The organism is Cellulomonas wangsupingiae (assembly GCF_024508275.1).
Classification (GTDB): domain Bacteria; phylum Actinomycetota; class Actinomycetes; order Actinomycetales; family Cellulomonadaceae; genus Cellulomonas; species Cellulomonas wangsupingiae.
Genome location: NZ_CP101989.1, coordinates 623,851 through 681,521, shown reverse-complemented (window position 1 = coordinate 681,521; position 57,671 = coordinate 623,851). Strand labels below are relative to the sequence as shown.

Below are 57,671 nucleotides of genomic sequence, written 5' to 3'. Positions count from 1 at the left end.
AGCGGTGCCGGCCGGCCCGACCGGCACCGGGCGCGGGCATGACGGAGCCCCGTCGGCTGTCGGGGGGGATCAGCCGACGGGGCCCGTCGTGCGCCGGGATGAGGTGACGTGTCACCCCGGCCCGCTGCTGCGGGTCAGCGCCGCAGCAGCGTCTGGCGCACCCCCTCGAGCGTCATCCCGCGGTGCCGGGCCACGACCAGCGCGACACCGGCGAGGATGACGAGGAGCGCCAGGCCTGCGAGGCCGAGGCCGGCACCGGTGACGGCCAGGCCGCCCCCGGCTCCGACACCCGTGCCAGTCCCAGTTCCGGCTGCGGCTCCGGCTCCCGTGCCGGACCCGGCGCCGGGCGCCGCCGCGAGGACGGTGAGCACGGCGTCGGCCAGGACCGCGCCGTCGACCGAGCCGCTCACGAGGTACGTGCCCGCTGCCGTCGCCGCCGGCACGGTGACGGTGGTGACGGCCGTGCCGCCCGCACCGACCGTGACGGTCCCGAGGAGCGTCGTGCCCTCCGGGGCCACCGCCGCGCCGGGACCGCCGACCGCACCGGTGGCGGTGACGCCGGCACCGAGCGCGATCGCCACCTGCGCGCCCGGCTCGAAGCCCGCGAGGGTCACCTGCAGGTCCTCGCCGGCGCGCACCTGCCCGTCGCCGAGCGTGATGCTCGGCTGGGCCGGCTCGACCGGGCCGTCGACGAGCTTGGCGACACCCCACCGCGCGGTGGACTGGTACCCCTGGCTCGTCGGGTCGGCCCAGTTGGTGGTGCCGATCCGCCCGCCACCGGTCGCGTCGTTGACCTGGAAGTCCGCGCCGTGCACGGTGCCGTCGCCGCCGAGGCCGAGCATGTCGATGGCGACCTCCACGACGTACCCGGTGCCGGTCGTGCTCGTGGCCGTCCGGACGCGGTCGGCCTGCTCGGCCGGCCCCGTGCCGAAGGACACGGCGTTGTCGGCGCCGACGCGCAGCTGCATGTCGGTCGGCAGGTAGGTGCCGTTCTTGGCGTTGCCCAGGTCGAGGTAGATCTCGACCGAGTCCTGCTCCCACGGGTCGGTCGCCGTGCTGTCGACGTCGGCGTCGGTCACGTCCGCGAGCACGTAGAGGGTGTCCGTGTCCCACATGGTGCGGACCTCGGCGGTCGCCGTGCCCGTACCGGAGACCTGCTTGCCGGTGACGATCGACGGCACGCCGGTCCACACCTCGTCCACCGCACCGTCGACGTCGGGGAGGTCCGCGCCGGCGTAGGTGACCTCGACGTACGAGAGCGGCTCGATGAGCGAGAGCGAGCCCGCGCTCCCCGACCAGGACGTGACGTCCTCACCCTGGACGACACCCAGGTTGAACGCGAGCACGTCGCCGACCTCGGCGCCGTCGAGCGGTGCCCGCAGCACGACCCGCAGGCCGTCGCCGTGCTCCGCCCAGACGCTCGGCAGGTCGCCCTCGCCCTCGCGCGGCACGTCGTACGTCGTCCCGCCGACCGTGACGCGCAGCGCGTCGGTGGCCGCCGGGACCTCGGCCAGGACGGTCAGGGCGTCCGGCGTCCAGCGGGTCTGCAGACCGCCCGCCACGCCGTCCTCGCCGATCGGCTCGAGCGGCAGCTGCGCCCACTCGGGGGCGTCCGCCGCCGCGTCGTCGACGGCGACCTCGCCGCCGAAGGACTCGGCCGACGCGATCCGTCCGGGCAGGTCGAGACCCGCCGCGCCGTAGTAGGCCGCCTTGGCCTGCAGGCGGTCGTCGAAGAGCAGCGGCGCGCCGTTGTCCACGACCCAGCTGCGGAAGTCGTACAGACCCCACACCGTGACCGAGAACAGCGAGTCCGCCTTGGCGCGGAACAGGTCGAACGCGTCGCGGTAGTAGTAACCCTGGTCGATGAGCCTCGCCTCCGTCACGGGCGTGCCCGTGGCGACGTCGAGCTCGGTGACGGCCTGCAGGAGGTCCGGGGCGCCGTCGCCGTCGCGGTCGATCGCCTCGAACCGCTCGAGCGCGGTCTGCAGCGCGGCGACCGGCGTGGTCAGGCTGACGTGGAACTGGTGGCCGACCCCGTCGACCGGCACGCCGCGCGACAGCAGCCGCTCGACGAGCGCGACGTACCGGTCCTGCTTGGCCGGGGACTCGGTGCCGTAGTCGTTGATGAACAGCGTCACAGGCCGGGAGTCGCCGGGCACGGCGAACTCGTCGTTGAAGGCCTCGTCCGCGTAGCGGAACGCCAGGTCGACGAACTCCTCGCCCAGCACGTTGAACCACTGCGAGCGCCGCATGCCGTCGGGGTTCTCGCCGCCGTCGGCGATGACCTCGTTGACGACGTCCCACGCGACGAGCGGGTTGGTGTCCGAGCCGAAGAGCCCGTACTCGTCGGACAGCGCCTCGGCGACCGAGAAGATGTGCTCACGCATGCGTGCGCTGAGGGTCGCCCGGTCCTCGGTGCTCGACGTGAGCAGCTCGCCGTCGTCCCCGTAGAACATCCAGCCCGGGGTGGTCGGGATGCCGTCGTCGTTCGCGTCGACCTGACCCGGGTTCTGGCCGTGCCAGACGAGCACGTGCCCGTAGACCCGCAGGTCCTCGGCCACGGCGGTGTCCATGAGCGTGCGGGCGACCGGGTTCATGCGGAACGACCGGTCGTCGGCGTACCAGGCGTACGGCTTCATGTGGTTCTCGGCCGTGATCTGGTCGAAGTGCAGCGTCGTGAGCTCCCCCGGTGAGCCGGCGGTCTCGCGGTCGTCGATCGCGACGCCCACGGGGAACGGCACGGTGTCCTTCAGCGGCGTGAGGTCCTGGACGTCGAGCTCGGGGCTCGCCAGCCGGATGTCGTCGAGCAGGAACGTCGACGTGTCCCCCGCGGCGCCGCTGGCGTACGGCGTCTCGAAGTACACCTCGGCCGACGTGCCGAAGGTCGGCATCGTGAAGGTGCCCTCGACCCGCGTCCAGTCGGTCGTCACGGCGGACGTCGCGATGTTGCCGTAGGTGCTGACGCCGTCGGTCACCGTGTGCACGCTGAGCACGATGTCGCCCGGCTCGTCGTCGAACCGGACCCACGCCTCGTACTCGTACTGCTGACCGGCCGTCAGGACGTCGGTGACGTCGTACAGCAGGCCCTGGCCCTGGCTCACGCGGTCGCTCACGCGCACCGCGTGGTCGCCGCCGTGGGCACCGGTGTCGACGACCTCGACGGTCGCGGGGCCCTCGGCCGTCGCGCGCGGGGCCCAGCCCTGCAGCGTGCCGTCCTCGAAGTCGAACGTCGCGTCGACGTCGGCAGCCGGCGGCGGGGGCGCGTCGGGTGCGACCACGGTCACGAGGAGGTCGTCGACGAGGTACGTGTACGGCTCGCTCGGCTCCCCCTCGGCCGGCGCGGGAGTCGAGGACAGGTGCGACGTCCCGAGGTACACGCTGCGCGGCGCGGCGTCCGCGGCCGTCCAGGTGCCGGTGACGGTCGTCCACGTCTCGGCGTTGATCGTGGTGGGGCCGATCCACGTGTACTCGGGCTTCACGACGAAGCGGATGTCGGCCGTGCCCGCGGTGCCGGCGGGCAGCTTCGCCCGCATCGAGAACGTGTAGGTGGCCCCCGCGACCGTCGTGAGCGAGGGCGACTCGATGCCGCCGAAGTCCTGGGTCCGGTTCGCGATCTCCAGGGCGGTGCTGCCGTCGACGTCGACGTAGCGGGGGGTGACGTCGCCGCTGGTGGTCCAGGCGCCCATCGACTCGTCGTCGAAGTCGATGTCGTAGACCACCTCCGGCGCGGCGGCCGCCGCGGCGGAACCGGCGGCCACGAGGGGTGCCGCGAGGAGGGCGAAGGCCGCCATCCCGACACCGATAGTTTCGAGCACCTTGCGGTGCCGGTTCTGACTCATGGACGCTCCCTTGCGCGCAGAAAGTCTCATTCGCTCGCCCACCGTATGCGGCGAACTGCGCAAAGGCCAGGGGGCCGCGGAGTGCTCGCCCGGATGGTTGCAGAATCGAGATCGAGAAGTTTCGAGATCCACCTCTTCAGGCGAGAACGTCCGGTTCCTCCGGAAAGGGCGCGACCCCGCCGGCTGTCGGGGGGGAACAGCCGGCGGGGCCCGGGGAGGGTCGGGGTGAGGTCGTGCCCTCACCCCGACCGGGGCAGGGAGGTCATCGCCAGACGACCACCGGGAGCGCCAGGCGGCTCGTGGTGGTGCCCGCCGCGTTGGACAGCTCCACGGTGTACCTGTAGATCCCCTTGGCGCGGCCGGTGATCCGCGTCCCCGCGTGCTGCGGGTGGCGACCGTTCGGCGTCAGCGTCTGGGTGTCGACCAGGACACCGTTCTCGTAGAGCCTGTACGTGTCGGCGTTGGTGCCCCACCACATGTGCATCGAGACGGTGTAGGTCCCGTTGCCGTCCCAGTTGTCGTGCACGACCACGGGCATCCCCGGGTTCGCGGCGACGACCCGCACCACCAGGGGCCGGCTCGTCGTCTCGCCGTGCTGGTTGGTCGCGACGACCTCGTAGGAGTAGGAGCCGTTGGCCCGGCCCGTGACCTCGAAGGTCGCGGTCTGGGCGCCCGGGGTCGCGTCGACGACGCGCTGCGTGGCGATCGGCGTGCCGTTCTCGAGGAGGGTCAGGGTGTGGGCGTTCTGCCCCCACCACACCGACGACCTCACCGTGAACGAGCCGTCGCCGTCCCAGTTGTCGTGCGAGAGCAGCGGCCTGGCCGGCACCCCCGTGGCCGGGCCGGACGGCGGCTCGGCGGCCACGAGCTGCCCGACGCCCCACCGGGCGTTCGACTGGTAGCCGAGGCCCGTGGGGTCCGCCCAGTTGGTGATGCCCAGGCGGGCACCGGCCGACGCGTCGTTGACCTGGAAGTCCAGGCCGTGGAAGGTGCCGAGCCCACCCTCGTCGAGCAGGTCGACCGAGAGCTCGACGAGGTAGCCCTCGTCGGTGCGCGTGGTCGCCGACTCGACGCGTGCGCGCTGCGCCGCCTCGTCCCCGGTACCGAACGAGACCACGTTCTCCGCCGAGATGCGGATCTGCGTGTCCTCGGCCCGGTACGCGCCGTTCTTGTAGTTGCCCGCGTCGACGTAGATCTCCACGGAGTCCTGGATCCACGGGTCGGATCCCGTGACGTCGATGTCCGGGTCGGCGATCTCGGCGAGCACGTACAGCGTGTCGTCCGACCACAGGGTCCGGAACTCGCCGACGGCCGTGCCCGTGCCGGACACCTGCTTGGCCGACGTCACCGCCTCCGCGTCGGCCCACACGTCGTCGACGTCACCGTCGACCGTGGGTGCCGCCGTCGCCTGCCCGACCTCGAGGTAGGACAGCTCCTCGACGAGGGTCAGCGTGCCGGTCGCGCCGGCGTTCGCCCACCCCGTGACGTCGTCACCGTCGACGATCCGCAGGTCGAACGGCAGCGTGCCGCCGACCGCCGCCCCGTCCAGCGGCACGTGCACGACGGCACGCCAGCCGCCCGTCCGGTCGGCGTCGACGCCGTCGACGTCGCCCGACCCGTCACGGGCGTAGGTGAACGTGGTGTCGCCCACCTGCACCTCGACGGCATCGGCGTCGCCCTCGACGTCCACGAGCACCGTGAGCGTGTCCGCGGTCCAGCGCAGCTGGAAGGCACCGGCCTCGCCGACGTCGTGCAGGCGGAGCTGCTGCCACTCGACGGCGGACGTGGCGTCCTCGTCGAGCGCGACCTGGCCGCCGAACACGGTGGCGGTGCGGACGCGGTCCGGCAGGTCCTGGTCGGCCGCGCCGTAGTACGCGGGCTTGGCCTGCAGGTCGTCGTTGAACAGCAGCGGTGCGCCGTTGTCGTTGACCCAGCTGCGGCCGTCGTTGAGGCCCCACACGGTCACCGAGAACAGCGAGTCGGCGTGCGACCGGAAGATGTCGAACGCGTCGCGGTAGAAGTAGCCCTGGTCGATGAGCTTGGCGTCGGTCACCGGGGTGCCGGTGGCGACGTCGAGCTCGGTGACGGCCTGGACCACGTCGAGCGCCTCGAACCTCGTGATGGCGGCCTCCAGCGCGGAGACCGGGAGCGACAGGCTGACGTGGAACTGGTGGCCCACGCCGTCGACCGGCACCCCGCGGGCGAGCAGCCGCTCGACCAGCGCGTAGTAGCGGTCCTGCTTGCCGGACTGCTCGGTGTTGTAGTCGTTGATGAACAGCGCCACCGGACGGTCGGTGCCGGGCGCGGCGTACTCCTCGTTGAACGCCTCGTCGGCGAACTGGAACGCGAGGTCGATGAAGTCCTCGCCGAGGATGCGGAACCACTCGGAGCGCCGCAGGCCGTCGGGGTTCTCGGCCCCGTCGGACACGACCTCGTTGACGACGTCCCACGCCACGAGCGGGTTCGTGTCCGACCCGAACGGGCCGTAGGTGCCCGCGAGGTTCCCGGCGATGTCGAAGATGTGCGTGCGCAGACGCTCACGCAGCACGGCCTGACCGGCGTCGTCCGCCGTCAGCGGCTGCCCGGCGTCGTCCTGGAAGAACCACTCCGGCGTCTGGCTGTGCCACACGAGCACGTGGCCGTAGACCCGCATGTCGTGGGCCGCGGCCGAGTCCATCAGGGCCGTCGCCTCGGGGTGGATCCGGAAGGCGCCCTCGGCGTCGTACCAGGCCTCGGGCTTCATGTGGTTCTCGGCCGTGATCTGGTTGAAGTGCCGCTGCGTGAGCGTGCCCGGGTCGCCCTGGGTCTCGCGGCTGTCGATCGCGACGCCCATCGGGAACGGCACGGTGTCCTTGAGCGGCGTGATGTCCTCGATCGTCGCGGGCGGCGGCGTGCGGAACACGACGTCGTCGACGAGGAAGGTCGACGTGTTGCCCGGGTTGCCGCTGTCCCACGCGGTCTCGAAGTACACCTCGGCGGCCGTCTCGTACGCCGGCAGGGAGAACCTGCCGGTGACGCGGGTCCACTCCTCGGTGACCCCGGTGATCGTGACCAGGTTGCCGTAGGTGCTCGTCCCGCCGGCCTCCGTGCGCACGCTGAGCGTCATGTCACCCGGCGTTCCCGCGAACCGGACCCACGCCTCGAACTCGTACGTCGTCCCCGCGGCCAGCAGCCCGGTGACGTCGTACTGCAGGCCCTGGCCCTGGTGCACGCGGTCGGACACCTGCGCGGCGTACGTCGAGTCGTGCCCGCCCTCGACCACGGCGACCGTGGCGGCGCCGTCCTCGGTGGCGCGCGGCTCCCAGCCCTGCAGCGTGCCGTCCTCGAAGTCGAAGGTGAGGTTGGTGCCCGCGTCGTCGGCGCCGCCCTGCGGCAGCGTGAACGTCCAGCCGTCGGCGAGGCGCTCGGTGACCACCGTGCGCGTGGCCGCCACCGAGGCGGCGCGGTCCCCGCCGCCGTCGTGCACCAGCACGATGCGGCCCGGCTGCATCGCGGCGCGCAGGTTGGCGGTCAGGACCGCCTCGTCCTGGGTCTCCCAGTCCGAGATCGTGTTGGTCACGGCGAGCGGCTGCATGCCGAGCGCGACGGCGACCGGGATGGTCTGGCCCCACGAGCCGTTGGGCGCGCGGAAGTACGGGACCTTCGCGTCCGGGTCGCCGAGCGCCTCGCGGATGATCGCGAGGTTGGCCTTGAGGTCGGTCTCGACCTGCGCCTTGGTCATGGCGCCCATGTCGGCCCAGCCGGTGCTGTGGTTGCACAGCGTGTGGCCCTCGGAGACGATCCGGCGCAGCATGTCCGCGCCACCGGGCGCGGTGACCTGCGAGCCGATGACGCAGAACGTCGCGGGCAGGTCGTTCTCCGCGAGGAAGTCCAGCAGCTCGGCCGTGTCCTCGCCGTTCGGGCCGTCGTCGAACGTCAGCGCGGCGACGTCACCGGTGCCGCGTGCGGCGACGACCGGGGTGCTGGTCGGGTTCACCGCACCACCCGGCACGAAGCCGTCGAGGTCGGGCTCCCAGTCGTCCGTCGGCGTCCGGCTGGTGATGACCACGTCGTCGACGAGGAAGCTCGTCGTCGCACCGGCGGCCTCGAGGTACAGGTCACCGCCGGTCACGGCGTCACCGCGCGTGTACGTGCCGGTGAGCTGGACCCACTCCTGGTCCGTCACCTCCACCGCGGGCGCGACCTGCGTGTACGCCTCGGGGACCTCGGCGACCGTCATCTTGATCGTGTCGGCCTCCTGGCCCGCTGCCAGCCTGACCCACGCGGAGACGGTGGACGTCGAGCCCGCCGGCAGCAGGGACGCGATGGGCGTGGCCGCACCGTGCCAGGTGTCCGTCCGGCCGCTGACGAGCATGGCGCCCTCGCCGCCGTGCGCGGCGTCCGTGGTGCGCTCGACGGTCGCCGTGCCGCGCCCGACCCACGGCGCGACGCCGGACTCGAAGTCGCTGCTCAGGACGGTGACGTCCTCGCCGCCGGCGGCCGCGCGCGTGACCTCGACGTCGTCGACGAGGTAGGTGTACGACGTGGGCTCGGGAGACGTGCCGGTCACCAGGTCCGCCGTGCCGAGGTAGACCTTGCGGGTCACGTCCTCGGTCGGGGTGTACGTCCCGGAGACGGTGCTCCAGCCGTCGGCGTCGATCGGCGTGTCGCCGATCCAGGTGTAGTCCTGGTCGACCACGAAGCGGATGGCGCTGGTGCCGGCCGCACCCTCGGGCAGGCGTGCGCGCATCGAGAACGTGTAGGTGACACCCGCCTCGTACGTGACCTCGGGCGACGTGATGCCGAAGTAGTCGGCGGACCGGTCCGCGACCTCCAGCGCCTTGCCGCCGTCGGCGTCGACGTCGACGTAGCCCAGGCTGACGCCGTCGCCGCTGGGTGTCCACGTGCCGATCGACTCGTCGTCGAAGTCCAGGCCGAGGACGGTCTCGGGCTCCACGGCGCCGGCGGCACCGCCGGCGACCACGAGGGACGTCGCGACGAGGGCGACCGCCGTCGCACCGATCCCGATAGTTTCGAGCACCCGGGGGTGCCTGGTTCGACGCATTGACGCTCCCTTGCGCACAGAAGTCCGAACTCGCCACCCCACCGTACGCCGCAAACTGGGCATCCGACCAGACACCGGACGGGTGCACCTGACACACCGCCGACACCGCCGTCGAAAAGTATCGCGCCCGTCGCGGGCGGTGCCCGCCGCGCACGAAGGAGCCCCACCGGCCGGCCGGGGAGGGCCGGCCGGTGGGGCTCGGTATCGCGGTGGCGCCGGGTCAGCGCCTCGGTGCGCGGTGGACCCCCGACCCCGGGCGGAGCCGGTGGTGCACGACGACCAGCACGCTGCCCGTCAGCAGCGCCAGCAGGCCCAGCAGGCCCGGTGCGACGCCCGTGCCCGTGGTCGCCAGCGCGCCACGACCCGCCGCCGCGTCCGGGGCGGCCGGGGCGGCCGCCAGGACGGTGAGCGCACCCTCGGCGACGACCTCGCCCTCGACCGCCGCGACCACGAGGTACGTGCCCGCCACCGTCCGGAGCGGGACGGTCACCGTCAGCGCCGCCGTGCCGTCAGCCGCGACGACCACCGAGCCGAGCGCCGTCGTCCCCGCGGGCGCCACCGCTGCGGCACCCACGCCACCGAGGCCACCCGCGGCCGTCACACCGTTGCCCAGTGCGATCGTCACCGTGTCACCCGGCATGAACCCGGTCAGGTCGACCTTCACCGCACCGCCGGGCTTGACGGACGACGACGAGAGCCACAGCTCGGGCTTCACGCCCTCGGTCGGCGGCGTCGGTGCGGCCACGAGCTGTGCCACACCCCACCGCTGCGTCGACTCGTCGCCCGTGCCGATCGGGTCGGCCCATGTGGCCGCCGCGACCTGCTCGCCGTCGACGGCGTCGGTGACCTGGAAGTCCAGGCCGTGGAAGGTGCCCAGGCCGACGTACTGGTCGAGCATGTCGAAGGAGGCCTCCACGCGGTACCCGGTCGCCGTCCTCACCACCTCCGACTCGACGCGGTTGGCGTGGAAGCCCTGGTCACCCCGGAGCACCGCCACCGTGCCCGAGCGGTCGATGCCGACATGCAGGTCGTCGTACCGGTACGTGACGTTCTTGAAGTTCCCCGCGTCGAGGAAGATCTCGAACGCGTCCTCGGCGTCCACGGTCGGGTCGACCACGTCGGCCAGGACGAACAGCCTGTTGTCCTGCCACAGGGTCCGGACCGTCGCCGCCGCACCGGCCGTGCCGACGACCTGCTTGCCCGTCGACACCGTCGCCGCCTGCTGCCAGACCGCGTCCACCTCGCCGTCGAGGGCCGGCGCGGACGCCGCCTTCGCGACCGCGACCGTCGACAGCGGCTCGACGAGCCGCAGCTCACCGAGGTGACCCGGCGTGTTCCAGCCGGCCACCGTGTCGCCCTCGACCGCCCGCAGGTCGAAGTCGACGACGTCGCCCTGCTCCACCGTCACCGGCAGGCGGACCACCGCGGCCCACCCGTCGGCGGTGTCGGTGACGACCCGGTCGGTCCCGGACGAGTCACGTGCGATCACGTACTCCTTGTCGCCCACCTGGATCTCGACCGTGTCGTACCCGTCCTGCGCGGCCACGAACACCGTGAGGTGGTCCGTGCTCCACCGTGCCTGGAACCCGGCGACCTCACCGTCCACCAACGTGAGCGGGAGCTGCTGCCACGCGACGTCCGACGTCGCGTCGGCGTCGAGGGCCACGTCACCCGCGAACGCGTGAGCGGTGCGGACCCGTGCCGGCAGCTCGGCGTCGACGATGCCGTAGTAGGCCGGCTTGGCCTGCATGCCCTCGTCGAACGGCAGCGGACCACCGTCGGCGTTGCGCCACGACCGCGCGTCGTACAGACCCCACACCGTGATCGAGAACATCTGCTCCTCGTACTTCTGGAACACCTTGAACGCGTCGCGGTAGTAGTAGCCCTGCTCGATGAACAGCGCGTGGCGCAGCTCCTCGTCCGTCGTGGCACCTGCGGTGACGTCGAACTCCGTCACGGCCTGCTGCAGACCCAGACCGGAGAACCGGGCCAGGGCGCCGTCGAGCAACGACACCGGCAGCGAGAGCGAGACGTGGAACTGGTGGCCCACGCCGTCGATCGGCACACCGCGCTCGATGAGGTCGGTCACCAGTCGGTAGTACCGGTCCTGCTTGCTCGTCAGCTCGCTGTTGTAGTCGTTGATGAACAGCGCGATCCGAGGCGCCTCGCCGCCGGCGTGGTACGCGTCGTTGACGTACTTGTCCGCGTACTCGAACGCACGGTCGACGAACTCCTCGCCGAGGTACGTGTGCCAAGGGCTCTCACGCATGCCGTCGGGGGTGCTCCCGTCGGAGATCACCTCGTTGACGACGTCCCAGCCGACGACCGGGTTGGTCGGCGAGCCGAAGGCGCCGTACTCGTCGTGGATCCACTTCGCGACGTTCTCGATGTGGGTCTCCATGCGCTGCCGGACGATCTCGGCGCTCGCGGCGTTCACCGGCAGAGGCTGGCTCGCCTCGTCCTGGAAGAACCAGGCCGGCGTCTGCGCGTGCCACACGAGCACGTGCCCGTAGACCCGCAGGTCGTTGGCGACGGCGTAGTCCATCATGGCCTCGGTCTGCGCGTTCGGCGCGAACGTGCGGCCGTTGTACCAGTTCTCCGGCTTCATCGAGTTCTCGGCGGTGACCTGCTCGAAGTGCTGGTTGAGCAGCTCCGCCGCCGACCGCTGGGTCTCCCGGGCGTCGACGGCCACGCCGAGCGGCACGTCCACCGAGTCGAACAGCGCCGGCAGGTCCTTCTGGATCACCGGGTCCGGCCGCTGGGTGAAGGTGATGTCGTCGACCAGGAAGGTCGACGTGTTGCCACCGGCGTAGTGGGTCTCGAAGTACAGCCGCGCACTGGTCGTGTACGGCGGCATCGCGAACGTCCCGGAGACCTGCACCCAGTCGTTCGCCATGCCCGTCAGCTGCACCAGGTTCGGGTACGAGCTGTCCACGTCGGCCGTCAGGGAGACGTCACCGGGGGTGCCGCCCTCCTCGAACTTGATCCACGCCGAGAAGTCGTACGTGGCGCCGCCCTCGAAGATGCCGGTGACGTCCGCGATCAGGCCCTCGCCGTGTCCGGCACGGTCCGAGATGCGCGCGGCGTACCTCGACGCGTGACCCGGCTCGACGATCTCGACCGTGGGCGGGCCGTTGCCGACGTCGCGGCCGGACCAGCCCTGCGACGTGCCGTCCTCGAAGTCCGCGTCGATGCTGCGGGACGGGACGTACGAGCCGTCCGCACCACCGGTGGGCAGCGTGAACGTCCAGCCGGCCGCGAGGCGCTCGGCGACGACCGTGCGCGTGGCCGCCACCGAGGCGGCGCGGTCACCGCCACCGTCGTGGACCAGGACGACCTGGCCGTCCTTCATGGCGGCGCGCAGGTTCGCGGTCAGGGTCGCCTCGTCCTGCGTCGACCAGTCCTCGATCGTGTTCGTGACGGCGAGGGGCTGCATGCCCAGCGCGACGGCCACGGCCGCCGTCTGGCCCCACGACCCGTTGGGGGCGCGGAAGTACGGCACCTTGGCCGTCGGGTCACCGAGCGCCGTGCGGATGGTCGCGAGGTTCTCCCGGAGGTCGGCCTCGACCTGGGCCTTGGTCCACCCGCCCATGTCGGCGTAGCCCGTGCCGTGGTTGCACACCGCGTGCCCCTCGGACACGATCCGCCGCAGGAGGGCTGCGCCGCCGGACGCCTTCACGTTCTGGCCGATGACGCAGAACGTGGCCTGGACGTCGTTGGCCGCGAGGAAGTCGAGCAGCCCGTCCGTGTGGGCGCCGTCGGGGCCGTCGTCGAACGTCAGCGCGGCGGTGCGCGTCGCGCCCTCGACCGTGCGTGCCGTGGTGACGGGCGACGCCGTCGGGCTCACCGCACCACCGGGCACGAAGCCCGTGAGGTCCGGGGCCCAGCCGTCACCGGGGCTGCTCCCGGGGCGGCTGACCACGACGTCGTCGAGGAGGAAGGCCGGCCACGGAGCCGCGCCACCGACCTCCAGGGTGACCTTCGACTTCGCCGGCACCGAGCCGGCCGGCAGCGTGTACGTCCCGGTGACCGTGGTCCAGGCGTCGGCCGTGACCGGGGTGTCGCCCACCCAGGTGTAGACACCGTCGGGGTTCGCCACTCCGTTGAACCCGGTGAAGTGCGCCGTCGTGGGCGCCGAGCCCGCGGGGAGCCGGACGCGGGCGCTGAGCGTGTACTCCGTGCCCGCCTCGAGCACCCCCTCGGCGCTGGACACCCCGTCCCAGCTGTTCACGCGGCCCGAGACGCTCAGCGCGCGCCCCGCGCCCTCCGCGACGTACTCGAACGTCGGGTTGCCGCTCTGCTGCAGCTGACCCAGCGTGCCGTCGTCGAAGTTCGCCGAGACGACCGTCGTCGTTGGTGGCGGCGTCGGTGCCGCGCGCGTCACGAGCACGTCGTCGAGGAGGAAGGCCGGCCACGGAGCCGCGCCACCGACCTCCAGGGTGACCTTCGACTTCGCCGGCACCGAGCCGGCCGGCAGCGTGTACGTCCCGGTGACCGTGGTCCAGGCGTCCGCCGTGACCGGGGTGTCGCCCACCCAGGTGTAGACACCGTCGGGGTTCGCCACTCCGTTGAACCCGGTGAAGTGCGCCGTCGTGGGCGCCGAGCCCGCGGGGAGCCGGACGCGGGCGCTGAGCGTGTACTCCGTGCCCGCCTCGAACACCCCCTCGGCGCTGGACACCCCGTCCCAGCTGTTCACGCGGCCCGAGACGCTCAGCGCGCGCCCCGCGCCCTCCGCGACGTACTCGAACGTCGGGTTGCCGCTCTGCTGCAGCTGACCCAGCGTGCCGTCGTCGAAGTTCGCCGAGACGACCACCACGGGTGGCGCGGCGGCACTCGCCGAGGACAGGGACGTGCCGATCATGGGCGCGACGACGAGAGCGGCGACAGCCGCCGTGACACCGATACTTTCGAACGCCTTTCGGCGCGGTCTGCTTCGCATGACGCTCCCTTGCGCAACCGCGGCACGCCCGGAACATGGGGCGCAGGCGCTCAGTGTGGGAGCGGGGCACGCCGGCCGACAGACCTGGTCACCCGTTCAGATGCGTGTCCACCGATGGAAAGTTTCGGCCTGGGAGCGTGGTCATCGGACTATCCGACGGGGGTACGCCCGGTCTGCACGCTTCCGTCCGGTACGGACTTCACCCAGAGCCGCTGCCGCCAGCCGTCCACCGTCGAGGGATGGTCCGCCCGCGCGTGCCCGCCCCGGGACTCCTCGCGGACCAGCGCCGCGAGCGCCAGCACGGTCGCCACCTGGTGCACGTTCGTCGTCTCCCACTCCGCGAGCTGGGGCTCGCCCAGGCGCCGGCCGTCGTGGCGACGCTCGTGCGCGTCCGCCGGGATCGCCGCCAGCGTGGCCAGCGCCCGCCGCAGCCCCTCGCCCGAGCGCAGCACGCCCGGACCGTCGGTCGCGGCACGCTGCACCCGCGCGCGCGACGCCGCCGCGACCAGCGCCTCGGCCCCCGGGCGCGGGACCGGCTCGACGCGCGGCAGGAACCCGCCGTCGATGCGCGCCGCGACGTCCCGCGCCGCGCGGTGCGCGAACACCAGGCCCTCCAGCAGCGAGTTCGACGCCAGCCGGTTGGCGCCGTGCACGCCCGTGCACGCCACCTCCCCCACCGCGTACAGGCCGGTCAGCGACGACCGCCCGTCGAGGTCCGTGACCACGCCGCCCGAGTGGTAGTGCTGCGCCGGCGCCACCGGCACCAGGTCGGTGGCCGGGTCGATGCCGTGCTCCACCAGGCGCTCGTGGATCGTCGGGAAGCGCCGACGGAAGAAGTCGGGCCCCAGGTGGCGCGCATCGAGCCACACGTGGTCCGAGCCGGTCGCGGCCGTGCGTCGCACGATCGCGTGCGCGACGACGTCCCGCGGCGCGAGCTCGGCCAGCGGGTGCACGTCCGGCATGAACCGCACGCCGTCGGTGTCGAGCAGCAGCGCACCCTCGCCCCGCACCGCCTCGCTGACCAGGGTCAGCTGGCCCTTCACGCCCGCGCCCAGCCACAGCACCGTCGGGTGGAACTGCACGAACTCGAGGTCCCCCAGCACGGCGCCGGCGCGCAGGGCCGCGGCGATGCCGTCGCCCGTCGCCTGCGCCGGGTTGGTCGACGAGCGGTACACCTGGCCGATGCCCCCGGTGGCCAGCACCACCGCCGGCGCCAGCGCCGCGCCGACGCCGTCGCGTGACCCCTCGCCGATGACGTGCAGCGTCACCCCCGCGACGGCACCGGGTGCACCGTCGGGCCCTGGCGGGCCGGTCAGCACGTCGAGCACCAGTGCGTGCTCGATGACCTCGATGCCCGGGTCGTCGCGCACGGCCTCGATCTGCGCCACCAGGGCACGGGAGATCTCGGCACCCGTCGCGTCGCCGCCCGCGTGCGCGATGCGGTCCGTCAGGTGCCCGCCCTCGCGCGTCAGGCTGATCGCACCGTCCGGCGTGGTGTCGAACACCGCACCGCGGGCCACCAGCTCGCGCACCCGGCGGGGCCCTTCGGTGACCAGCGTCTCGACCGCGCGCGGGTCGCACAGCCCGACGCCCGCGACGAGCGTGTCCTGCAGGTGCGCCGCCGGGGAGTCCTCCGGGTGGAGCGCCGCGGCGACCCCGCCCTGCGCCCACACCGTCGACCCGGACGACAGCAGCCCCTTGGTGACCAGCAGCACCCGGCCCACCCGCGAGCGCAGCTCGAGCGCCGCCGTCAGGCCCGCGATCCCGGAGCCCACCACGACCGCGTCCGCCTGGACGGTCCAGCCCGGGTCCGGCGCCGCCAGACGCGTGGCGAGGCGGACGGACGGCAGGTCGGGCGTCACGAGCACGCAGCGGACACTAGCGCGGCAGGGTCAGCCCGCAGCGCCGTCGACCGCCTCCCGGCCACGCGCCAGCGGCAGGCCCGACGCGACGAGGCCGGTCTGCGCCGTCCACTCCTCTGGCACCTGGCCCGGGTCGTCGCCCGTGTCGACGATGCGGTTGTCCGCGTCGACGAGCACGACGTGCGGGGTGTACGTGCGCGCCTCGGCGTCGGACATGGTCCCGTACGCGATGACGATGACGACGTCGCCCGGGTGCACGAGGTGCGCCGCGGCGCCGTTGACGCAGACCTGACCGCCGCCGGGCTCGCCCGCGATCGCGTAGGTGGTCAGGCGCGCGCCGTTGGTCACGTCGACGACGTCGACCTGCTGGCCGGGCAGGACGTCCGCCGCGGCGAGCAGGTCGGCGTCGATCGTGATGGAGCCGACGTAGTGCAGGTCGGCGGCGGTGACCGTCGCACGGTGCACCTTGCCGGTCATCATCGTGCGCTGCAGCGACGTCATGCGGCACCCCCGGTCGCGCGGCCCGCCGCGCCGGAGCCCCGGCCCGCGCCGGCGAGGCCGGTGCGCAGCGTCAGCGGGGCGTTGTCGATCAGCCGCGTGCTCCCCACCCGCGCGGCCAGCAGCAGCAGCGCGTCGCGGGTGCGGGCGTCGGCCGGCGCGAACGTCGCGGCGTCGACGAGCGCCACGTAGTCCACCGCGTCGTCGTCGGACAACCGCTCGTCGAGCACGGCACGGGCGGCCGCGGCGACCTCGTCGGGGCCCTGCCCCCCGTCCGCGGCGCGGCGCCCGGCGGCCAGCGCCGCCGACAGGCCCAGGGCGCGCTCGCGCTCCTCGGCCGAGAGGTACGCGTTGCGGCTCGACCGCGCGAGGCCGTCGTCCTCGCGCACGGTCGCGTGCACGGCCACGTCGACCGGCACGTCGAGGTCCTCCACCATGCGCCGGACGGCGACGACCTGCTGCGCGTCCTTCTGGCCGAAGACGGCGACGTCGGGACGCGTCAGGTGCAGCAGCTTGAGCACGACCGTCAGCACGCCGTCGAGGTGCCCCGGGCGCGACTCCCCCTCCAGCACCTCGCCGACGCGACCCGCGCTCACGCGCACCGTCGGGTCGCCGTCCGGGTAGACGACGTCGACCGACGGCGCGAACACCACGTCCTGGGGGCGCAGCAGCCCGGGGCCCGACAGCAGCGCCAGGTCGCCCTCCAGGTCCCGCGGGTAGCGCGCCAGGTCCTCGGTCGGGCCGAACTGCAGGGGGTTGACGAAGATCGTCACCACGACGACGTCGGCCAGCGACCGCGCGTGCTCCACGAGGGCCAGGTGCCCGGCGTGCAGCGCGCCCATCGTCATGACGACGGCGCGGCGGTACGGCCGACGTGCGGTGTCCGCCTCCGGGCGGGGCAGCGTCGTGGCGTCCTGCGCGGCGAGCGCCGCGGCCAGACCCTCACGGTCGCGCACCAGGGCGGGGTGGGTGGTGCTCATGCGTCCTCCTGCGGCGGGTGGCCGCTGTCGTCTGCCGGCCCTGCGGGGCCGTCGGGGCCCGGCGGTGGTCCGGGGTCGTCGTCCTGCTGCAACACGGGCGGGGCCGGGTTGATGCCCGCGAGCGCGTCGAGCACCCGCTGGGCGGCGTCCGGGCCCACGAGCCCGGCGCTCAGCGCCCGGGCCGCCGCGGCGCGGGACAGGGCACCGTACCCGGTCGGCACGTCGACCGCGCCGCTGGCCGCGCCCAGCGCCGTGAGGACCGCGACGTGGTCGCGGACCGTGCCGGCGTCGCCGCGCCGCACGGGACCGGTCAGCGCGGCGATGGCACCGGCTCCCCCGTCACCCGCGGCGTCCTCGGCGCGCAGCGCACCGTCGAGCGTCGCCTCCAGCAGCGGACGCAGCACACGCCCCGGCTCGCCGACGCCCGCCGCGCGCAGCGCCTGCGCGGCCTGCGCGACCAGCACGACCAGGTGGTTCGACCCGTGCGCGAGACCCGCGTGGTACAGCGGGCGCAGGTCCTCGTCGACGACGACCGGCTCCCCGCCGATCTCGACGACGAGCGCCTGGCCGATCGGCAGGACGGGCGCGGGCGCCGTCACGGCGAACGCGCACCCCACCACGCGGGACAGATCGAGCGACGTCCCCGTGAACGTCATCGCGGGGTGCAGCGCGAGCGGGATGACCCCGGCGGCGCGGGCGGGGGCCAGGACCGCCGTCCCGTACCGCCCCGACGTGTGCACGACGATCTGCCCGGCCTGCCACGCGCCGGTGTCCGCCAGGCCCTGCACCAGGTCGCCCAGCGCGTCGTCGGGGACGGCGAGCAGCACGAGCTCGGCGCGACGCACGACCTCCGGCACCTCGAGCACCGGGACGCCCGGCAGCAGCGTGGACGCCCGCTCGCGCGAGGCGTCGGAGACCGCGGACACGCCGACGACGGGGTGCCCGGCGCCGCGCAGCGCGCTGCCGAGGACGGCGCCGACGCGGCCGGCGCCGACCACACCGACGCCGAGACGACCGGGCCGGGAGGCGGGGTCGGCCGTCACGGTCGCGGCTCCGACGGCTGCGCAGCCGCACCCGGGGGCACGTCCGCGTCCCGCGGCGGGTGCGCGCCGGCGACGTGGCCGGCGGCACCGAGGTCCGCCTCCGCGGTCCGCATCCACAGCTCCGGCCCGGCGACGGCACGTGCCTCGCGCGCCCGGCGCGACTGCTCCTCGAGGAGCGCCGCGGCGACGTGCTGGTCGAGGTGCTCGACGGTCGGCGTCACCGGCCCGGGCGTGGAGTGCGCGACGAACGACGCGAGCGCCAGCCGCCGCTGCAGCGGCCCCTGCCGCAGCGCCAGGCTCTGGGTCCGCTCGTGCGGCACGACGACCACGGTGCGCCACCACCGCCCCGAGCGCATGAGCAGCGCCGTGCGGGTCACGAGCACGCCGTGCCGGCGCCGGCTCAGCGGGTCGACCCAGCGCGCGCGGTACGGGGCAGCGGTGAAGCCGCCGTCCTCGTCGACGCCGCCCAGCGCGGCGTCGAGCACGGCCCGCGGGTCGTCGACACCGAGGTCCGGCAGCACCAGCCACAGCGCCACCGCCGCCTCGGCGCGCGTCGCCACGGGGTGCAGCACGGACTCCGTCGCGGACTCCGCGCCGTAGCCGGCGACGTTGATCTCGACCTTCCACCAGTCCGCCCCCCGCCACAGCGGGCCCTGGCTGATCGACACGGCCTGCACGCGCCCCGGCGGGACGGTCTGCGTGCGCGTCTCGGTCAGTCCGTGGCGCAGCCGGATGCCGTCCGGGGACACCGCGGCGCGGAACGTGGCGCCGGTGTTGATGCGGCCCCACACGTACCCGCCCGCGCCGACCACGGCCGGCACGAGGACGAACATGCCGCCGACGTCGCCGGAGAGGATGCTGCCGACGACGACCCCGACCACGACGACGAGCAGGAACCACGGCGGCACCGAGCGCAGGATGGACCCGATGAGCCGCGGCATCGGCAGCTCGTACACCTGCCGCTCGGGCGCCGCCTCGTAGAGCGGCGCCGCCGGGGCGGTGACGGTGCCCGGTGCGTCGGGCGCCGTCCCGTCCGGCGGGAGGCCGGCCGTCGCGACGTCCGGGTCACCGGCCGCGGGCGCCCGCCGCGGGCCCAGCCCGGCCGCGAGCGCGAGGATCTGCGTGCGCAGCGCGGTGGCCTCGGACTCCCGCAGGAACGCCAGCTGCACGGCGGAACCCGTCCCGCCCGCGACCTCGAGGTTGAGCTGGGCCAGGCCGAGCAGCCGGGCCAGCAGCGGCTGCACGACGTCGACGGCCTGCAGCCGGTCGAGCCGCGCCTGGCGCTGCTGCCGGAACAGCAGGCCCGTGCGCAGGTGCACCGCCTCGTCCGTGACCGCGTACCGCATGACGCGCCACGCGAGCGCGGAGTACACGAAGCCCACGACACCCACGAGGACGATGACGCCGACCACGATCAGCCAGGCCCGTCCCGGGCCCAGGGCGTCGGCCACGCCGCGCAGCGAGTCGGACATCTGGTACCCGACGACCGCGACGAACGCCACCAGCGCCTTCCACCCGCGCAGCGCGGGCGTCACGGGGTGCAGGCGGCGCCAGTCGTACCCCTCCTCGCCCGCGGCGTCGGGCACGGGCCGCAGGGCGGTGCTCACAGTCCCGCCAGCCGAGCCTCACCGCGCGACGCGAGCCGGTCGCGCAGCCGCGCCGCCTCGGTCGGCGGGAGGCCCGGGATGGTGGCGTCGGTGCCGGGCGCGGCGGTGTGCAGCTGCACGGTGGCGATGCCGAACCGGCGCGCCAGGGGCCCCGAGCTCACGTCGACGTACTGCATGCGGCCGTAGGGGACGACGACGAGCTGGCGCAGCATGATGCCGCGGCGGATCAGCAGGTCGTCGGCACGCTCGGCGTACCGCAGCGCGCGGACCTGCCGCGGCACCAGCAGACCCGCCCAGGCGAGCACCACGGCGAGGACACCGGGCACCACCCAGACCCACGCGACGCCGACCAGGGCCGCGACCAGCACCGTCGGGACCAGCAGCACGACCGCCCAGATCCCGAGGACCACCAGCCGGGCCGTCGTCAGGCGCGGCGAGACCGCGGTCCAGGCGACGTCGTGCAGGTCGAACGGGTCGGCAGCCGGCGCCGCGCCGTGCCCGTCGGGGTTCGTGGTCATGACGCCCATCCTCCCGCACCTCGCGACCCCGGTGGTCCGACCGGAGGACGAGACCGGACGGGGAGCGGGTGTGCTTTCAGCCCGCCGACGGGTCCGGCTCGGAGGCGCCGGCGAGCGTCGGCTCGTCGGCGTCCGGTGGTGGGATGCGGCACCAGTGCTCGACGACGAGCCCGACGACCGCCAGGGCCACGGCCCCCAGCACCGCGATGCCGGCCGCCGTGGCCCGTGCCGGGTTGCCCGGCACGTCCGCGTCGGTCAGCAGGGACAGCGCCTGGCCGCCGTACCACCCCGTGAGCAGCGCACCGGTGTAGCACGACGCCTTGGCCAGCACCGCCGTCCGCGCGGCGCGGACCGGGTCGAGCGTGGGGTGCTTGCCCCGCTGGTACTGCCGCACCGCCCAGCCCATGGCGAGCACCACGCCGGCGATCACCAGCTCGACGGCGACGACGAGCCGCGGCACGTCGGGCGGGATCGCGGCGCCGCGGCCGACGACCATCCGCATCACCCACCAGGTGACCGCGGTCACGCCCGCCGCGAGCAGCACGAGCGTGCGCAGGCGGGTCGCGCTCACGGGTGGTGCGCCTCGCCCGCGCCGTCCGGCTCGGCGTTCGCGGCGGGCACGGGTGCGGTGAGCCAGTCCAGCGCCATCCACCGCACGCCGTCACGGTCGGGTGCCGTGGCGGCGAGCAGCGCGACGGGGCCGCCGCCGAGCCCCGGGAGGACCGCCTCGGGGTCGACCTGCGCCCACGGCTGCAGCACGAACGCGCGCTGGTGCGCGCGCGGGTGCGGCAGCTCGAGGTCGTCGGTCACCCCCAGCGTCTCCCCGTGGACCACGACGTCGATGTCGAGCGTCCGCGGGCCCCAGTGCTCGCGCCGCTCCCGCCCGTGGCGCAGCTCGACGGCCTGCACGGCCCGCAGCAGCTCGCGCGGGGCGAGGGTCGTGCGCGTCAGGACGACGGCGTTGAGGTAGTCGGGCTGCTCCGGGCCGACCGCGGCGGTGCGGGCCAGGGGCGAGACGGCCACGACCTCCAGGCCGGGCGTGGCCGCGAGGTCCGCCACGGCCTGGCGCAGCGTGTCCTGGGCGGGGCCCAGGTTGGCGCCGAGCGCGAGCACGGCACGGACCGGGTGCGCCGGCGGCTCGTCGAAGGCGTCGAGGACGAGCTCGCCCTCGACGACGTCCGTCACCGGGGCCATGAGCTCGGTCCGCGCGGCCTCCGGTGCCGGCGACGTCGGCGCGGTCCGCTCGACGTCGACCACCGGGGCCATCAGCTCGGTCGGCGGGCCGTCGTACGAGTACGAGGGCTCCTCGTGCGGCGCCGACCACGCCTCGGCGGCGGGCCCGGCAGGGACCGCGGGCATCACGCCGGTCGGGACCGCACCGGTGGGTGCGGGACCGACGAGGACGGCACCCGCCCCGTCGGGCCCGGCGTCGTGCGCGCGGCGTCCCGCGTCCGTCGTCGGCACACCACCCGAGAGGGCGTCCGCCACCGAGACGCGCGCGGGCACCGGCGGGGCGGCCTGCGCGGTCGCCACGGGCACGGGCTGCGCGGGCTCGGGCGTCGGGGCCGGCGGCTCGGCGAGCGGCGGTGCCGAGCGCGCACCGGGCTGGTCCGCCGTGACCGGGTGCCGCCCGTCGCCGCGCCGCACCTGGCCGGTCGGCGGCCGGTACGGCTCCGCCGCGGGCAGCTTGGTGCGGTCGCGCCGGATGGCGACCACGACGTCGCCGAACGGCACGGTGATGGGCGCCTGCGGCTTGTGCACCGCGACGTCGACGGCCTGCACGTGCGGGCGCGCGAGCACGGTCGCGGCGATGCGCTCGGCGACCGTCTCGACCAGGTCGACCGGCTCGCCACCGAGCACGGCGACCACCAGCTGGGCGAGCTCGCCGTAGTCGACGGTGTGCGCGAGGTCGTCCCCCGCGGCGGCGCGCCGCGTGTCCAGGTGGACGACGACGTCCGCGACGAACGTCTGGCCCTCGCGGCGCTCGTGGGCGAACACCCCGTGGTACCCGGTCGCGCTGAGCCCCGTCAGGCGGATCTGGTCCAAGCGCCGCCCACCCTCGTCGTGCACGTCGTCCTGCGCGTTCACCGTGCTCCTTCCCGTGCGGCACCCGCCGTCGCGCGCCGTCCCGTCGTGTGGTCCTGCCGGGCGTCGCGCCAGCGCGCGACCACCCGCACCGCTGCGGCCGACGCCGCCACCTCGTGCACGCGCACCGCCCACGCGCCTGCCGCCGCGGCCAGCGCCGTGACGGCGGCCGTCGCGTCGTCACGGGCCTCGGGTGCCGCGGGCGTGCCGTCGGGGCCCGCCATCAGGTGCCCGAGGAACCGCTTGCGGCTCGCGCCGACGAGCACCGGGTACCCGTCCGCGACGAGCTCGTCCAGGCGCGCCAGCAGCGGCCAGTTGCTCTCACCGGTCTTCGCGAAGCCCAGGCCCGGGTCGAGCACGATCTGCGAGTCGCGCACGCCCGCGGCGCGCAGCGCGTCGACCCGCTCGCCCAGCTCGCGCCGCACGTCGGCCACCACGTCGTCGTACGCGTCGAGGGCGTCCATCACGTCGGCGTGCCCGCGCCAGTGCATCGCGACGTACGCCGCGCCCGTGCGCGCCACGACGTGCGCCATCTCCGGGTCCGCCATGCCGCCCGACACGTCGTTGACCAGCACGGCCCCTGCGTCGACCGCGCCCGCGGCCACGACCGCACGCGTCGTGTCGACGCTCACCGCCGCCCCGTGCGCCACGAGCCGCTCGACCACGGGCAGGACGCGCGCGAGCTCCTCGTCGACCGGGACCCGCGCGGCTCCGGGGCGCGTCGACTCGCCGCCCACGTCGAGCAGGTCGGCGCCCTCCTCGAGCAGTGCGAGGCCGCGCGCGACCGCGGCGTCCGCGTCGAACCACCGCCCGCCGTCGGAGAAGGAGTCGGGCGTGACGTTGACGACGCCCATCACCAGGGTGCGCCCCGGCGCCCGCAGCACGGCGGGCAGCGCCGCGAGCCGCGGCCCGTCCGGGCCGGCCCCCTGCGCACTGCCCCGCTCACCCACGTCGGCTCCTTCAGCGCCCGGTGACCAGGCTCATCGCCTCGGCGCGGGTGGCCACGTCGCGCATCTGCCCGCGCACCGCCGACGTCACCGTGCGCGACCCGGGCTTGCGGACGCCGCGCATCGACATGCACAGGTGCTCGCACTCGACGACGACCAGCACGCCCCGGGGGTCCAGCACCTCGACGAGCGCGTCGGCGACCTGCGCCGTCAGCCGCTCCTGCACCTGCGGGCGACGCGCGTACACGTCCACGAGCCGCGCCAGCTTCGACAGGCCCGTGATGCGACCGTCCGCGCCGGGGATGTAGCCGACGTGCGCGACGCCGTGGAACGGCACCAGGTGGTGCTCGCACGTCGAGTACACCTCGATGTCGCGCACCAGGACCATCTCCTCGTGACCGAGGTCGAAGGTCGTCGTCAGCACGTCGCGGGCGTCCATCGTCAGGCCCGCGAAGATCTCCCGGTACGCGCGTGCCACGCGCGCCGGCGTCTCGCGCAGACCCTCGCGGTCCGGGTCCTCGCCGACCGCGACCAGCAGCTCACGCACGGCACGGGCCGCCCGCGCCTCGTCGTACGGGCGGACCGCCCGGCCGCCGTGGTCACGCGTCCGGGAGATCGTCGAGCGGCCCCCGTCCTGGGTCGTCGCGTCCGTCACGTCAGCGGGGTCCGTCCATGTCCGGCGTGTCCTGCGGCGGGAGCTCGACCACCGCACCGGCCGGGTGCTCCGGGTGCGCCGCGGCGGCCTCGTCCTGCGGGACGACCGGGTGACCGTTCTGCGCCGCCTTCTCGGCCGGCGTCAGGACCGGGCCGCGGTCCGAGACCGCACGCTCGTCCCCGGACAGCCACACGTCGCGCGGCGGCCGCTTGACGATCGGCGCGAAGATCTCGGCGAGCTGCTCCTGGTTCAGCGTCTCCTTCTCCAGCAGCTCGAGCACCAGCGCGTCGAGCACGTCGCGGTACTCCACGAGGACGTCACGCGCCTCGTCGTGGGCCCGCTCGATGAGCGCGCGGACCTCGAGGTCGATCGCCGCGGCCACGTCCTCCGAGTAGTCCCGCTGGTGGCCGACGTCGCGGCCGAGGAACATCTCGCTCGACTCCTGGCCGAGCTTGATCGCGCCGATCCGCGCGCTCATGCCGTACTGCGTGACCATCTTGCGGGCCGTCGACGTGGCCTTCTCGATGTCGTTGCTCGCGCCCGTGGTGGGGTCGTGGAACACGAGCTCCTCGGCGACGCGGCCGCCCATCGCGTACGCGAGCTGGTCGAGCAGCTCGTTGCGCGTCGTGGAGTACTTGTCCTCCATCGGCATGACCATCGTGTAGCCCAGCGCACGCCCGCGCGGCAGGATCGTCACCTTCGTCACCGGGTCCGTGTACCGCATGGCGGCCGCCACCAGGGCGTGACCGCCCTCGTGGTACGCGGTGATCTTGAGCTCCTTGACGTTCATGACGCGCGTGCGCTTCTGCGGGCCGGCGATGACGCGGTCGATCGCCTCGTCCAGCGCGGCGTCGTCGATGACCTGCGCGCCACGGCGGGCCGTGAGCAGCGCGGCCTCGTTGAGCACGTTGGCCAGGTCGGCTCCGCTGAAGCCGGGGGTGCGGCGCGCGACGACCGCGAGGTCGACGCCCGGCGCCATCGGCTTGCCCTGGGAGTGCACGGCGAGGATCCGCTCGCGGCCCTTGAGGTCCGGCGGCTCGACCGCGACCTGGCGGTCGAAGCGGCCCGGGCGCAGCAGGGCGGGGTCGAGGATGTCGGGGCGGTTGGTGGCCGCGATGAGGATGACGTTCGTCTTGACGTCGAAGCCGTCCATCTCGACGAGCATCTGGTTGAGCGTCTGCTCGCGCTCGTCGTGCCCGCCGCCCAGGCCGGCGCCGCGGTGGCGTCCGACCGCGTCGATCTCGTCGACGAAGATGATCGCCGGGCTGTTCTCCTTGGCCTGCTGGAACAGGTCGCGCACGCGGCTCGCGCCGACGCCGACGAACATCTCGACGAAGTCCGAGCCGGAGATCGAGTAGAACGGCACACCGGCCTCACCCGCGACGGCGCGGGCGAGCAGGGTCTTGCCGGTCCCGGGCGGGCCGTACAGCAGCACGCCCTTGGGGATCTTGGCGCCGACGGCCTGGAACTTGGCCGGCTCGGCGAGGAACTCCTTGATCTCCTGCAGCTCCTCGACCGCCTCGTCGACGCCCGCCACGTCCGCGAACGTGACCTTGGGCGACTCCTTGCTCACGAGCTTGGCCCTGGACTTGCCGAAGCTCATGACCTTCGAGCCGCCGCCCTGCATGTTCGACATGAGGAACCAGAACAGGCCGAGGATGATGATGAACGGCAGCACGAGCGTCAGCAGGCTGCCCCACCACGACGGCTGCGGGACCTTCGACGTGAAGCCCTTCTCGGGTGCCGCCGCCGTGATGGCGTCGACGACCTGCGGGCCCTGCGGCGTGACGTAGAAGAAGTAGACCTGCTTGCCGAGGTCGCCCTCCTCGTCGGGGTCCGGGTCGTAGGCCTCGGTGAGCGTGAGGTCGACGCGCTGCGTCCCCTCGGTCACCAGGGCCTGCTCGACCTTGCCCTCCTCGAGCAGCTCGAGACCGACGGACGTGTCGATCTGCTGGGCCGTCGGGACCTGCAGCATGCCGAACGCGGTCAGCAGGATGGCGACGGCCAGGGCGACCCAGATGAAGGGGCCGCGGAAGAGACGCTTGACATTCATGGGCGATCGGGGCGTGGCCCCTCATCCTCCGCTCGCAGGGACTCTGCCCTTGAAACTACACGGTGGACCTGTCCGGGCCCCGTGGTGTTCGCCCAGGGCACAGGCCGCGGGCGACCCGTGCGCCCGCCCGCCGTCAGTGCTGGTAGACGTGCGGCGCGAGCGTCCCCACGAACGGCAGGTTGCGGTAGCGCTCGGCGTAGTCCAGGCCGTAGCCGACGACGAACTCGGTCGGGATGTCGAAGCCGACGTAGCGCACCGGGACCTCGACCTTCGCCGCCTCGGGCTTGCGCAGCATCGTCGCGATCTCGACCGTCGCGGGACCGCGCGAGCGCAGGTTCGACAGCAGCCACGACAGCGTCAGGCCGGAGTCGATGATGTCCTCGACGATGAGCACGTGCCGGCCCGTCAGGTCCGTGTCGAGGTCCTTGAGGATGCGCACCACGCCCGAGGACTTGGTGCCCGACCCGTAGGACGACACCGCCATCCAGTCCATCTCGATGTTGCCGCCCAGGCGGCGCGCGAGGTCCGCCATCACCATGACGGCACCCTTCAGCACGCCGACGAGCAGCAGCGGCTCCCCCGCGTAGTCGGCGTCGATCTGCGCCGCCATCTCGTCCAGCCGTGCGTGGAGCTGCTCCTCGGTCAGCAGCACCCGCTCGAGGTCGTCACCCATGTCCGCCGCGTCCACCGCTCACTCCCGGTTGCTGGTCGTCGTGCTCGTCGGGCCCGGGCCCGTCCGTCCCGCGCGCACGCGGGCGTGCGTCGGGGCCGTCGCCCACCGCGAGAGGAAGGCCGAGGTAGAGCCTGCCACACGCGCGGGACGCCACCCGGCCGCCGGGCAGGTGCACCGGGCCCTGCCCGCGCCAGTCGGTGACGAGCGCGTCCACGGCCAGCACGTGGACCCGCGCGAGCGCCCCCGGAGGGCTCCCGGCGCGCACGGCCGCGTCGTGCAGGACGCGTCGGCGCACCGCGGCGGGGGCGGCGGCCAGCGGCACGACGTCGAGCTCCACGCCGCTCGGGCCGGCGAGCAGGCTCGCGGCGAGGAGGTCGGCCGCGTACGCGTCCAGCGCGTCGGCCGCGTCCGCCAGCGCGTCGGCGGTGCGGGCCAGGCCGCGCGCGACGCCCGGGCCGAGGACGGCCTCCAGGACCGGCAGCACCTCGGTGCGCACGCGGCTGCGCAGCGGCAGTCCGGCGCCCGCGCCGGCCACGTCCCCGCCGGCGGCCCCGACGGGGCGGCCGTTCGTCGGGTCGTGCCACGGCACCAGCCCCTGCGCCGCGCACGCGGCCTCCGTGTCCGCGCGCCGCAGGCCGAGCAGCGGACGGCGCAGCCGCCCGCGGACCGGCCGCATGCCCGCCAGCGCGCGCTCCCCCGAACCGCGCGCGAGCGCGAGCAGCACGGTCTCGGCCTGGTCGTCCAGGGTGTGGCCGAGCAGGACGGCGGCCGCCCCGAGCTCGTCCGCGACGGCGTCGAGCGCGGCGTAGCGGGCGGTGCGCGCCGCGGCCTCGGGCCCTCCGTCGGCGCCGACGTCGACGCGCACGACGCGCACGGGCTGCAGGCCCAGCCCCCGGCACGCGTCCGCGGCGGCGCGGGCCACGTCGTGGGACCCGGACTGCAGCCCGTGGTCGACGACCACCGCGCCCGCGCGCCACCCGGCGCCCGTCCGGGTACCGGCCTCCCACGCGAGTCCCGCGGCCAGCGCCAGCGAGTCGGCGCCGCCGGAGCAGGCGACCAGGACGGTCGCGCCCGGCGGGACGTCGGCCAGCGCGCGCCGCACCGCGACGCGCACCGCGGCCACGGCGGGCGACGGCCCGGTCACGGCCCCGTCATCCGTGCACGCGACGCACCCACGCGACGGGATCGGCGACCTCGGCGGCCGTGGGCAGCGCCTGCGGCCCGCTCCACACGGCGTTGAGCCCGTCGAGGCCGACCCGGCCGCGCACCGACCGCACGAACGCGGCACCCTCGCGGTACTGCGCGAGCTTGAGGTCCATGCCGAGCACACGGCGCACCATCCGGTCCACGCCGGTGGCGCGCGCGGACGCGTCACGACGGCGTTCGAACGCGCGGCGGATGGCACGCACGCTGGGCACGACGGACGGCCCGACCTCGTCCATCATCACGTCGGCGTGGCCCTCGAGCAGCGCCATGACGGCGCCGACCTCCTCGAACACCTGGCGCTGCCGCTCGGTCAGCAGCGACATGACGCCGCCCTCCCCGACGGTCAGGGCACGGACCAGCGCACCGAGCAGGTCGTCGAGGTGCGGCAGCGCCGCCCGGTCCTCGTTCTCGCCCCCGGGCGCCACGTCGGCGAGGTCGGCCAGCAGCTCCGCCGACCGCGCCCGCAGGTGGTCGGACAGCCACGGGGCGGCGGCGAACTGCAGCGCGTGGGTCTGCTCGTGCAGGGCGACCCAGAGCCTGAAGTCACGGGCGTCGACCCCGAGCTGACGCTCCGTGGCCAGGACGTTGGGCGCCACGAGGAGGAGCCGCCCGGGCTGCCCGGGGTCCGCCGTGAACGGGTCGTACTGGCCGATGACCTTGCCGGAGAGCAGGGCCAGCACCCCGCCGACCTGCGCGGCCGCGGCCAGCCGGGCGGCGTCGGGCACGTGCACCGGCGTCCCGTCGCGGCGCGTGGCCAGCGGTGCGGCCATGACGGCGAACATCTCGGCGTTCGCCGCCGCCCAGCGGGGACGGTCGACGACGAGGACGCGGGAGATCGCCGCCGGGGCGCGGCCGTCGGCGGGCGTCATGCCGGTGGCTCCGACGACGTGCGCGGCGGCCGCGGCGGCGGCGGCACGCAGGTCGGCGACCAGCTCGACGAGGGTGTCGCGGTCCGCGACGGGGCCGGGGGCGGCGACGCGTCCGGCGAGGCGCGCGGCCGCGCGCCAGTCGACGGGGCCGGGGGCGGTGGGCTGCACCGGCCCACGGTAACCCTCGACCGGCCCGCGCGGCGGGTGGGCGCCCGCGGGCGCGGGCGTCACCGGCAGCCGCAGGCCGCGAGCGCCGTGACGAACCCGTCGATGGCCTGGCGCGGCGCCCACTGGCCGCCGTCGGGCGTCTGGTCCGCCATGACCGCGAACACCAGCTGCCGGCGCTGCGCGTCCAGCACCGTGCCGGCCAGGGACGTCACGTGCGGCAGCGACCCCGTCTTGGCCCGCACGACGCCGCGCGCATCGGACCGCGTGTACCGGTCCGCCAACGTGCCCGACAGTCCCGCGACCGGCATCCCGAGGGCGACGTCACGCAGCTCGGGGTGCGCAGGGTCGGTCGTCAGGCGCACGATCTCGGCCAGCAAGGAGGGCGACAGCGACGAGCCGTCCGCGAGGCCGGACGCGTCGGCCAGGCGGGCACCCGACACGTCGACGCCCAGCTGCGCGACCTGACGGAGGACGGCCTGCGTGCCGCCGTCGAAGCTGGCCGGCAGCCCGCCGTCGAGCGCGACGAGCCGCGAGACGACCTCGGTGACGGTGTTGTCGGACGTCTCGAGGAAGTAGTGCACGACGTCGACCAGCGGTGCCGACTCCACGCGCGCCAGCTCGGGGGCGTCCCCGACGGAGGCGGTCCGGGACGGGGAGCCGTCGACGGTGACGCCCAGCTCGCCCAGGCGCTGCGCGAAGACCGCGGCGGCCTGCATCGACGGGTCGGTCGACCGCGGGGCGTACTCGCCCTCCCGCAGCCGGCCGACGTCCACCCCGAGCGACGTGACGGGCGCGACGAAGCCCTCGCCGACGTTCGCCGGGTCCCAGCCAGGGCTCGTCGTGGGGCCGGTGAACAGGGAGTCGTCGACGAGCAGGCGGACGCTGGTGGTGCCCTGCAGCGCCAGCGCGGACGCGGTGCGCGCCGCGAGGTCGGCGAGGCCCGCGCGGCCGAGGACCGCCCCTGGGTCACCGGCCCCGGCGGCGAGCATCATGTCGCCACCGCCGACGATCGCGATCGTCCCGCCGTCGATGCGCACGACGCGCGTGGCGAGCGTCGCCTCGGGGTCGAGCACCGTCAGGGCCGCGACGCCCGTGAGGATCTTGGCGGTCGACGCCGGGACGCGTCCTGCGTCGGGGGCGTTGCCGGCCAGCAGCTCGCCCGTCACCTGGTCGACCACCGCGACACCGACGCCGGGGCCGAGCCGCGGGTCCGCGGCCAGGCCGTCCACGAGCGCCTGGAGCTGTCCCGAGGCCGGCAGCGGCACCTGCGGGTCCAGGTCCCCCAGCGCGCGCGGCGCGGCACCCGGCTCGACCGCGCCCGGTGCCGTGGGGAACGGCGCCGGGTCCGGCACGGGCGGCGCGAGCGTGACGATGCCGGGCACGACGTCGTAGGCGTCGGCCGTCGCGTACCCGCCGGCGGCGAGGACGACGACGAGCGCGCCCACGCCCGCCACACGCGCTGCTGTGGCCATCGTCACCCCCTGGTCGTGTCGTCGTCCGGTACCGCCGCTCCGGTGCGTCAGACTACTGTCCGAGACAACGGCGCCCAGGGAGACGACGCGCCCCCAAGGCCGATCGAGCCCCACCGCCGACGGGCGGGGACGCGTGGAGGGAATTGCACAGTGGAGTTCGACGTCACGATCGAGATCCCCAAGGGGCAGCGCAACAAGTACGAGGTGGACCACGCGACGGGGCGCATCCGCCTCGACCGCATGCTCTTCACCTCGACGCGCTACCCCGACGACTACGGGTTCATCGAGGGGACCCTCGGCGAGGACGGCGACCCGCTGGACGCGCTCGTGCTCCTGGAGGAGCCGACGTTCCCCGGCTGCCTGATCCGCTGCCGCGCGCTCGGCATGTTCCGCATGCGCGACGAGGCCGGCGGTGACGACAAGGTGCTGTGCGTGCCGACGGGCGACCAGCGCGCCGCGTGGCGTCAGGACATCGACGACGTCTCGGACTTCCACCGCCTGGAGATCCAGCACTTCTTCGAGGTCTACAAGGACCTCGAGCCCGGCAAGTCCGTCGAGGGCGCGCACTGGACCGGCCGCGCCGAGGCGGAGGCCGAGATCGAGCGGTCGCGCCAGCGCGCGATCGACCAGGGCTACCACCACTGACCGACCGGCCCGCCCGGCGCCGCTCGGCGCCCGGGCGGGCCGTCGTGCGTCCGCACCCGGGCAGGTGACCGCCAGGGCCCGCTCGTGGGACGTCGACGACCCCGCGGACCCGTCAAGGACGCCCGGTGGGACCGGGACGCCCGGCGGACGTCAGGGGCGGCCGGCGAACGGCATGGTCTTCGACCAGCGCATGGACGTGACCCGCAGCGGCACGCCCGGCTTGGACGCCTCGACGATCTGGCCGTTCCCCACCCACATGGCCACGTGGTAGATGCTCGACGGGTCGTTCGCGCGCTCGCCCCAGAAGACGAGGTCGCCGGGCCGCAGCTGGTCGTAGCCGATCTTCAGGACCTGCTTGTACTGGTCCCTCGACGTCCGGTTGATGCTCACGCCGGCGGCGCGCCACGCGCCGGCCGTCAGACCCGAGCAGTCGTAGCCGTCGGGCCCCGTGCCGCCCCAGACGTACGGCAGCCCGACCTTCGACTGCGCCCACGCCACCGCGGCGGCACCCGCCGCGGCAGAGCCGCGCGACGTGCCGGTGCCGAGGCCGTAGGGCGCCGCGGGGGCGGGGGCCGGGGCCGGGGCGGGCGCGGGGGCAGGCGCGGGAGCCGGGGCCGGCGCGGGAGCCGGTGCAGGCGCCGGAGCCGGGGCGGGCGCCGGAGCGGGAGCGGTGCCGGGCGGCCGGGCGCGGGAGCCGGGGCCGGTGCCGGTGCCGGTGCGGCCGGTGCGCTGCCGGCGGGCGCCCCACCGGACGGTGCCGGCGCCGCGGCGTGCTGCGCCTGGGCGGCGGCCTCGGAGCGTGCTCGGCGCTCGGCGTCGAGGGCGTCCTGCCGGGCGCGCTCCACGTCGGCGCTGGTCTGCCGCGCCGCGGCGAGGGCCGAGATCAGCCCGTCGCGCTCGACCTGCCCGGCGGCGTACGACGCCTCCGCGTCGGACTGCGCGCGCTCGGCCGTGTCGAGGGCGTCCTGCGCGGCGGCGGCGGCGTCGCCGGCCTCCTGCGCGGCGGCGACCGACCGACGCTCCATGGTCTCGGCGACGAGCAGCGCGGCCTGGTACTCCTGCACGGCCTCGTCGGCCTTGCCGGTCGCCTGGTTCAGGGCCGTCGTGCGGCGGGCGACGTCCTGGAAGCCGTCGGCCGACAGCGCGGCCTGCAACACGTCGGCGGACCCGCCGCTGCGGGCGAGCTGCCGGGCGAAGGTCACGAGCTTGCGGCGAGCCTGCTCGGCCTGCCCAGCGGCCTCCTCCGAGCGTCCCGCGGCGTCCTGCGCGCGGGCCTGTGCGGCGTCGGCGTCGGCGAGGGCCTGGCTGTAGGTCTCGGCGGCGGTCTGCACCGTGACCTCGGCGACCTCGGCCGACGAGGCGAGCTCGGCGAGCCGGACCTCCATCTGCGCGACCGACTGCTGGGCCCGGCCGACGGCGGCGCGTGCGTCGCGCACGTCGTCCGACGACGGCGCCGCGGCGGCCGGCGGGACGACGAGACCGACCGCGAGCAGACCGACGGGCAGCACCGCGAGGCAGCGCGGGACGCGACGCCGGACCGCGGGCCGCGGCGCGTCGACACGCCCGGCACCGGCCGCTCGGAGTGCCGGCCGGGGATCGGGTGTCACGTCTGCGTCACGCACCCGGGGAACGCTACCTGTGGGATTCCCACAAGAGAACATCTGTCACACAGGTCCCAGAAGTCACATCGTTGTGGTTCGGGATCAACCCGGACAGACCCGCTCGACCGTTCGGGTGAGGGACCGTCCGGCCTCCCGCCGTACCGCGCCGTGGTCGACCGAGGGCCGCCGCCGACCACGCGTGCGCGGCGTCGCCGCAGGACGGCCGCGACGACGCCGATCCCGCATCCTGAGACGGGTGTGTCGAGGAGTGGGACGGTCGCCGTAGTCTCTGAGCATGTTCCGTCGAATGTGTCGCTGACCAGCGCACGTTCCCCCTGCCCGCGGCACGGACGCCCCGACGTCGGGGCCGACGGCACCGCCCCGGCCCCGCCGGCACGGCACGTGCGCATCCCCCCGACCCCCCGCGGGGTGGGCGTCGACGGCGCGCTCCTCGGGTGGCCGTCCCCCACCACCCACCGACCACCCGGCGCGACGCCGGCGAGGAGCAGACATGAGCAACGAGAGCTGGAGCTTCGAGACCCGCCAGATCCACGCGGGCCAGACCCCCGACCCCGCCACCGGGGCCCGCGCACTGCCGATCTACCAGACGACGTCCTTCGTCTTCGACTCCGCGCAGCAGGCCGCCGACCGGTTCGCGCTCAAGGAGCTCGGCCCCATCTACACGCGCATCAACAACCCGACCCAGGAGGTCGTGGAGAACCGCATCGCGAACCTCGAGGGCGGCGTCGGCGCGCTCCTGGTGGCGTCCGGCCAGGCGGCCGAGACCCTCGCGATCCTCAACATCGCCGAGGCGGGCGACCACGTCGTGGCCAGCCCGTCGCTCTACGGCGGCACCTACAACCTGCTGCGCCACACGCTGCCGCGCCTCGGCATCGAAACGACGTTCGTCACCGACCCGCACGACGCCCAGGCGTGGCGCGACGCGATCCGGCCGACCACCAAGCTCTTCTTCGCCGAGACGATCCCCAACCCCCAGGCCGACGTCCTCGACATCGAGCTCGTCGCGGGTGTCGCGCACGAGCACGGCGTGCCGCTCGTCGTCGACAACACCGTCGCGACCCCGTACCTGGTCAACCCGCTGCAGTGGGGCGCGGACGTGGTGGTGCACTCGGCCACCAAGTACCTCGGCGGGCACGGCACGGCGATCGGCGGCGTGATCGTCGACGGCGGCACGTTCGACTACGCCCAGCACCCGGACCGGTTCCCGAACTACAACACGCCCGACCCGTCGTACAACGGCCTGGTGTTCGCGCGCGACCTCGGCGTCGGCGGCGCGTTCGGCGCCAACCTGTCCTTCATCCTCAAGGCGCGCGTGCAGCTGCTGCGCGACCTGGGCGCGGCGATCAGCCCGTTCAACGCGTTCCTCATCGCCCAGGGCATCGAGACGCTGTCGCTGCGCATGGAGCGGCACGTCGCCAACGCGCAGCAGGTCGCGGCCTGGCTGGAGGCGCGCGACGACGTCCGGCGCGTGCACTACGCCGGGCTCGAGTCCAGCCCGTGGCACGCCAACCAGCTCAAGTACGCGCCGCGCGGCGCGGGCGCCGTCCTGGCGTTCGAGCTCGACGGCGGCGCCGCGGCGGGCCAGGCGTTCGTGTCCGCGCTCGAGCTGCACTCGAACGTCGCGAACATCGGCGACGTGCGCTCGCTCGTCATCCACCCGGCCTCGACGACCCACAGCCAGCTGACGCCGGAGCAGCAGCTGCAGTCCGGCGTCACGCCCGGCCTGGTGCGGCTCGCCGTGGGCATCGAGCACGTCGACGACATCCTGGCGGACCTCGACGCGGGGTTCCGCGCGGCCAAGGGCGCCTGAGACCCTGCTCCCGGCAGACCGACGGAAGGCACCAGCGCCATGACCGAGCCCGACCCCCGCACGCACGCACCGGACCCCACGCCCGCCCGGCGTGCGATGCCCGGCGCGATGCCTGCTGCGGGGGCGGGCACGGCCGTGCCCGACCCGCTGGTCGGGCGCCGTGCGCGGCGCGGCGCGGCGCTGGGCAGCCGCCGGCCGCTGCCCGAGCGGCCGGCCGTGCCCGCGAGCGCGGCGTGGCGCGAGGGCGCCGATGCGGGTCGCCGGCAGTTCGCCGACCTCGGCCCGCTGAAGCTGGAGTCCGGCGGTCGCCTGCCGGCCGTGCGCGTCGCGTACGAGACGTGGGGCGAGCTCGACGAGGACGGCAGCAACGCCGTCCTCGTCCTACACGCGCTGACGGGCGACTCCCACGTCACCGGCGACGCCGGCCCGGGGCACCCGACCCCGGGCTGGTGGCAGTCGATGGTCGGGCCGGGTGCGCCCATCGACACGGACCGCTGGTTCGTCGTCGCCCCCAACGTGCTGGGCGGCTGCCAGGGCTCCACGGGCCCGGCGACGACCGCACCGGACGGGCGCCCGTGGGGCAGCAGGTTCCCGCTGCTGACCGTCCGCGACCAGGTCGCCGCCGAGCTGCGCCTGGCCGACCTGCTGGGCATCGACTCGTGGGCGCTGGTCATCGGCGCGTCCATGGGTGGCCACCGCGTCCTGGAGTGGGCCGCCACGGCGCCCGACCGCGTCGACGCCGTCGCCGCCATCGCGACGTGCGCGCAGACGAGCGGCGACCAGATCGCCGGCTTCCACACCCAGCTCGCGGCGATCCTCGCGGACCCGCGCTACCGCGACGGCGACTACTACGACGTGCCGGACGGCGACGGCCCGCACGTGGGGCTCGGCATCGCGCGGCAGATCGCCCACCAGACGTACCGGTCCGCGCTCGAGCTCGACACGCGCTTCGGCCGCATCCCGCAGGGCGCCGAGGACCCGCTGGAGGGCGGCCGGTTCGCCGTGCAGTCGTACCTCGACCACCACGGCGACAAGCTGGCCCGCCGGTTCGACGCCAACACCTACGTCGCGCTGACCCGCACGATGCTCACGCACGACCTGGGCCGCGACCGCGGCGGCGTCGAGTCCGCGCTCGCGCAGGTCACGGCGCGCGCCCTGGTCATCGCGGTCGACAGCGACCGGCTCTTCACCCCCGCGCAGTCCGAGCGCGTCGCCGCCGCGATCCCCGGCGCCGGGCCCGTGCGGTACGTGCACTCCGACTACGGGCACGACGGGTTCCTCATCGAGGAGGACCAGGTCGGGCGGCACGTCGCGGACTTCCTGCGCGAGGGCGCGCGGCGGGCCTGACGGGTACGGGCGGCACCCGCCACCGTTGTGGGCCCCTGACGCGGCGACGCCCACGACGCGGCACCATGGACACATGTCCGTCGACGTCGCCACCGCCACCACCGCCCTGCGGGCCCAGTGGGACCGCCTGCACGACTGGGTCGAGGTGATGGCCGACCCCCGCCTGGGACGCGAGTCCTCGGTGCTGGCCGGGTGGACGATCGTCGACCTGTGGGCGCACCTCGGCCGCGCGATGGACGCGCTGGCCGTGTGCACACCGGCGCCCGCGGGCACCGTGCCGCTCACGCTCGGGGAGTACCTCGGGTCGTACGCGGGCCGCGCCGCGGACGTCGCGGAGACGACCCGCCAGCTCGCGGCGGAGCACGCGCTCGACCCGGTCGGCTACGTGACGTCGTCGGCGCGCCAGGCGTTCGCGACGCTCGAACGTCTCGGCCCGGGTGACCCGGTGGTGCAGGCGCGCCGCGGGCCCGTCCGCCTGTCGACGATGACGGTGTCGCGGCTCCTGGAGCTCGTCGTGCACGGGGACGACCTGGTCCGCTCCGTGCGGCGCGCCCGCGGCAGCGATGCCGTCCCCGACCCCGTCGACCCCGGAGCGCTCGCGCTCGTCGCGGACGAGCTGCTGGCGATCGTCCGGGCCCGCGGCGGCTGGGACCTGGAGGTCGCGGACGCCCGACGCTGGGTGCGCCTGGCCACGGGCCGTGTCCCGTACGACGTCGACGCGCTCGCGGTCGCGCTGCAGGCGCGCTACACGTCCGACGCCGTGCCCGACCTCGGACGCATGCTGCCGCTGCTCTGAGGGGCGGGAACGCCCGGTGGGGGCTACCTTGCGGCCATGAGCCTGCACGAGCTGCTGCGGCTGGAGCACCGGGGGTGGCGGTCGCTGTGCGACGGCACGGGCAGCGACGTGTACGACGAGCTGCTCACCGACGACGGCGTCATGGTGCTGGCCCACGGTGCCGTGCTGGACCGCGCGGCGGCCCTCGCGTCGCTGCGCGACGCGCCCGTGTGGGACGAGTACCTGATCGAGCACCCGCGCGTCGTGCCGGTCGGGGCGGACGCCGCCGCGCTCGTCTACCTCGGGACCGCGTCGCGCACCGGCGCACCGCCCTTCGCGGCGTGGATGACGAGCGTGTACGTGCGCCGGTGGGGCTCCTGGGGGCTGAGCCTGTACCAGCAGACACCGGTGGCCGACACGGTCTGACGCCCGGACGTCACGCGCCGTCCCGGCCGCCGCGGCGGGCTAGCGTGAGGCATGCTCTGCGCCCGCGTCGTGTCCTTCTCCCCCGACGACCCGCTCGCCGGCCTGGAGGTCGGCGACGCCCCGGAGGCGGCAGCCCCCGACGGCTGGACGAGCGTCGACGTGCGTGCAGCGTCCCTCAACCACCACGACCTGTGGTCGCTGCGCGGGGTCGGGCTGCGCGCCGAGCAGCTGCCGATGGTGCTGGGCACGGACGCGGCGGGGGTCACGGCCGACGGCCGCGAGGTCGTCGTGCACGCCGTCGTCGGAGGTCCGGACGGGCGCGGGGTGCCGGCCGACGAGCCCCGCACGCTGCTGTCGGAGCGGTACCCCGGGACCCTCGCCGAGCGCGTCGCCGTGCCCGCGTGGAACCTCGTCGACAAGCCCGCCGAGCTGTCGTTCGTCGAGGCCGCGTGCGTCCCGACCGCGTACCTCACGGCGTACCGCATGCTCTTCCGCTCCGGCGAGGCGCAGCCCGGGCAGCGCGTGCTGGTGCAGGGCGCCGGCGGCGGGGTCGCCGTCGCGGCCGTGCAGCTCGGCGCCGCGGCGGGCCTCGAGATGGTCGTCACGGGCCGCGACGCCGCCAAGCGCGAGCGGGCGCTGACGCTCGGGGCGGCGCAGGCGGTCGAGCCGGGCACCCGGGTCGGTCGTGTCGACGTCGTGCTGGAGACCGTCGGGAAGGCGACGTGGGAGCACTCGGTGCGCTCCGTGCGGCCCGGTGGGCGGATCGTCGTCGCAGGGCTGACCTCGGGCGACCCGGCGCCGGCGTCGCTCACCAAGGTGTTCTTCCAGGAGATCAGCATCGTGGGCGCGACGATGGGCACGCGCGACGAGCTGGCCCAGGTCCTCGCGTTCCTCGCACGCACCGGCGTGCGGCCCGTCGTCGACTCGACCTACCCGCTGGCGCGCGCCGCCGACGCGCTCGCCCGGCTGGCCGACGGCGCGCACGTCGGCAAGATCGTCCTCGAGGTCTGAGCGGTGCCGCCGCCGGACGCCCCGGCGTGGGACGCCACCACGCTCACGACGTCGTGGGGCCCCGACGCGCTCGGCGACGGCTTCGAGGCGCGCCGCCTCGACCTGGCCGACGACGACGAGGGCGAGGTCACCGCGACGCTCGTGCGTCACCTGCCGGACCCTGCGCTGCGGCCCGCGCGGGCCGTGCTGTACGTCCACGGCTGGTCGGACTACTTCTTCCAGGCGCCGCTCGCACGGTTCTGGCACTCCCAGGGTGCCGCGTTCTACGCGCTGGACCTGCGCAAGTCCGGCCGGTCGCTGCGCGAGCACCAGACCCCCGGCTACGTCGACGACCTGCGCACGTACGACGAGGAGATCGGCGCGGCCCTCGACGTGGTGCGCGCCGAGCTCGGACCCGTCGCGCGGGTCATGCTCATGGGCCACTCGACGGGCGGGCTCGTGCTGAGCCTGTGGGTCGCGCGGCACCCGGGCGTCGTCAGCGGGCTCGTGCTCAACTCCCCGTGGCTGGAGCTGCAGGGGTCGTCGCTCGCACGGCACCTGTCGGCGCCCGCCATCAGCCGGCTCGCGCGGTTCAGCCCCAAGGCCGCGCTGCCGAACATCGACCCGGGCTACTACGCCCGCACCATCGACGTCGCCACCGGCGGGGACTGGACGGTGGACGCGCGGTGGCGGCCCACGCCGTCGTTCCCCGTGCGCGCGGGCTGGCTGAGCGCCGTCATGGTGGGCCACGCCGCCGTCGCCCGCGGGCTGGACATCGACGTCCCCGTGCTCGCGGCCGTCTCCGGCCGGACCCTCATCAGCCCGCGGTGGAGCGAGGACATGCGCACGGCGGACGTCGTGCTCGACGTCGAGGCGATCGCGCGGCGGGCGGTGCAGCTCGGCCCCGTCGTGACGCTCGTGCGCGTGCCGGGCGCGATGCACGACCTCACGCTGTCCGCGCCGCGAGCACGCGAGCGGTTCTACGCCGAGCTCACCCGCTGGCTCGTCGCCTACGGCTGGTCCTGACGGCGCCCGCCCGCGCTCACAGCGCGCCGGTCGCCTCCGCGAGGGTCGGGCCGCCGTCGCCGAGGCGCCACGCGCGCCACCCGTCGACGCCCTCGACGCCCGAGAGGGTCGCCGCGGCCACGTCCGGGTCCGGCACGACGCTGCCGTCGGGCAGCTCGATGAGGCCGTCGGGACGCAGCAGCGCCGAGAACCGCTGACCGCGCCGCTCGCGGACCCACACCAGGGTCGTCACGGCACGACGGCTCTTCGCGAGCATCGCGAGCTCGGGGTACGGCCAGTCCGGGCGCGCCGGGCGCCGGGACCCGTCGCGCACGTCCGCCGACGCCTGCCCGCGCGGCGGGGTCGGGGAGCTCGCGCCGTCGCCCGGGGCCGCGTCGCCGGGTCGGCCGTCCGCGTCGGCCGTGCGCGCGCCCGCACCGTCGACGACGGCGGCGCGCAGCCCCGCGACGGGCGTGAGCGTCGCCGGGCCCTCCAGCATCGACGTCGACGGCGGCACCGACGCGTCGCGCGGCCACTCGGTGACGTCGGGCCGTCCGGGGCCACCGGGACGCGGGGAGTCGCTCGGCGCCTCGGGCGGCTGCGCCGTGGGGCCGGCCGTGCGGAACGGCAGCGGCGTGGGCTCGGTGACGCTCCCCCGGCGGCCGATGGGCGTCGGCGCGGGCGGCTCGGTCTGCTCGGGCGGCGTGACGGCCCGCAGCTCGCCCGTCGGCAGGGAGCGGGGCCGGCCCGACGGCAGGCCGGGTGCCCGCTCCGGCTCGTACGCCATGGCCGTCGCGAACGCCTCGCTCGAGCGCACCAGGCGCAGCGCGGTCGGCTCGACGGGGCGACGCACGCCCTCGTGGAGCGCGAGGGGCGAGACCTCGAGCAGCCGGCGCTCGTCCCCGCGGACGACACCGACCTGCAGCACGTCGACCTGGTGCTCCCCGCCGCGCAGGAACCCGAGCGTGTCGGTCGCCTCGGCGGCGACCTCGGAGCAGAGCAGGAGCAGCCGCACGCCGCTGCGCGTCCGGCCGATCGTGGTCCCGAACGGCACGTGCTCACGGAAGGCCGCGAAGTCGACCGCGAACCGGCTGGGGTCGACGTGGTAGGCGCGGGCCAGGTCGGCGGTCGTCATGCGTGCGGCCGCACCCCCGTGCCGCAGGGCGGTGACGACCGCGTCGTCGTCCAGCACCTGCGCGACGTCGACGACCACGGGACGCCCGGACGCGTCGAGGGCCAGCAGCTCGGGCAGGTCGGCGCGGTCGGACGTGCCGCGCACGCGGACGACGAACAGCGGCTCACCGGCGATCGCGGCGAGGTGGTGGGTGACCAGCGCGGTGACCTCCTGCGCGAACGAGCCGGCGAGCGGCTGCATCGGCTGGACGAGGCGCGGGCGTCCGTCGTCGAGCTCGAAGATCGGCATGTCGCGTCCGGGCCTTCCTTGCACAGCGGGGCGGTCGTGACGGGTCGCACCTGGCGGCACAGCGTGCGGTCGTCGCCTGGACACTGTCCCACAACTGGGGTGACGGAGTCAGCCCGTCGGACGGGCGACACGGGGTCCGACGAGGGTGCTGCCCGACCACCCGGGTGGTCCCCCCGCAGGTGGACGCGCACCGCCCGCCCCCGCGGGTGCGACCCCGTCCACGCACCCCCGCCGAGCGCGGTACTCGACCGCCGAGGGCGGTACTCGTTGATGCCGCGCTCGGTGGTCGAGTACCGCGCTCGGGGGGTGGGGTGGGGCCGTGGGGGTCAGGCGGGAGGCGGGGTGCGGCCCGGGAGGCGGGAGGCCAGCAGCTCGGCCAGGTGGACGCCGTGCACGTCGGCGAGCTGCTCGGCCTGCGTGCGGCACGAGTACCCGTCCGCCAGGTACACGTCCCCCGGCGCGGCGGCCCGCAGCGCCGGCAGCAGCGCGTTCTCCGCGACCGCGACCGACACGTCGTAGTGGCCCTTCTCCATACCGAAGTTGCCGGCCAGCCCGCAGCAGCCCGCGAGCGCCGAGAACGTCGCCCCCGCGTCGGTGAGGAGGCGGCGGTCGGCCGTCCACGTCATCACCGAGTAGTGGTGGCAGTGCGGCTGCACGACGGCCGTGACGTCCGACAGGTCGGGCACCTGCCAGCGGTCCCCCGGCCCGATCGGCGCGGGCGCCGTGAGCAGCTCGGCCAGCGTGCGCGTCTCGCGCGACACCGCGACGGCCCGGGGGTCGTCCGGCAGCAGCTCGACGAGGTCGCTGCGCAGCACGGCCGTGCACGACGGCTCGAGGCCGACGATCGGGATGCCGTTGACCGCGAACGGCCCGAGCACCTCCAGCAGGTGCTCGAGCTGGTGCCGCGCGCCGTCGAGCTGCCCCGTGCTGATCCACGTGAGCCCGCAGCACGCGTCGTGGTCGGGCACGAGCACCTCGTAGCCCGCGTCGCGCAGCACGGCGACGGCGGCGTGCGCGACGGACGGCGCGAGGGTGTCGGAGAACGAGTCGGTCCACAGCAGCACGGGCGGTCGGGGCGTCGCGGTGGCCCCGTCGCCGGCGGCGGCGTCCGCCTCCGCCGGCAGCGTCACCGTGGTCGCGTCGGCGCGGCCCACGACGCGCACGTCGCCCGACCGTCGTCCCGCGCGCCGCGACCAGGCGCGGAACGGCTCGGGGGCGAACTTCACCATCCGCCGCCGCGTGTCCATGCCGCCGAGCGCCAGCACGGCCTTGGCCACGGGCCGCACCCCGAGCACGGCGTTGGCCAGCGACGCGAGACCCGGCACGCCCGTGACGAGCCGCGCCCACCGAGGCAGCCAGCCCAGCGCGTAGTGGTTCACCGGCCGCAGCCGCCCCTTGTACGTGCGGTGCAGCACCTCGGCCTTGTACTGCGCCATGTCGACGCCGGCGGGGCAGTCCGACGAGCACGCCTTGCAGCTCAGGCACAGGTCGAGGACCTCGTGCACCTCGGGCGACGACCAGCCGCGCGACACCAGCGACCCGTTCGCCATCTCCTGCAGCACGCGCGCGCGGCCGCGCGTCGAGTCCTTCTCGTCCTTCGTCGCCAGGTACGACGGGCACATGAAGCCGCCCGCCGCGGTGGTGTCGGCGCGGCACTTGCCGACGCCCACGCACCGGTGCACGGCCGTGGTCATGTCGCCGCCGTCGTGCGCGAACGCGAACCCGCCGGCCCCGGCGAGCAGCGGGCGTGCCGCGGGCCGGCGCAGGTCGGCGTCGAGCGGGCGCGGGCGCACCAGGACGCCGGGGTTCAGCAGGTCGCGCGGGTCGAAGAGGTCCTTCACGGCCCCGAACAGGTCGATGGTGCGCCGCGAGTACATGACGGGCAGCAGCTCGGAGCGCGCCCGGCCGTCGCCGTGCTCACCGGACAGCGATCCGCCGTGCCGCGCGACGAGCTCGGCCGCGTCCTCCATGAACGCGCGCAGCGGGCCGCCCGACCGCGTCATGGGGATGTCGAGACGCAGGTGCACGCAGCCGTCGCCGAAGTGCCCGTACGCCAGCCCGTCGACGCGGTGGTCGGCCATCAGCGCCTCGAGCTCGCGCAGGTAGGCGCCCAGCCGCTCGGGCGGGACCGCCGAGTCCTCGAACCCGGGCCACGCCTGCTCGCCCGACGGCGTGCGCCCGCCCAGGCCCGCGCCGTCCTCCCGGATGCGCCACATCGCCACCGCGTCCGGGCCGGGCGGGAAGACGCCGACCGCGTCGGTGCCCGCATCGGCCGCCAGCGCGCGGGCCGTCGCCAGCGCCTCGTCGAGGGTCGCGCCGCCGACCTCGCACATCAGCCAGCCGCCGCCGGGCGGCAGGTCGGGCACCGCGGACGCGCCCTTGACGCGCCGCACCACGTCGACGAGCCGCGAGTCCATGCCCTCGATCGCGAGCGGGGCGTGCGCCAGCAGCGCGGGGACGGCATCGGCGGCGGTCGGCATGTCCGGGTAGCCGAGGACGACGAGCACGGGCGCCGACGGCACGGGCACGAGGTTCACCGTGGCGCCGAGCAGCGTGACGAGGGTGCCCTCGGTGCCGACGAGCATCTTGGCCAGGTCCGTGCCGTGCTCCGGGGCCAGGTGCTCCAGGGAGTACCCGGACACCTGCCGGCGGAACCGCCCGAGCTCGGTGCGGATAACGTCGAGGTGCGCGCGGACCAGCGCGTCGAGCCCCGGGACGACGTCGAGGGCGCCGGCGCCCGAGCGCGCGGTGAACCGGCGGCCCGTGCCGTCCACCACGTCGAGGTCGACCACGTTGTCCGCGGTGCGGCCGTACGCGACGGCCCGCGGACCGCACGCGTTGTTGCCGATCATGCCGCCGAGCGTCGCGCGGGCCTGCGTGGACGGGTCGGGACCGAACCGCAGCCCGTGCGGCGCGGCCGCCTGCTGCAGGTGGGACATGACCACGCCGGGCTCGACGCGGGCGGTGCGGGCGTCGGGGTCGATCTCCAGGACGCGGTTCACGTGCCGCGAGAAGTCCAGGACGATGCCCGTCCCCACGGCGTTGCCGGCCACCGACGTGCCCCCGCCGCGCGACGTCAGGGGCGTGCCGGTCTCGCGCGCGACCGACAGTGCCGCCAGGACGTCGTCGGTGTCCCGCGGGAACACCACGACCTGCGGCACGACGCGGTAGTTGGACGCGTCCGTCGAGTACTCGGCACGGCGCCGGGAGGAGTCGTCGACGCTCCCCCGCACGACGTCGCGCAGCGCGTGCACGACGTCCCGGCGCTGCGTCCCGGTCGCGTCGGTCGTCACAGCCACGAGGGGCAGTCTCCCACCACACCACCGGGACCTGCACCGCGCGTCCAGCGCGCGCGAGCACACCGGCGGGCCCCGTCGTACCGTCGGACGGTGCGTCGCGCCCCGGTCACGATCCTGTGCGCGGTCCAGTTCGTCGACGTCCTCGGCGTCACGAGCGTGACGACCGCGATCCCCGCGGTGCTCGCCGGCCTGGGCCTCGACGCGTCCGCCGCGGGTCCGCTCGCCACCACGTACGCGATGTTCTTCGGCGGCCTGCTCGTCGTCGGGGCACGCCTCGGGGACCGCCACGGGCACCGCCGGGTGCTGGCCGCGGGGCTCGTGGGGTTCGCCGCCGTGTCCCTGGTCGGTGGTCTCGCGGGGTCGCTCGAGCAGGTGCTCGCGGCGCGCGCGCTGCAGGGCGCCGCGGCCGCGCTGTCGGTGCCGTCGGCGCTGCGACTGCTGCTGCACGCCACCCCGGACGACGGCGCCCGGCGCACCGCCCTCGCGGCGTGGAGCGCCGCGGGGGCCGCGGCGGGCGCGGCAGGGTTCGTCGTCGGCGGTGCGCTCGTCGAGGTGCTCGACTGGCGCGCCGTCTTCTGGGTGAACGCGCCGATCGGGGCGCTGCTGGTGGTCGGCGTGCTGCTCGTCGTCCCGCCGCTCGCACCGGACGACCCCACGACGCGCCTGGACCTGACCGGTGGCGTCCTGCTGGTCGTGGCGGTCATGTGCGTGGTGGCCGGGGCCGCCGCCGTCGAGCAGGGCACGGGCGCCGGACGCGCGGCTCTGCTCGTGACGGCCGGCGCCGCGGCCGCCGCGACGTTCGCGTGGCGCATGCGCCGTGCCGTCGCGCCCCTGGTCCCGCCGCGGGCGTGGCGGTCGGCCCACCTGCGCGACGGGACGGTCCTGTCGTTCGTCAACACCGCGACCACCAGCAGCTCCTCGGTGCTCGCGACCCTGCACCTGCAGGACGAGCTCGGGCTGTCGGCGCTCCGGACCGGGCTCACGCTGCTGGGGCTCAGCGCACTCGTCGTCGTCGGGGCCGCGGCCGCCAAGCCGCTGCTGGACGGCCGGGCACCGGGCTCCGTGGCCGGTCTGGGCCTGGCCGTCGTCGCCGCCGGCAACGTCACGCTCGTCGTCGGGGACGCGGCGTGGGCGGCCGTCGCGGTCGGCACGGCCGTCATCGGGCTCGGCCTCGGGGTGGCGTCGGTCGCGGCGACGACGCTGGGCACCGACGTGCCGGACGACCTGACCGGCAGCGCGAGCGGCATCCTCAACACCGGCGCGCAGCTCGGCACGGCGGTCGGCACGGCCGTCCTCGTCATGGTCGCCGGCACGACGTCGCCGGCGTGGGCCTGGGCGGCCGCGGCCCTGGTCGCCGGGGCGACCGCCGCGTGGTCGGCGGCGCGGGACGACGCCCCGCGCCACCGGCCGCGCCTCAGGACTCCAGGGCGGCGTCCAGCGTGATGTCCGTGCCGGTCAGGGCCTTGCTGACCGGGCAGCCGGCCTTCGCGGCCTCGGCGGCCTGCTGGAAGCCCGCGGCGTCGAGACCCTCGACCTCGCCGCGCACCTTCAGCGCGACGCCCGTGATGCGGAAGCCGCCCGCCGGGTCCGGCCCCAGGCTGACGTCGGCGGTCACCTCGAGCGAGACCGGCGTGCCGCCCGCCGCGGCGATGTCGGCCGACAGCTGCATGGCGTAGCACGACGAGTGCGCCGCGGCGATGAGCTCCTCGGGGCTCGTCGTGCCGCCGGCGTCCTCGGCCGCGCGCTTCGGGAACGACACGTCGTACGTGCCGACCTTCGAGCTGGTCAGCTCGACCTGGCCGCCACCGGCCTCCAGGGTGCCGTTCCAGGCCGTGCGTGCGGTGCGCGTGGGCATGTCCACTCCTCGTCGATCGGTGACGGGCGCGGCGGCGCCCACCTGCGACCCTAGGCGCAGCCCGCGGTCATCGCGCGCGTTCCAGGTGCCCCGCGACGACGTGCGGGGGTGCGCCGGCGGCCCGCAGCGCCCAGGCCGCGCGCGCGTGCAGCGCGCGGCGCTGGCCCTCGTCGAGCGCCGCGTACAACGACGTGCGGACCAGGTCGTGACGGAACACCAGGCGGTCCCCGCGGGCGTGCACGACCCCCGCGGCCAGGCCGTGGCGCAGCGTGCGCCAGCACTCCGTGACGGGCTCGCCCGCCAGCGCGGCGAGGTCCCCGACGACGAACGACGCACCCAGCACCGACGCCTGGCCGAGCATCTGCAGCACCTGCGGCCCCAGGTGCTGGACGTGCGCCCGCCCGACCCCGTCGAGCTCGTCGAGCCAGCCGGTGCCGATCGCCTCGACCACACCGCCCCGCCGCTCCAGCACGCCGCAGGCCTCGGCGGTGCGCACCACGTCGACGACGAGCCGCGGATTGCCGCCGGTGGTCGCCAGGACGCCCCGCAGCGCGGGACCGACCCGCGCCTGCAGCAGCTGCTGCGCGAGCTCCACGGTCCCGGCGGGGCCGAGCGGCCGCAGCTCGAGGTACCGCGCTCCGGCGCGCGTCCAGCCGGCGACGACGACGTCGAGCTCGTCGCGGTGCGGCACGCCGCGCATCGTCATGACCGTCAGCGCCCGCGGTAGCGCTCCCTCGCCGGCGAGGACGGCCAGGAGGTGCAGCGTGCACGTGTCCGCGAGGTGCACGTCCTCCAGCACGAGGACCCACGGGCCGTGCTCGCCGCGCCGCCGCACGAGGGCGGCGAACAGCTCGTCAGCACGCGCGAACCGCGCGGGCGCGTCGGCCCGGTCCGCCGGCAGCATGTCGAGGAGCGCCGCGAGCTCGGCGACCACCGGCCCGCGCTCGTCGCGTCCCCGGGAGGAGCCGAGCAGCGCGTCGGTGAGCAGCGCGTACGGTGCCGCGCCCGGTCCGACGGCCCGGCCCAGGCAGACCTCGACACCGAGCAGCGCCGCAGCGCCCTGCAGCGCCTCGACGAGGCGCGTGCGCCCGACCCCGGCCTCGCCCTCGAGCAGCACCGTCGCGCCGCCGCCGGTGGCGACGGACGACAGCAGCTCGTCGAGGTCGTCCAGCTCCGCCCCACGGCCCACGAGCGGGCGCGTCGGGGACGTCGGCTCGGTCATGGAGCCGATGGTATGACTCAGCCGACGTACTCCCAGTGCCACGGCTCCGGCTTGCTGCCGCCCTGGCGTGCCCACTCCGGGAGCGTCCACTGGTACGCGGGTGCGTGCTGGCGCATCCACTCGTGCTGCGCGGTCCCGAACGACTGCACGTTGCCGCCGAGGTCGACGGCCACGCCCATCCCGTGGTTCGACGTGCCCGGGGCGGCGCACAGGCGGCCCTTGTTCGCACGGCACGCGACCTGCGCCCCGTAGGAGCGGTAGGAGTCGGAGACGTCGAGGTGCGTCCCGAACTGCGCGAAGAACGCGGCGTCGAGCGCCTCGAGCGCCTGGGCGGCGTCGCAGCGCAGCAGCGCGGCGCTGTCGAAGGACACCCCGCACAGCGCGGAGCTGGGGATCTGGCCGTTCGCGTAGCCCTGCAGGGACGCCTTCCACGCGGCCCGCTGCGCCTCCTGCTCGGCCGCGACGCGCGCGGCCTCCTCGGCGGCGGCCTGGGCCGCGGCCGCCTCGGCCTTCTTCTGCTCCGTCGTGGTCAGCACGACGTCGGCCGCCTGCTTGACGCGGTCCAGCGCCTCGCGCAGGGGGGTCGTGGCCGGGTCGGCGACGTCGGGGAGCGTGACCTCGGCGAGCCGGTCGCCGGGCGCCACCTCGGGCTCCACCTCGACGCCCGGCGCGGCCGGGTCGACGGGTGCGGCCGCGACCGCGGCGGACTCGGTGTCGACCTGCGCCTCGGCCTCGGGCTCGGCGTCCTGGCTGCGCTCGGCGTCCTCGGCGCGCTCGGCGTCGCGCGAGACGTTGCGGCTGCGGACGGGCAGGTCCGAGGCCGTGACGTCCTCCATCGCGACCTGGAGGGCGGCGGTGGCGGCGTCGAGCTCGGCCAGCACCTCCTCGGGGACGGCGGCCTGCGCGGCGTCGGAGCGCACGCGGGACGCCTCGTCGACGACGGTCTGGGCGGCGGCGACGGCCTGCGTGCGCAGCTGCGCGAGGTAGGCGGTGGAGGCCCGTGCCGCGGCGGCGCGCGCCAGCTTGGACGTGTCGCTCGCGGTCGAGGTGGTGGTCGGCTCGTGGGCGTCGGCGGTCACCACGACGGCGCCCATGCTCAGCACGAGACCCAGTGCCACACCGCCCTGGGCGATGCGGGTGGGCAGCTTCGTCGCGCGTACGGCGCGGGGAACGGCGGTCGGCTGCGGGCGCGGGGCGACGTGCCTGCCGCCCGACGATCGACGCCGACGACTCGGCAATCTGTCACTCACGCGAAACACGTTAAGTGTTTCGGACGCCCGTCCAGACCACTTGAGGCCGAGATCACGAAAAGATCGTGTGCACATCCTGTTACCAGGGCGTCATACCACGGGCAAGCCGGGCGCACTACGCTGACGCCCGTGCTCGCAGACGACGACCGGCCCGCCCCGGCCGCCACCGTCCCGCCGTCCGCCCCCGCCGACGGCGGGCTCGACGACCTCTACGACATCGCGCGGCTGGCACGCCGCCTCGACGTCGAGCACGCGACGATCCGCGTGTGGCTGTCACGCAAGGTGCCGTGGCTCCCACCCCCCGACGGTCGCCTCAACGGCGGCGCGGTGTGGCGGGCGACGACGCTCGAGGGCATCGAGGAGCGGCGGTTCCGGCGACGCCCGGGCCGCAAGCCGCGGTTCTCGGCCGCACCCGCGGCGGCCGACGTGCCGCGCACGGGGTCGATCCCCATCGTCACCGCGCGGGTGCCCGCGCCGTCCGCGTCGCACACGGCCCCTGCCGTCCCCACCCCGCCGTACGGGCTCGACGCCCTCTCCTCGCGCTGACCACGGCCGCGCGCCGGCCACCCCGACCCCGCCCTCCGGCGCGGTCGACCACCCGCGCGCGCCTGCGGGCGGACGGCGGCGCGGCGCCGCCGCGCGGGTTCCGGCGGAACCCGGCGAAGCACCCCGAGCGCCAGATTGTGGAGATGGGGTGACGAATGCCCTACCGGTCAGTAACGTGCTCCGCGTGCCCGGGGTGTGTGACCCCAGCCACACCCCGGCATGACGAGCGTCGGTCCGTCCGGGCCCGTCCCGTCCTGCCCGCTCCGCGTCGTCCGACACCCCGGGATGAGACCGCCATGCCACGTCGCCCGCTCGCCGCCCTCACCGCCGTCTCCGTCGTCCTCGCGGGCGCCCTGCTCGGGGCGCCCGCCGCGAGCGCGGCACCCCCGCCCGACGACCCGTCCGGCCTGCTCGTCGACCGCGTCGTCCCGGTCGAGAAGGTCGAGGGCGTCGGCGAGGCCCTGGCGCAGGCCACGGGCACCGTGACCGCGTTCGTCGAGCTGGCGACCCCCTCGGGGGTCGAGGTCGCCGCGGACGGCGGCAGCCCGCAGGAGGTCCGCGAGGCGGCGGCCCGCACCGAGGACCTCGCGACGGACGTGGTCCCGGCGGAGGCGTCCGGCGCGAGCGCCCGCAGCACCACCGCCGCGCCGCAGCGCCTCGGCACCGTCACCAACCTCGTGTCGGGCACCCTCGTCCTGGGCGACGCCGCCCAGCTGCGCGCGCTCGCGGACGACCCGGACGTCCGCTCGGTCCGCCTCGTCGCCTCGCGCACGCTCGACAACGCGGCGCAGGTCGAGTTCACCCGGGCCCTGGCGACCTGGCAGGACACCGGCGCGGTCGGCACCGGCGTGCGCGTGGGCATCATCGACACCGGCCTGGACTACACGCACGCCGCCTTCGGCGGCCCCGGCACCGTCGAGGCGTACGCGGCGGCGTACGGCGCCGACGGCACCGGGCCCGTCCCCGCGGGCTCCTACGACCCCGCCAAGTACCTCGGCGGCATCGACTTCGCCGGCCAGGACTACGACGCGGGCGGCGAGGGCGCCCAGCTCGTGCCCGCCCCCGACGAGAACCCGATCGACGTCAACGGGCACGGCACGCACGTCGCCGGCACGACCGCCGGGTACGGGATCACCCCGGACGGCACGACGTTCGACGGCGACTACTCCGAGCTCACCTCGGTCCGCGACTGGCCCGTCGGCCCCGGCACCGCGCCGCGCGCCGGCCTCTACGCGCTCAAGGTCTTCGGCGACGTCGCCGGGTCCACCAGCCTCACGACGCTCGCGCTCGACCACGCGGCCGACCCGGACGGCGACGGCTCGTTCGACGACCGCCTCGACGTCCTCAACCTGTCGCTCGGCGGCGCCGGCGCGCCCGCGGACGACCCCGAGTCGCAGCAGGTCGCCGAGCTGACCGCGCTCGGGACGACCGTCGTGCTGTCCGCCGGCAACGAGGGGGACGTCGAGGACATCGGCGGCTCGCCCGGCAACGGCGCCGCCGGCCTGACGGTCGCGTGGTCCATCGGCAAGGACCTCGCGTTCGACGCCATGGAGGTCACCGAGGCGGCCGACCCGGGCCTCGTCGGCCGGCACACCGGGCAGAACTCCGTCGCCTACGCGGGCGACGACGTGACGGCTCCCGTCGCGTACGTCGGCGAGCGCTTCGACGGGTGCACCGCCTTCACGGCCGAGCAGGCCGCCGCCGTCGCCGGGAAGATCGCCTACCTGTGGTGGGACGACGACGACGCCAGCCGCCTGTGCGGCTCCGTCCTGCGGTTCAACAACGCGGCCGCGGCCGGTGCGGTCGGGGTGCTGCTGCCGACGGAGCTGCGGATCTTCTCTGCCGGCATCTCCGGCAACGCCGCGATCCCCGGCTTCCAGATGACCGCCACCACGACCGACGCGCTGCTGCCGGAGATCGAGTCCGGCACGCTCGTCGCCCGCATCGGCCCGTCGCTCGCGCTCACGACGCGCCAGGACGTCGGGGCCGACACCCTCAGCACCTCCTCGTCGCGCGGGGTGCACGGCTCCCTCGGCTGGGGCAAGCCGGACGTCGCCGCGCCCGGTCAGCAGATCGTCTCCGCCGACGTGGGCTCCGGCAACGGCGGCGCGTCGAGCAGCGGCACGTCGATGGCCGCCCCGCACGTGGCCGGCATCGCCGCCCTCGTCCGCGAGCAGCACCCGGGCTGGTCGGCCGCGCAGGTCAAGGCGTCGATCGTCAACACCGCGACGCACGACGTGGCCACGGAGCCCGGCGGCGACCTGTTCTACGGGCCCGCACGTGTCGGCTCCGGCCGTGTGGACACGCTCGCCGCGGTCACGAACGACACCCTCGTCTACAACGCGCAGACGCCGCAGCAGACGTCCGTGAGCTTCGGCGTCGTGCCCCTGGCCGACGAGCCGGTGACGATCCGCAAGGCCGTCACGGTCCAGAACCTCGGCTCGACGTCCCGCACGTACAGCACGCAGGTCACGTCCAGCACGACGTCCGGCGCGGCCTCCATCACCGCGGCACCGGCGAGCCTGCGGGTCCCCGCGGGCGGCACCGGGATCGTCACGCTGACGTTCACGGCCGACCCGGCCACCGTCGCACGCGAGATCGACCCGACCCAGCAGGTCGAGCAGCTGCCCCGCATGCCGCGCGAGTACGTCTCGCAGGTCTCCGGCCGGCTCGTCCTGACGTCGGGCGACGACCAGTGGCGCCTGCCCGTGCAGGGCACGCCGCGTCCCACGACGGACCTGCAGGCCGCGGACGTCACGTTCCCCGACCCGTCGGCGGGGACGGCCGAGCTCGCGTTCAGCGGGCGCGACGTCGAGGCCGACGGCTGGGTGGGCCTGGCCACGCCGCTCGTGCACGCCGCCGACTCCCCGCGTCTGGAGCCGCTGCCGGCGGGCACCGAGACCTCGCGGTCCACGATCGCCGCAGGTGACATCCGGCACGTGGGCTGGGCGTCGACCGCACCCGCGGTGACCGCCGCGGGCGGCGACCCGACGACCGAGGGCTACCTGGGCGTCGGCATCGCGACCGACGGCGACTGGGCGGTCCTCGGGCACTCGCTGCTCGCGCAGGTCCTGCTCGACACCGACGGCGACGGCGAGACCGACGTCATCGCTCTGGCCAGCAAGCTCGCCGACACGGACTACTCGGTCGTCCAGACCTACGACCCGGCGACCAACCAGCTGCTGGCGGACACGGAGCTGCTGTACCCCTTCGGCGGGAACTACGAGATGGGGGCCTTCGACAACAGCACGGTCGTCGTGCCGGTGCCCCTGTCCGCCCTCGGCGTCGAGCCGGGGACGCCGGTCGGCGTGCGGGCGCAGATGCTCAGCCCGTACGCGTTCGCCGGCGACGGCGTCGTCGACGAGGTCGGGCCGTTCACGGTCGACCCGTACAGCCCGCCGCTGTGGTTCGAGTCGAACATCGGCGCGGACTTCGTGTCGCAGGTGGGCGACGGCGCCACGATCGACGTGCACGGCGGCCCCGGTGCCGCCGACGCCGACGTGCTGGTGCTGCACCACCTCAACGGCACGGGCGACCGCGCCCAGGTGGTCGGCGTCGACGTCCCCGCGGCGATCGCGACGACCACGACCCTCGAGGTCGACTCCTCGCGGACCGCCGGTGAGGGCGCGCTCTTCCAGATGGCGCTGACGCCGCGCGAGGCCACCGGCACGTTCACGCTGTACGACGGCGACACCGCCCTGGGGACGACCGAGGTCGTCGACGGTGCGGGCGTCTGGAGCACCGATCAGCTGGGTGCCGGCCCGCACGCGCTGCGCGCGGAGTACACGCCGGACTCGCCCACGTACGCGCCGTCGACGTCGAACGTGGTCGAGATCGAGTTCGCCCCGTCGGCGTCCACCACGACGCTGAGCGTCACGCCGACCGTCGTCCGGTACGGCAGGCCGGTGACGGCGACCGTCACGGTGACGGGCCAGAGCTGGGCGCCGTCCGGGACCGTCACGATCAGCGAGCGCGGCAAGGTGCTCGCGACCGCCGACCTCACGGTCGACGGCCTGGTCGGGACGGCGACGGTCGAGCTGCCGCGCGACCTGGCGACCGGCACGCACCGGCTCGTCGCGGCGTTCGCGGGCGCCACGGACATCGCGGGCTCGCAGGCCACCGCGCAGGTGCGGGTCACGCCGGGGCAGGCGACGATCGCGCTCGAGACCGCGACGTGGACCGTGCCGCGCGGCAGCACGCCGACCGTCACGGTCCGGGTCGGCGGCGGCGAGGGCGCACCGGCGGCCACCGGGCGGGTCACCGTCCTGCTCGGCCTGCGCCCGGTGGGCACGTACCGCCTGGTCGACGGGGCGGCCACGGTGACGCTGCCGGCGGTCCGGTCCACCGACGTCGTCACCGCGGTGTACACCGGCGACGGCCGCTACCTGCCCGCGCTCACGCGGCACGCCGTCCGCGTGGGGTGACCCTCGGTGACGGGTGTCGCCCGGACGTCCGTCCGGGCGACACCCGTCCGCGCGGGTCAAGGCGCGCCCTGCCGGCGCCGATGCCCCCGCATGGGACTGGAACGAAGCGCGCCGCAAGAAAGCGGATCCGTGCTGCCGACGCCCCACGGGCCCGCGGGACCGCCCGCCCCCCGGCCGACGCCGGCCGAGCAGGCGACGCCCGTGCCGGACGAGGTGACGGACCACGTGCTGTCGGGCCGGACGCCCGACGCCGTCGCGCTGCTGCGCGTCGTCGAGCACCTCGCCGACGCACCCGCCATCGACCCGACGACCGGCGGCACGTCACCCGCCGACGACTCCGCCGCCGACGACAGCACTGCGGTCGACACCGACGCCGACAGCACGGCCGACGACACCAGCGCCGACAGCACGGCCGACGACACCGTCGCCGACAGCACGGCCGACGACACCGCGCCCCCGGTCGCCGCCCCCGCCCCGGCCGCCCTCGGGCCGACCGCCCTCGAGCCGCCCGCCAGCGCGCCACTTGCCCCCGCGCCACTCGCCACGGACGTCGTCGGTCCGGTGGCCGCGGCGCTGTCCGACACCCGTCACACCGTCGACGAGCTCAACGCCCCCGAGCGCGTCTTCCTCGCCCAGCAGCGCGCCCTGATCGGCGAGCTGTGCCCGGACCCGGCGGACGCCGACGCCGTCGGCGCCCTGTTCGACCGGGTGCGCGAGCAGTGGACGCAGGCGGAGGACCGGCCCGACCCGCGTCCGCTGGCCGAGGCGTTCGGCGTCGCCCTCGGCGACCTGGTGCGCGCCGGCGCGCCCGACCTGGCGTGGGCGACCTGCAGCGACCGCTACGGGGTCGAGATCGTGCTCGCGCGCCAGGACCCCGAGGTGCTCGTGTACCCCATCGCGTCGGTCGGCCAGTCGTGGTCGACGGCCGCGCCCGGGTGGTTCGTCGCGCACCTGGCGCACATCCTGCGGGGCGTCACCACGGAGCCCACCCCCGCCGACGCCTGACGTCGCCCCCGGCCGCACGGGCCCCGGCCGCTTCCTCCCCCGGAGCGCGCCGGGGCCCGTGCCTCGTGCCCGCACCGGACGACCCACCGCGAGTCGGACTCATCTCCGGCACCGGTCGTGTCGATACTGGTGCGGTGAAGACGTTCGACGACACCGGCATCTTCGAGCTGGTCGACGAGGCCCCGGAAGCCCCGGAGCCGCCCCGACGCGCGCGGCAGGCGGTGGCGGTGCTGGTGGCCGCGGCACTGGTCGTCGCCGCGGGCGTCGCCTGGCTGCTGCTCGCGCGCACGTCCGACGACACCGCGGCCGCTCCGATGACCGTCGCGCTGCTCGAGCGTGAGGCCCAGCCGACCGACGAGCTCCTCGCCGACGTGGTGGACGAGACGAGCATCGACCCCACCACCTCCCGGTTCGCCGTCCGCACGACAGCCGGCCAGCACTACGCCGCGAAGCGCTGGGACGGAGGCCTGTGCCTGGTCGTCGTCCCGGAGGGCGACGCGGCACGGGCCGTGTGCACGGCACCGTCCCCCACGGCGACGGTCACGCTCCTGGGCGAGGACTCCTCGCAGGTCCGGCTCGGCGCGGACGACGCCCCGGCCCCCGACGCCGCCGAGGGCTGGCGCAGCGCGGGGACGAACGTCTGGGTGCTCGACGCGCCCGCGGCCGGCTGAGCCGAGGACCCGTCAGGGGCGCCGGCCCGCGGCGTCGGTCAGGGCGTCGACGACGCGCCGCACGCTCGACGCCAGGCCCCAGCGCTCGGCGAGCGCGAGGAGCGCGTCGGGGTCCGCCGGCGTCGCCGGCAGGTGGTCGTCCACGTCCGCGACGGGCGCGTCGGGGGCGACGGTGACGACGCGGGGCGCGACCGCGAGGTAGTCCGCGGCGTCGGTCAGCCGGGTGCGCTGGGTGGCGGTCAGGCCGCGGTCGCCCGCGTCGCGGGCGGCGAGCACCCCCTCGAGCGTGCCGTAGCGGTGCAGCAGCGCGGCGGCGGTCTTCTCCCCGATGCCGGGCACGCCCGGCAGCCCGTCGCTCGGGTCCCCGCGCAGCACCGCCATGTCCGCGTACGCGCGCCCGGTGGGCACTCCGTACCGCTCGGCGAGGACGGCCTGGTCGACCTCCAGCATGTCCTTGACGCCCTTGACGGGGTACAGCACGCGCACCGGCACGTCGTCGTCGACGAGCTGGAACAGGTCGCGGTCCCCCGTGACGACGTCCACCGGCTCGCGCTCGCCGCGGGGGCGTGCGGCCTCCCGCGCGACGAGCGTGCCGATGACGTCGTCCGCCTCGTACCCCGCCGCGCCCAGGCGGGGGACGCCGAGCGCCGCGAGCACCTCGACGATCACCGGGACCTGCGCCGTCAGCGCCTCGGGCACCTCCTCCACGCCGGTCGTGCCGGGCACCTCACGCGCGACGCGGTGCGCCTTGTACGACGGCACCGCCTCGACGCGGAACGCCGGCCGCCAGTCCTCGTCCCAGCACGCGACGAGCCGCGTCGGCCGCCGATCGGTGACGAGCCGCGTGATCATCTCGAGCAGCCCGCGCACCGCGTTGACGGGGGTCCCGTCGGGTGCGCGCACCGAGTCGGGGACCCCGAAGTACGCGCGGAAGTACAGCGACGCGGAGTCGAGCAGGAGCAGGCGCCCGGCGGGGCCGGCGGTGGCGGTCATGAGGGCACCGTACCGAGCGGCACCCACAGGGGTGCACCGCCGGCACGGGACGACGGCGGGGCCGGGCGTGCCCCCTCCGGCACCACCCGGCCCCGCCGCTGCGCGAGCCCTCCGGCTCGCCGTCCTCGTCCCGCGCGCGACCCTCAGGCCGGGCTCAGGTCCAGCTGCTCGTCGACGACCGCGACGACGCTCCACGTCCCGCCGTCGGCGTCCGTGAGCTCCCACGCCGGGACGAGCAGGCTCGCCCCGGTCGGCGTCGACAGGTACGTGGCGCCGAGGCGGGCGCCCGTGATCGTCACCTCCTGCACCGGCCAGGCGATCGGGTCACCGGGCGACGGCACGGCGGGGACGGTCGGCTCGGCGGTCGCGCCGGGGTCCACGAAGCTCTCGGGCGCGAGGCCGTCGGCCGTCACCGCGTCCTGCACCACCCTGCCCCCGGCCCTCGCCGCGAGGGGCACGACACCGCCGTACGAGGCCCCGAACCGGGGGTCGTTGAGACGCTCGACCGCCGCGTCGGCGCTGACGACGTCGTAGCTGCCCAGCTCGACGAGCGTCGCCAGCGGCGCGGACACCGACTGCACGCCCGTCCCGGCGAGCTGCACGGACCAGCCGAGGCCCGTCTGCGTGCCGTCGACGACCTGCGCCCCCGTGACGCTCACGAGGCCCGGCACCCCGGTGTCGTCGGACACGGTGACCTCGTACCCGTCGACGTCGACGCCGAGGCGCGTCATGAGGTCGCGCGCGGCGGACGCCGCGGCGTCCCCGGTCGGGGTGGACGTCGGGTCGCACACGCTGGGGTCGGCCGGTGCCGGGTCCTGCGGGGCGACGGGCTCCGGGAGCGGCACGACCTGCGACGGCAGCGGCTCGACCATGACGTCGGGCTCGGGGACCTGCTGATCGGCCGCCTCCTGCTCCGCGGCCCCCGACGACGTGCTGCCGTCGAGCGTCTCGGGCGGGCCGACCGTGCACGTCGACGGGTCCCACGCGCGGTCGTAGAACCACATGCTCGCCTGCCCGTCGACGCTCACCTGGACGGTCGCCGCCGTGCCGTCGTTCGTCCCGACGGTCCACTGGCCCCACTCCAGGCGCGGCTCGCCGGGCACCCCCAGCACCTCGGCCACCTTCGCCGCCGTCGCGGCCGTCGCCACCGAGGCGTCGAACGCCCAGGCCGTCGCCGAGCCCGCGGGACCCTCGAGGCCGCTGCCGGAGAAGACCGTCCGGCCACCGAACCACCCGGGCGCGACCATGCTGCGGGCCGCGTCCTGCGCCGCCGCCAGCTCCGCCGTCGGGCCACCGGCGCCCTGCAGCGCGATGGCCGGTGCGGCCGGCGCGTCCGCTCCCGCCGCGCCGACGGCGTACCCCCCGCCGCCGACGAGCGCGACGCCCGCCGCCACCGCGGCGACCTGCAACCAGCGCGCCGGTCCACGCCGCCGCGCACGAGCCGCGGCGAGCTCGTCGGGCGCGGTCGCCGCCGACGCGAACGGCACCCCGGTCGTCTCGGTCAGCCGGGCGTGGAGCCGCGCGGTGTCCGGTGCGGCGCCGGCCGCGGGGTCGGCGGCACGCACCCGCGCCACGTCGGCGTCCGCGTCGGCGTCGGGACCGGTCGCGCGGCCGGTCGCGGCGTCGACGGTCGGGTCGGTCGGCGGCACGCCGGCCGCGTCGCCGTCGCGGGGGTCGCGCGTGTCGTCCATGGGTCCTCCTCGGTCGCACCCGGACCGTCGCCGAGCCGGTGGCTGTCTGTGCCCTCTGCTGTTCCTGTGTCCCCGCCCCCGCGGCTCTTGCATCCCGGTGGCCCCGGGCCCGGCGTCCCGACTCGTGGGACGGAGTCGTCGCGAGACCGGGCCCGGTGCGGCTCAGGGGGCCGATGGGCGTGCTGAGCCCGGTCTCGCGGGGGTCCGCGAGTGC

Annotated in this window: 39 protein-coding genes; 12 read left to right on the top strand and 27 right to left on the bottom strand. The window is 75.4% G+C overall.

Annotated features, from left to right (window positions below; genetic code table 11):
• Positions 1-134: 134 nt before the first annotated feature.
• From NP075_RS03250 to dacB, 18 genes are all read right to left on the bottom strand, one after another.
• Positions 135-3,839, bottom strand: a complete 3,705-nt coding sequence (locus tag NP075_RS03250; RefSeq protein WP_227566468.1) for an endo-1,4-beta-xylanase — start codon at positions 3,837-3,839, stop codon at positions 135-137.
• Between the two features lie 262 nt (positions 3,840-4,101).
• Complete coding sequence (locus NP075_RS03245) at positions 4,102-8,883, bottom strand: endo-1,4-beta-xylanase (RefSeq protein WP_227566465.1); 4,782 nt, start codon at positions 8,881-8,883, stop codon at positions 4,102-4,104.
• A 220-nt stretch (positions 8,884-9,103) separates the two neighbouring features.
• The gene (locus tag NP075_RS03240) at positions 9,104-13,744 is read right to left on the bottom strand and encodes an endo-1,4-beta-xylanase (protein ID WP_227566464.1); all 4,641 of its coding nucleotides are present in this window, start codon (positions 13,742-13,744) and stop codon (positions 9,104-9,106) included.
• A 227-nt stretch (positions 13,745-13,971) separates the two neighbouring features.
• Positions 13,972-15,690: an L-aspartate oxidase gene (locus NP075_RS03235; RefSeq protein ID WP_227566463.1), complete on the bottom strand. Its 1,719-nt coding sequence runs from the start codon at positions 15,688-15,690 to the stop codon at positions 13,972-13,974.
• A gap of 24 nt (positions 15,691-15,714) precedes the next feature.
• Positions 15,715-16,185, bottom strand: a complete 471-nt coding sequence (gene panD, locus NP075_RS03230) for an aspartate 1-decarboxylase (RefSeq protein ID WP_227566462.1) — start codon at positions 16,183-16,185, stop codon at positions 15,715-15,717.
• The gene (panC, locus tag NP075_RS03225) at positions 16,182-17,162 is read right to left on the bottom strand and encodes a pantoate--beta-alanine ligase (protein ID WP_227566461.1); all 981 of its coding nucleotides are present in this window, start codon (positions 17,160-17,162) and stop codon (positions 16,182-16,184) included. The genes panD and panC overlap by 4 nt, the downstream gene beginning before the upstream one ends.
• Positions 17,159-18,205, bottom strand: coding sequence for a Rossmann-like and DUF2520 domain-containing protein (locus NP075_RS03220; RefSeq protein ID WP_227566460.1), 1,047 nt, complete (start codon positions 18,203-18,205; stop codon positions 17,159-17,161). Before NP075_RS03220 ends, panC begins: the two co-directional genes overlap by 4 nt.
• Entirely contained in the window at positions 18,202-19,812 is a 1,611-nt protein-coding gene (locus NP075_RS03215; protein WP_227566459.1) for a PH domain-containing protein, read from the bottom strand. The genes NP075_RS03220 and NP075_RS03215 overlap by 4 nt, the downstream gene beginning before the upstream one ends.
• Entirely contained in the window at positions 19,809-20,330 is a 522-nt protein-coding gene (locus NP075_RS03210; protein WP_227566458.1) for a PH domain-containing protein, read from the bottom strand. Before NP075_RS03210 ends, NP075_RS03215 begins: the two co-directional genes overlap by 4 nt.
• Positions 20,331-20,406: 76 nt before the next feature.
• Positions 20,407-20,901: a DUF3180 domain-containing protein gene (locus tag NP075_RS03205; protein ID WP_227566457.1), complete on the bottom strand. Its 495-nt coding sequence runs from the start codon at positions 20,899-20,901 to the stop codon at positions 20,407-20,409.
• Positions 20,898-22,418 carry a 2-amino-4-hydroxy-6-hydroxymethyldihydropteridine diphosphokinase gene (folK, locus tag NP075_RS03200; RefSeq protein WP_227566456.1) on the bottom strand — a complete coding sequence of 507 codons (1,521 nt, stop codon included), beginning with the start codon at positions 22,416-22,418 and terminating at the stop codon, positions 20,898-20,900. Before folK ends, NP075_RS03205 begins: the two co-directional genes overlap by 4 nt.
• On the bottom strand, positions 22,415-23,365 hold the full coding sequence (folP, locus tag NP075_RS03195; RefSeq protein WP_372456747.1) for a dihydropteroate synthase: 951 nt from the start codon (positions 23,363-23,365) through the stop codon (positions 22,415-22,417). Before folP ends, folK begins: the two co-directional genes overlap by 4 nt.
• A gap of 10 nt (positions 23,366-23,375) precedes the next feature.
• Positions 23,376-23,978, bottom strand: a complete 603-nt coding sequence (folE, locus tag NP075_RS03190; RefSeq protein WP_227566466.1) for a GTP cyclohydrolase I FolE — start codon at positions 23,976-23,978, stop codon at positions 23,376-23,378.
• Between the two features lie 40 nt (positions 23,979-24,018).
• On the bottom strand, positions 24,019-26,070 hold the full coding sequence (gene ftsH / locus NP075_RS03185; protein ID WP_227566455.1) for an ATP-dependent zinc metalloprotease FtsH: 2,052 nt from the start codon (positions 26,068-26,070) through the stop codon (positions 24,019-24,021).
• Between the two features lie 133 nt (positions 26,071-26,203).
• Positions 26,204-26,758: a hypoxanthine phosphoribosyltransferase gene (gene hpt / locus NP075_RS03180; RefSeq protein WP_227566454.1), complete on the bottom strand. Its 555-nt coding sequence runs from the start codon at positions 26,756-26,758 to the stop codon at positions 26,204-26,206.
• Complete coding sequence (tilS, locus tag NP075_RS03175) at positions 26,736-27,887, bottom strand: tRNA lysidine(34) synthetase TilS (RefSeq protein ID WP_227566453.1); 1,152 nt, start codon at positions 27,885-27,887, stop codon at positions 26,736-26,738. The genes hpt and tilS overlap by 23 nt, the downstream gene beginning before the upstream one ends.
• Positions 27,888-27,894: 7 nt before the next feature.
• Entirely contained in the window at positions 27,895-28,986 is a 1,092-nt protein-coding gene (locus tag NP075_RS03170; RefSeq protein ID WP_227566452.1) for a zinc-dependent metalloprotease, read from the bottom strand.
• Between the two features lie 59 nt (positions 28,987-29,045).
• Positions 29,046-30,458, bottom strand: coding sequence for a D-alanyl-D-alanine carboxypeptidase/D-alanyl-D-alanine endopeptidase (dacB, locus tag NP075_RS03165; RefSeq protein ID WP_227566451.1), 1,413 nt, complete (start codon positions 30,456-30,458; stop codon positions 29,046-29,048).
• A gap of 150 nt (positions 30,459-30,608) precedes the next feature.
• Between dacB and NP075_RS03160 the strand changes: the two genes are divergently transcribed.
• A complete protein-coding gene (locus NP075_RS03160; protein WP_227566450.1) occupies positions 30,609-31,103 on the top strand; it encodes an inorganic diphosphatase in 495 nt (164 codons plus the stop codon).
• 150 nt (positions 31,104-31,253) lie between these two features.
• Here the strand turns inward: NP075_RS03160 and NP075_RS03155 are convergent, their stop codons facing one another.
• The gene (locus NP075_RS03155) at positions 31,254-31,601 is read right to left on the bottom strand and encodes a C40 family peptidase (protein ID WP_256791462.1); all 348 of its coding nucleotides are present in this window, start codon (positions 31,599-31,601) and stop codon (positions 31,254-31,256) included.
• On the bottom strand, positions 31,520-32,725 hold the full coding sequence (locus NP075_RS03150) for a hypothetical protein (RefSeq protein WP_256791460.1): 1,206 nt from the start codon (positions 32,723-32,725) through the stop codon (positions 31,520-31,522). Before NP075_RS03150 ends, NP075_RS03155 begins: the two co-directional genes overlap by 82 nt.
• Positions 32,726-33,215: 490 nt before the next feature.
• Between NP075_RS03150 and NP075_RS03145 the strand changes: the two genes are divergently transcribed.
• The 6 genes from NP075_RS03145 to NP075_RS03120 all read left to right on the top strand — a co-directional run bounded on the left by NP075_RS03145 (position 33,216) and on the right by NP075_RS03120 (position 39,099).
• Positions 33,216-34,535, top strand: a complete 1,320-nt coding sequence (locus tag NP075_RS03145) for a bifunctional o-acetylhomoserine/o-acetylserine sulfhydrylase (protein ID WP_227566224.1) — start codon at positions 33,216-33,218, stop codon at positions 34,533-34,535.
• A 39-nt stretch (positions 34,536-34,574) separates the two neighbouring features.
• Positions 34,575-35,882, top strand: coding sequence for a homoserine O-acetyltransferase MetX (gene metX, locus NP075_RS03140; protein ID WP_227566225.1), 1,308 nt, complete (start codon positions 34,575-34,577; stop codon positions 35,880-35,882).
• 73 nt (positions 35,883-35,955) lie between these two features.
• Positions 35,956-36,678 (top strand): maleylpyruvate isomerase N-terminal domain-containing protein, encoded by a 723-nt coding sequence (locus NP075_RS03135; RefSeq protein WP_227566226.1) that lies wholly within the window; start codon positions 35,956-35,958, stop codon positions 36,676-36,678.
• A 36-nt stretch (positions 36,679-36,714) separates the two neighbouring features.
• Entirely contained in the window at positions 36,715-37,083 is a 369-nt protein-coding gene (locus NP075_RS03130; protein ID WP_227566227.1) for a nuclear transport factor 2 family protein, read from the top strand.
• Between the two features lie 51 nt (positions 37,084-37,134).
• A complete protein-coding gene (locus NP075_RS03125) occupies positions 37,135-38,094 on the top strand; it encodes a zinc-binding dehydrogenase (RefSeq protein WP_227566228.1) in 960 nt (319 codons plus the stop codon).
• 3 nt (positions 38,095-38,097) lie between these two features.
• Positions 38,098-39,099: an alpha/beta hydrolase gene (locus NP075_RS03120; protein WP_227566229.1), complete on the top strand. Its 1,002-nt coding sequence runs from the start codon at positions 38,098-38,100 to the stop codon at positions 39,097-39,099.
• A gap of 16 nt (positions 39,100-39,115) precedes the next feature.
• On the opposite strand, the gene NP075_RS03115 is transcribed toward NP075_RS03120, so the two are convergent.
• The gene (locus NP075_RS03115) at positions 39,116-40,501 is read right to left on the bottom strand and encodes a restriction system modified-DNA reader domain-containing protein (RefSeq protein WP_227566230.1); all 1,386 of its coding nucleotides are present in this window, start codon (positions 40,499-40,501) and stop codon (positions 39,116-39,118) included.
• Between the two features lie 326 nt (positions 40,502-40,827).
• On the bottom strand, positions 40,828-43,800 hold the full coding sequence (locus tag NP075_RS03110; RefSeq protein WP_227566231.1) for an FAD-binding and (Fe-S)-binding domain-containing protein: 2,973 nt from the start codon (positions 43,798-43,800) through the stop codon (positions 40,828-40,830).
• A gap of 90 nt (positions 43,801-43,890) precedes the next feature.
• Here NP075_RS03110 and NP075_RS03105 point away from each other — a divergent pair, with 90 nt between their 5' ends.
• On the top strand, positions 43,891-45,243 hold the full coding sequence (locus tag NP075_RS03105; protein ID WP_227566232.1) for an MFS transporter: 1,353 nt from the start codon (positions 43,891-43,893) through the stop codon (positions 45,241-45,243).
• Here NP075_RS03105 and NP075_RS03100 read toward each other — a convergent pair.
• The 3 genes from NP075_RS03100 to NP075_RS03090 all read right to left on the bottom strand — a co-directional run bounded on the left by NP075_RS03100 (position 45,215) and on the right by NP075_RS03090 (position 47,971).
• Positions 45,215-45,655 (bottom strand): OsmC family peroxiredoxin, encoded by a 441-nt coding sequence (locus tag NP075_RS03100; protein ID WP_227566233.1) that lies wholly within the window; start codon positions 45,653-45,655, stop codon positions 45,215-45,217. The genes NP075_RS03105 and NP075_RS03100 overlap by 29 nt on opposite strands.
• Before the next feature lie 67 nt (positions 45,656-45,722).
• Positions 45,723-46,877, bottom strand: a complete 1,155-nt coding sequence (locus NP075_RS03095; protein ID WP_227566234.1) for an AAA family ATPase — start codon at positions 46,875-46,877, stop codon at positions 45,723-45,725.
• Positions 46,878-46,894: 17 nt separating this feature from the next.
• On the bottom strand, positions 46,895-47,971 hold the full coding sequence (locus tag NP075_RS03090; protein WP_227566235.1) for a M15 family metallopeptidase: 1,077 nt from the start codon (positions 47,969-47,971) through the stop codon (positions 46,895-46,897).
• A 285-nt stretch (positions 47,972-48,256) separates the two neighbouring features.
• Here NP075_RS03090 and NP075_RS03085 point away from each other — a divergent pair, with 285 nt between their 5' ends.
• The 4 genes from NP075_RS03085 to NP075_RS03065 all read left to right on the top strand — a co-directional run bounded on the left by NP075_RS03085 (position 48,257) and on the right by NP075_RS03065 (position 54,773).
• Entirely contained in the window at positions 48,257-48,673 is a 417-nt protein-coding gene (locus tag NP075_RS03085; protein WP_227566236.1) for a hypothetical protein, read from the top strand.
• A gap of 296 nt (positions 48,674-48,969) precedes the next feature.
• On the top strand, positions 48,970-53,097 hold the full coding sequence (locus NP075_RS19045) for a S8 family serine peptidase (RefSeq protein WP_284439913.1): 4,128 nt from the start codon (positions 48,970-48,972) through the stop codon (positions 53,095-53,097).
• Positions 53,098-53,226: 129 nt separating this feature from the next.
• On the top strand, positions 53,227-54,102 hold the full coding sequence (locus NP075_RS03070; protein ID WP_227566237.1) for a DUF3806 domain-containing protein: 876 nt from the start codon (positions 53,227-53,229) through the stop codon (positions 54,100-54,102).
• Between the two features lie 134 nt (positions 54,103-54,236).
• Positions 54,237-54,773 (top strand): hypothetical protein, encoded by a 537-nt coding sequence (locus NP075_RS03065; RefSeq protein WP_227566238.1) that lies wholly within the window; start codon positions 54,237-54,239, stop codon positions 54,771-54,773.
• Positions 54,774-54,785: 12 nt separating this feature from the next.
• On the opposite strand, the gene NP075_RS03060 is transcribed toward NP075_RS03065, so the two are convergent.
• Both NP075_RS03060 and NP075_RS19040 read right to left on the bottom strand, forming a co-directional pair.
• A complete protein-coding gene (locus tag NP075_RS03060; RefSeq protein WP_227566239.1) occupies positions 54,786-55,766 on the bottom strand; it encodes a 5'-3' exonuclease in 981 nt (326 codons plus the stop codon).
• A 143-nt stretch (positions 55,767-55,909) separates the two neighbouring features.
• Positions 55,910-57,457, bottom strand: coding sequence for a hypothetical protein (locus tag NP075_RS19040; protein ID WP_284439912.1), 1,548 nt, complete (start codon positions 57,455-57,457; stop codon positions 55,910-55,912).
• Positions 57,458-57,671 lie beyond the last annotated feature (214 nt).

Bases quoted from the DNA above. Each gene is read 5' to 3' on its own strand.
- NP075_RS03250 (WP_227566468.1), bottom strand. From the start codon at position 3,839: ATGAGTCAGAACCGGCACCGCAAGGTGCTCGAAACTATCGGTGTCGGG.
- NP075_RS03245 (WP_227566465.1), bottom strand. From the start codon at position 8,883: ATGCGTCGAACCAGGCACCCCCGGGTGCTCGAAACTATCGGGATCGGT.
- NP075_RS03240 (WP_227566464.1), bottom strand. From the start codon at position 13,744: ATGATCGGCACGTCCCTGTCCTCGGCGAGTGCCGCCGCGCCACCCGTG.
- panD (WP_227566462.1), bottom strand. From the start codon at position 16,185: ATGACGTCGCTGCAGCGCACGATGATGACCGGCAAGGTGCACCGTGCG.
- panC (WP_227566461.1), bottom strand. From the start codon at position 17,162: ATGAGCACCACCCACCCCGCCCTGGTGCGCGACCGTGAGGGTCTGGCC.
- NP075_RS03210 (WP_227566458.1), bottom strand. From the start codon at position 20,330: ATGACCACGAACCCCGACGGGCACGGCGCGGCGCCGGCTGCCGACCCG.
- ftsH (WP_227566455.1), bottom strand. From the start codon at position 26,070: ATGAATGTCAAGCGTCTCTTCCGCGGCCCCTTCATCTGGGTCGCCCTG.
- dacB (WP_227566451.1), bottom strand. From the start codon at position 30,458: ATGGCCACAGCAGCGCGTGTGGCGGGCGTGGGCGCGCTCGTCGTCGTC.
- NP075_RS03145 (WP_227566224.1), top strand. From the start codon at position 33,216: ATGAGCAACGAGAGCTGGAGCTTCGAGACCCGCCAGATCCACGCGGGC.
- metX (WP_227566225.1), top strand. From the start codon at position 34,575: ATGACCGAGCCCGACCCCCGCACGCACGCACCGGACCCCACGCCCGCC.
- NP075_RS03135 (WP_227566226.1), top strand. From the start codon at position 35,956: ATGTCCGTCGACGTCGCCACCGCCACCACCGCCCTGCGGGCCCAGTGG.
- NP075_RS03130 (WP_227566227.1), top strand. From the start codon at position 36,715: ATGAGCCTGCACGAGCTGCTGCGGCTGGAGCACCGGGGGTGGCGGTCG.
- NP075_RS03125 (WP_227566228.1), top strand. From the start codon at position 37,135: ATGCTCTGCGCCCGCGTCGTGTCCTTCTCCCCCGACGACCCGCTCGCC.
- NP075_RS03115 (WP_227566230.1), bottom strand. From the start codon at position 40,501: ATGCCGATCTTCGAGCTCGACGACGGACGCCCGCGCCTCGTCCAGCCG.
- NP075_RS03100 (WP_227566233.1), bottom strand. From the start codon at position 45,655: ATGCCCACGCGCACCGCACGCACGGCCTGGAACGGCACCCTGGAGGCC.
- NP075_RS03095 (WP_227566234.1), bottom strand. From the start codon at position 46,877: ATGACCGAGCCGACGTCCCCGACGCGCCCGCTCGTGGGCCGTGGGGCG.
- NP075_RS03090 (WP_227566235.1), bottom strand. From the start codon at position 47,971: ATGGGCGCCGTCGTGGTGACCGCCGACGCCCACGAGCCGACCACCACC.
- NP075_RS19045 (WP_284439913.1), top strand. From the start codon at position 48,970: ATGCCACGTCGCCCGCTCGCCGCCCTCACCGCCGTCTCCGTCGTCCTC.
- NP075_RS03060 (WP_227566239.1), bottom strand. From the start codon at position 55,766: ATGACCGCCACCGCCGGCCCCGCCGGGCGCCTGCTCCTGCTCGACTCC.
- NP075_RS19040 (WP_284439912.1), bottom strand. From the start codon at position 57,457: ATGGACGACACGCGCGACCCCCGCGACGGCGACGCGGCCGGCGTGCCG.